The organism is Bacillus sp. JZ39 (genome assembly GCF_053903145.1).
In genome coordinates this window covers 3,077,844-3,135,514 of the sequence record NZ_CP096389.1, presented here as the reverse complement: position 1 = coordinate 3,135,514, position 57,671 = coordinate 3,077,844, and the positions used below count along the sequence as shown (strand labels likewise).

Sequence of the window (57,671 nt, the reverse complement as noted above, 5' to 3'; positions counted from 1 at the left end):
ATGGTCGATGAAAAAACGCGAGACAAGGACTATAACGCCAAAACGGGTGAATTTACTGATGAAGGCTATGTAAAAGCCCTTGAAAAGCTTCAAGAGCTGATGCCTTATTTTAATAAACATGTAAACTCCGTCGACCACGAATATGTGAGACAGCAATTTAAGAGCGGAAAGTCGGCGATGATATATGCGGAAACAGCGGAAATCAAGCTGGTTGAACCGGTTAATCTTGGGATGTTCCCATTTCCTGAAATCAGCGGGCAGAAAGGATCTTCAGAAGCGTTAACGGGAGCGCCGGAAGGATTCATGATTTCCTCAAGAACAAAACATCCGAAGGAAGCGATGGAATTTTTGCAGTTCTTGACATCGAAAAAAATGGGCGAAAAGCTCGTGAAAGATGTCGGGAAATACAGTGCAGTGCAAGGTACGGCTACTGAAGAAAATGCAACAGCCATTCAGCGTGAAGCCGTTCAGCATATTGTTGATGCCAAATCAATGGTTCCATGGTTTGATATGGATGTCGATGTTGAAGTCGCAGATGCGTACCTAACAGGCGTCCAGCAAATGCTTGGCGGCGACATGACACCGCAGCAGGTGATGAAAGCCGTTCAAAAGGCAGCAAAGCAGGTGAGGGCGTCAGCTGAATAAATCAAAGAAAAGGTGAAGCTTCGCACCTTTTCTTTTTATAAAGGAGATGAGATACCCTTGGTCAATCAGAATAAAATAATCCCCTATTTGTTTTTGGTGCCCGCTCTCGTTTTTTTACTTTTCGTTTATATCCCGATTTTTGAGAATGTATTCCTCAGCCTGTTTCAGTGGAGCTCATTTTCTCCGGAAAAAACGTTTATCGGCTTAAAAAACTATGTTGAATTATTTCATGATCCTGTCTTCTATCAGGCACTTACCAATAATGTGCTTTATGCAGTGATCTCAATTGTATGCCAGGTATTTGGCGGTTTGATTTTGGCGGCGGTGCTTGAGGATAAGCTGGTCAGAAAATGGTCGCCGTTTTTTCGTACCGTTTTCTTTTTGCCGGTTGTCATCTCAATGACGGTGATCGCGCTTTTGTTTGATTTTATTTACAATCCGGAGACAGGGCTTTTGAATCAGCTGCTTCAGGCCATCGGTCTTGATCAGCTGACGAGGGCCTGGCTCGGGGATGACAGCACAGCTATGCTTTCTGTCATTTTTGTGTCCCAGTGGCAATCTGTCGGTTATATTGCGATGCTGTACATCGTGTCGATTCAAAAAATACCGGATGAACTGTATGAAGCGGCCCGGCTTGACGGCGCGGGTAAAATTCAGCAGTTTTTTCATATTACTGTTCCCCAGACGAAAGAGATGTCTTTTGTTGCGGTGGTCATGACGCTGACCGGGGCCTTTACGGTCTTTAATGAGCCGTACATTTTGACAGGCGGCGGGCCGGGAAACGCGTCAGAAGTCTTGAGCACGTTTTTATATAAAAGCGCCTTTACAAAGGATATGATGGGCTACGCCTCAGCGATTGCCACTGTCGTGTTAATCATTACGCTTGCATTATCGCTCATGCAAATGAAGTTCTTTAAAACCGGAAAGGAGGAGTAACTGATGCTGCCTCAGAAGAAGACAGATTCGTTCAGATTGGAGCCTGTGCCTGACCAGCACATTGAGGTTAAAGATAAGCCTAGACGAAAATGGTATATCGGAGAAACGTCTGTGTGGGTTTTTCTGTTTCTTTATCTGATTGCGATTGCCTATCCGCTTCTCTGGATGGTGATGAGCGCCTTTAAAAACTCTGACGATATTTTTGAGCACAGCTGGTCGCTGCCGTCTTCGTGGCATCCGGAAAATTTTGTTTCCGCCTGGAACCAGGGGATTTCTTCTTATTTTATGAACAGTGTCATCGTTACGGCGCTGACGTGTGTGATCACTGTCTTTATCAGTGCATGGGCAGCGTATGGTCTTTCCCGGTTTGAGTTTAAAGGAAAAGGATTCTTTTTGGTGCTATGTCTTGGCGGATTGATGCTGACGCCGCAGGTCAGTCTTGTGCCGCTTTATTCTATTATTCAGTCGCTTGGCCTGTACAATACGTATTGGGCGTTAATCCTGCCGTATGCGGCTTATCGGATCCCATTCACCATCATTTTGATCCGCTCTTATTTTCTTTCTATACCCAAAGAATTGGAGGAGGCGGCCTATTTGGATGGGTGTACAAGTTTTGGAGTATTTTTCAGAATTTTCTTACCAATGAGCGTGCCAATTTTGGTGACATCCGGCATTTTGACGGCTTACCATACATGGAATGAGTTTATGTTTGCGATTATTTTCATAGATGATGAGAATTTGCGGACCATTCCAGCCGGGCTGATGCAGTTCAGAGACGCGCTGCAGACAGACTGGGGCGTCCTGCTGGCGGGGTTAACGATTTCAGCCGCGCCGATTATTATTCTATTTTTATTGATGCAGAAATATTTTGTCCGCGGGATTGCAAGCGGCAGTGTAAAAGGATAAAGGAGGAAGCGCTATGAAATTGATTGCGGTTGGAGATAATGTTGTAGATTATTACCAGGATCAAGAAACATTCTACCCGGGAGGAAATGCCTTAAACGTTGCTGTGCTTGCCAAGCGGCTCGGGCATGAGTCTTCCTATATCGGAATCGTCGGCAATGACGAAGCCGCGGCGCATCTGTTGAACGTTCTCAAGCTGGAGCAGGTCAATGCAGATTATATCCGCCAGGCGCACGGAGAAAACGGGATGGCGATTGTCACCCTTGATGGACAGGGGGACCGCATTTTTGTCAGATCAAATAAAGGCGGCATTCAGTCCCGGCTTCGCCTCGCGTTTCAGGAGAAAGATGTATCTTTTATCAGCGGGCATGATCTGCTGCATACGAGCGTGTACAGCAGGCTTGAGAACGATCTTCCGCAGCTGTGCGGGCTGGTCCCTGTCTCATTTGATTTTTCAACCAATCGGGAGGATGATTATTTGAGGAGGGTCTGTCCTTATGTGACGTATGCGTTTTTTTCAGGAAGCGATTTGAGTGAGTCGGAATGCGGTGAGCTTGCCAAAACAGCTCATGGGTACGGAGCCAAAATGGTTTGTATGACCCGAGGGGGCCAAGGAGCAATCCTGTCTGCGGGTGATCGAGTCTATCATCAGCCGATTGTGGAAGCTGATATAATAGATACACTTGGAGCGGGAGATTCTTTTATAGCAGGCTTTTTGACTGCCTTTTGCGTGAAGCAGGATATAACGTATGCTTTGCGCCAGGCTGCTGAAACGGCTGCGAAAACATGCGGTGTGTACGGAGCTTTCGGCTATGGCTATCCTTATCGCTTGGAGGACGGGGGAAGCAGTGAAAAAACGAGAATACTATAAGCAGTGTCTCGTTTTTTATGCCTGTTATGTGTAGGGGCTGTTGATGGTAAAAGTGACACGGTTTGTGTGCATCAAAAACAATGAGCAATAGATTGGCTGGTCGTTTGATGTAAAAGCCGTTTTATCAATTTCAAACAGCGCATCCCCGATATCACAATCCAGGTATTTGCTTTCCTCCTGTTGGGCATATACAACGTTTAATAGCTTCGTATTGTGCGTGGGTACAACTTTGTATTGCTGTTTCAAAATATCATGCATGGAGACGCCGTCAGCAATAAAGGTATCAATGCCGGGAAACAAATCAAGCGGATAATGCGTCACTTCAAAGGTGAGAGGCTGATCATCATTATATAAAATCCGTTTTAATTCAACGACAGGGCTCTCGGGATGGATTTGAAGCTTTTCAGCGATGGGTTTTGACGCTGGAATGATGTCATGGGACAGCACATGATGCTTCGGTTTTTTGCCGGTTGATTCCATAAATTCCGAGTAGCCGTTTACAGCGATCAGCTCTCGTTTTAATTTAGGGCTTTTAACGAACGTTCCCTTTCCCTGCTGCCTGATCAGATAGCCTTCTTCGACTAAATCGAGAATGGCTTTCCTGACGGTGATGCGGCTGACGTTATACTTGGTGCAAAGCTCGTTTTCGGTAGGTAGCTTGGCGGTTGGGGAATACACGCCCTTTTTGATGTCATCAGTGATGATTTGTTTTAGCTGAATGTATAAAGGTGTAGAACTTCCGTTGTTTAACAAAGGGTAGCCTCCTTTTAACCTATTATTTATATTATAATGTATTATGACGTTATAAAACAAATTTACATTTTTTATTTTAGAAATATAGCAAAAATGGGAATCGATTACTCTAAAAATAACAGAAAGACCAAGTTGTTTCCAGTGACGAAATAACGGGTCAAAAGATAGGGGGACTTTTCTGATGGCTTCATTAACATTTGAACACGTCAAAAAATCATATCACTCACAATTAACCGTGAAGGACTTTGATTTAGATGTAAAGGATAAGGAGCTTTTGGTGCTGGTGGGGCCGTCAGGATGCGGAAAATCGACAACGCTGCGGATGGTGGCTGGATTAGAAAGCATTTCTGATGGAAATCTTCTTATTGATGGGGAGCGGGTCAATGATCTTCCGCCGAAAGAACGTAATATTGCGATGGTATTCCAGAACTATGCGCTTTATCCGCATATGACGGTTTTTGATAATATGGCGTTTGGATTAAAGCTCAGAAAGATGGCGAAACAGGAAATTGCCGAGCGGGTTCATGCGGCAGCTAGAATTTTAGAAATTGAACATTTGCTGAAGAGAAAACCGAAGGCGCTCTCCGGCGGGCAGCGGCAAAGGGTGGCGCTTGGCAGGTCGATTGTGAGGGAGCCGAAGGTCTTTTTAATGGACGAGCCGCTTTCTAATCTGGATGCAAAACTAAGAGTGACGATGCGGACAGAAATCAGCAAGCTGCACCAGCGATTAGAGGCAACGATCATTTATGTCACGCATGACCAGACCGAAGCAATGACAATGGGAGATCGGATTGTCGTCATGAATGAAGGGGAAATTCAGCAAGTGGCGAAACCTCATGACATTTATCATTACCCGGCCAATTTGTTTGTCGCAGGCTTCATTGGCTCTCCTGGGATGAACTTTTTGAAAGGCATCATAGAACAGCAGCATGGCGAGCTGTTTTTCACAAATTCTTCGATCCGGCTTCATATTCCTGAAGAAAAAGCAAAGCGGCTGAAGGAAAAGGGATATGCCGGAGAACAGATGATTGCCGGTGTACGGCCGGAGCACATCACACAAATGACAGGAAATGACCAGTTGTTTGATTCAGTGTTTCAAGCGAACGTGGAAGTGAATGAAAATCTGGGCTCGGAGCTCATAGTGCATGTCATGGCTGGGGACGAGCGGCTCAAGGTCCGTCTGGACGGAAACACGCGAATCGATGCAGGCGATTTAATCCAGCTCTCAGTGAAAATGGACCACGTCGTCTTTTTCGATGTGGAAACGGAAGAGGCTGTGTATTAGAAAAAGGTGCTCCTAAAAAGGAGCACCTTTTTCTTACGGCCAAATCTCATCCGCCCATTCAGGGTGGTCGATAAATGGATTGCGGTTGTGCTGATATTTTTCATAAATGATTTCATTTCTTTTCCGCTCGCGGTCGTCAACCGGATCCTGCTTATTCCATTCGAGCAGGACAGATTGTTTGCCATGATAAGGAGCTGAGCCGTTGCCTGTCTTATCATTAAGCTCAAGATCAGGATAGCCGTCATCACCCTCGTAACGGACAGCCATGTAAAACAGCATGCGGGCAACATCGCCTTTCACATCATCGCGGGGCTCCCATGAATCGCCGTCATAATAATTTCCGGGTGCCTTCGCATATTCAGTGCCGCCATTGTCAAAATCCATATTTCCTCTGGCGCTGTTAACTTGAACATCAGCCGGGCGCAAATGATGAATATCAGTACCAGGTCCCTTGCTCGTGCCAAAATCGCCATGGGATTTCGCCCAGACATGCTCGCGGTTCCAATCGCCGACATTGCCGCCGTTCAGGTTTTTGGACCGCGATTCATTCGTATAGAGCAGGATGACGTTATTCGGATTTCTCGGGTCTTCATCCGTTTCTTTCAGCGCGTTCCACACTTCGCTGTAGGACAGCATCGTGTGTCCGCTGATAATACGGTGCAGGGTGCTTTTTAGCGAGTCTCCTGTTTTACCTTCAGCCCCTTCATAATAGGTATCTGTGTCAGCATAGGGTGCAGCGGGGGCGGCTAATGAGAGAAGGCTTCCTGTTCCTGAAGGGGAAGACGCCAATCGGTCATTAAGGCTTAATGTGGTTTGCGCGCTTGCTGAAGCTGCCGGTGCAAGCCATCCGGAAATCAGTAATACACAGACGAGTGGCAGAAACCATGCTTTTTTTGTCATCACTTGCCCTCCTTTTATCAGATCATGTCTATTATCTAAAATTGAAATAAAGGATAGAAGTGTCATTTTGTATATTTTTCATTAAAATTGTAAATTAGTCCCTTTGGAGGAGGCGGAAAGATCTCCTGTTCCCATATCTTTAGGTCCTGTTTTTGCGAGCTGCCGGCATTTCCGTTTTCATCTGTTCCGCAAACATCGCCTCTCCGGCAAGCTTAGCTTGTTCATATGAAAGGCATTTTGACCCTCTCTTTCGCTCTTGCTGGCTCTCTTCCTTACCGTGTTTTCTTTTGAGCTTTACATCAAAATAGTTGTGACTTGTAGGGTGAATCTGGTTGCTGGATAGATACTGTGACTAAAAAATAAACGTTTTTTTGGTTAATCTGTCAATGAACTATCATGTTCCTCCTTCTATAATGAAGTCACCATAGCGGCCAGAGGGGGGAGTACATGGAAAAGCAGAAGCTTTCAGTAAAAAACAGCATCACAGATTATATTGAATGGCTCGCCCAATACGGTGCGTCTGCGGATGGCGGCGTAACGAGGCTTTTATACACAAAAGAGTGGATGGACGCACAGCTTGCTGTAAAAACGGAAATGTCTTCTTTCGGGCTTGATACAAGATTCGACGATGTCGGCAATGTGTTTGGAAGGCTTTCGGGCACCCAGTCTCCGGATGAAGTCATTGTAACCGGTTCACATATCGATACTGTCATCAATGGGGGAAAATACGACGGCGCCTATGGTGTTCTGGCGGCAATGCTTGCGATAAAGCGGCTCAAAGAGACATATGGAGCGCCGAAAAAAACACTCGAAGCGGTATCCTTATGTGAGGAGGAGGGCAGCCGTTTTCCAATGACCTATTGGGGATCAGGGAATATGACGGGGGTTTTTTCATTACAGGATGGAGCAGAGCCAAGAGACGAATCAGGAGTCTCGCTGCAACATGCGATGCATGAGAACGGTTTTGGCAAAGGTGTGTTTCAGGCAGCATATCGGACAGATATCAGCGCTTTTGTTGAGCTCCATATTGAACAGGGACAGACATTGGAAATGTCAGGACGGGATCTCGGGATTGTGACAAGCATTGCGGGGCAGAGGCGATATCTCGTCACGCTGGAGGGGGAATGCAATCATGCGGGAACCACCTCCATGAAATGGCGCAAGGACCCGCTCGCAGCCAGCAGCCGTATCATTCATGAGCTGCTGCTGCGGTCGGAGGAGCTGCCGGAGGAGCTCCGTCTGACATGCGGAAAAATAACGGCAGAGCCCAATGTAGCCAATGTCATACCGGGCCGCGTCCAGTTTTCAATCGATATTCGCCATCAGCATCAGCATGTGCTGGAGCAGTTTCATCAAGACATGGTTCCTTTGATCAACGGCATTTGCCTACAAAAAGGAATTCGCGCCGTGATTGATGAATATATGCGGATAGAGCCTGTGCCGATGGACGAAAGGCTGAAGGCTGCGGCTTTTGAAACAGCATTAGAAAACGGCTTCAGCTGTGAGGAAATGGTGAGCGGAGCAGGGCATGACGCGCAAATGATCGGAAGGCGCTATCCTGCTTGTATGCTGTTTGTGCCAAGCCGAGGCGGCGTCAGCCACTCACCGAAGGAATATACGTCAGCCAGACAGCTTGAGATCGGCGTCCGCGCACTGACTGATTTATTATACAAACTGGCTTACTGATAAAGGAGGAATGGCTGTGTCAGGCAGAAGAGAATTATGCACCCCGTTAAGAACGATTATGACGCCAGGGCCTGTTGAGGTTGATCCGCGTGTATTAAGAGTAATGAGCACCCCGGTTGTCGGCCAATTTGATCCGGCGTTTACAGGTATTATGAATGAAACGATGGAGATGCTTCGGGAGCTGTTCCAAACAAAAAACCGCTGGGCATACCCGATTGACGGCACTTCAAGGGCGGGAATTGAAGCAGTGCTGGCTAGTGTGATAGAGCCGGAAGATGATGTGCTCATTCCCATTTACGGCCGTTTCGGTTATTTGCTGACTGAAATCGCAGAGCGATATGGGGCAAATGTTCATATGCTTGAGTGCGAATGGGGAACGGTTTTTGACCCGGAGGACATCATACGGGAGATAAAAAAAGTGAAGCCGAAAATTGTGGCAATGGTGCATGGAGAAACATCGACAGGACGGATTCACCCGCTGAAAGCCATCGGCGAAGCCTGCCGCACCGAGGATGCATTGTTTATCGTCGATGCAGTCGCAACGATTGGGGGCTGCGAGGTTAAAGTCGATGAATGGAAGATTGACGCTGCCATCGGCGGAACGCAAAAATGTTTGTCTGTGCCTTCAGGAATGGCGCCGATTACATATAATGAGCGGGTGGCGGACGTGATTGCAGCTCGCAAAAAGGTGGAACGCGGGATTGCGACACAAGCTGACAGGGCAGCACTTTCGGGAAATCGGCCAATTACAAGCAACTACTTTGATTTGAGCCAGCTTGAGGATTATTGGAGCGAAAGACGGCTCAATCATCATACAGAAGCGACGACGATGCTGTACGCCTTACGTGAGGGAGTCAGACTGGTGCTTGAAGAAGGTCTTGAGACGCGTTTCGAGCGGCATCGGCACCATGAAGCCGCATTAGCAGCAGGGATAAAGGCAATGGGGCTACGATTGTTTGGAGATGACAGCTGCAAAATGCCTGTTGTTACCTGTGTCGAAATTCCCGGCGGCATTGACGGCGAGTCTGTCCGTGGCATGCTGCTGGCACAATTCGGTATTGAAATCGCCAGCTCATTCGGCCCGCTCGCAGGGAAGATCTGGAGAATCGGCACGATGGGGTACAGCTGCAGAAAAGAAAACGTGCTATTCGTGCTTGCCGGGTTAGAGGCTATGCTTCTCAGACATAACGCAGGAATCGAAGCAGGAAAAGCGCTCCAAGCAGCGCTGAATGTGTATGAAAACGCTGGCCGCCAGGCAGCGGTGTAAAGAAAAGCTTGCGGAACTCCGCAAGCTTTTTAGATATGATTTCGTGTTTTCTCCAATCTAATTTTCTTCGTTTGACTCTTTTTACAAATCCTCTTTCTATGTGTTTCATTTTCTGACAAATCATGAGTCATTTTTTCTTCCATCGTCTATTCTTTATACAAGTTACCTATAAAATCACGCTGAACTAGTTGTTTCTCACGGCAATTTTCGAGAGGAGGATGCGGCATTGGGGAATTTTCACACGATGTTAGATGCGCTCCTGGAAGACCAGGAGGAGGCTGTACTGGCGACACTTGTTCAAGTGGAAGGCTCCGCGTATCGAAAAGCAGGCGCCTCTATGCTCTTTAAGAAAAATGGCAGACGGATTGGCTTGCTGAGCGGCGGGTGTGTGGAAGAAGATGTATTCCAAAGAATCAGTGCGCTGGGCGATCAGCTCACACCAACGCTGATTCCCTACGACATGCGGTCGGAGGACGATCTTTCTTGGGGCATGGGAGCCGGGTGCAATGGCATTATTCATGTTCATGCAGAGCGAATCACTCAGGAAAAAAGGCGGCACTATGAGAAAGTGAGGGACTGCCTTCAATCAGGCAAAGCTGTCACTTCCGTTACAAAGATTGGATCCTCCCATTATTTATTTCTGACGGAGAACGGGCATTTTGGCAACTGGCCGGACGCGCCTCTGCAAGATATTCAACGTACTCTTTCAACGCTTCATTTACCGCATTTCGATCCACCCACTAACATGTTTATTCAGCGAATTGAACCGAAGCCGCGCCTCATTCTGTTTGGGGCGGGTCCGGATACTGTACCGCTGGCCAATTTGGCGGCTGACACAGGGTTTTCTGTTATCGTGACGGATTGGCGGCCCGCTTATTGTACATCCTCTCTTTTTCCAAAAGCGGATCAGCTGATTACCGCTTTTCCGGAACAAATGCTTAGCAAATTTCAATTTTTTCCGCATGATGCAGCTGTTGTGGCAACCCATCATTATCAGCACGATCAAACGATCATCAACTTCTTATTTTCTCAAAACCTCCATTATATTGGACTGTTGGGTTCGGCAAACCGCACGAAACGGCTGCTGAACGGAAAACATCCTCCGTCTCACTTTTACAGTCCGGTCGGGCTGAAAATCGGTGCGGAAGGTCCAGAGGAAATTGCGGTAAGTGTAGTTGCAGAAATCATTCAAACAAGAAAACGGATAGCGGTTGTATGAGAAGCCCCTATCTGATCGGCGTGTTTCTCGCTGCCGGCAAAAGCAGAAGAATGGGCCAAAACAAGCTGGCTTTGCCGCTAAAAGGAGAAAACATAGGCTCACTTTCTTTGAAAACTGCTCTGTCGTCCCGCCTTGATCACGTGCTGGTCGTCGAGCGGACAGAACATGCCTCCCTTGAGTGGATAGGAGCGCCGTATCACGCTCCGCCTTTTCAAAAACGCTGGAGCCTGCACGTTTGCCAAGACGCAGAAAAGGGTCAGGGGCATTCAGTCGGCAGCGGGGTGAGAAAAGCAGAAAGCATGGGGGCGGACGGCGTTGTCATTTTGTTAGCCGACCAGCCTCAGCTTTCCGTCGATCATCTCAATGCCCTTGTGGCACTGGCCCCTGAGTCATTTGCCGTGTCATCGTTTTTAGGGGCGTTCACCCCGCCAATCTACTTCTCGTCGACATGTTTTCCTTATGTAAAGGGGTTAAAGGGAGATGAAGGGGCTCGCAGGCTCCTGAAAAGCGGACAGCTTGGAGCAGGAGCGGTTTTGGAGGCAAAGGATAGCGGCGAGTTGGACGATATTGATACACCCGAGGAATATGACATGGTAAGGAGGGCGATGGCTTGAACGGCCAAGTGACAAAAGCAAGGATGAATATTCAATTATGGAGGCCGACAGCGCTTGATGAGGCCTATTCGCTTTTAGAGAAGCTTGCTCCGGATGTGTGTGCCGCATCGGGAAGCACGCTGCTTCAGCTTCAGTGGGACAAAGGAACTCTGCCGAAACAGCACCTTGTCAGCCTTGAAGGGATTGACGAGATGCGAGGGATCAGCGCCAGTGACACCCACGTGTCGATCGGGGCGCTCATATCACTGAATGAATGCAGAAAGAACCCTTTGATCAAGAGAGCGCTTGGCTGTTTCAGTGACGCTGCTTCCGCTGTCGCTGCACCGGGGATCCGCAGCCGTGCCACAATTGGCGGCAACATAGCGAGTAAAATCGGTGATTTCATTCCGCTTCTGCTTGTGCTTGGTGCTGAGCTTATCGTATATCAAAAGGAGCTAATCAGGCTGCCGCTTGGCGCTTGGCTCAGTGAGGAAGACTTTAGAACGGCTATCGTCACGCGTGTCATCATCCCGCGGGCGGAGGGAGAGCGTGTATTTTATCACAAGCTTGGGAGGCGCCAGGCTTTTACAGGAGCGGCTGCTGTTGCAGCTGGACGTTTTTTGAAAGACGGCGGCATTCGCCTCGCCGCTGGCCATGCCGATATCACCCCTAGGAGATTATTGGACAGCGAAGCGAAATGGATGGCACCAGGGTGGGACTCGCATGAGCTGTACAAAACACTTATCCATGAGCTGCCGTTTTCCTCAGATGCTTTTATGTCAGCGGCATACAGAAAAAAAGCCGCTGCCAACGTCATCATGGCAGAGCTGATGGCTGAGGGAGGGGAATAAATGATCATCAACAAACCGTCAAGAGTCAGGCCGGATGGAAGGGATAAGGTCACAGGGGAATTGAAATATATGACCGATCTCAGCTTTCTGGGAATGCTGTATGGCAAGGTGCTGAGAAGTGCTTATCCTCATGCAGAGATTGTGTCGGTTTGCACCATAAAAGCTGAGAAAATGGAAGGCGTGCAAGCCATCGTCACGCATAAAGACGTTCCTGGCTTAAACCGATTTGGCATTGTCATCCCTGATCAGCCGGTTTTATGTGAGGACAGGGTGCGGTATGTCGGGGATGCGATCGCCGCAGTTGCTGCGGAAACGGAGGAAATCGCGGAAGCGGCGCTGGAGCTGATTCGAGTTGAGTATAAAGAGCTGGAAGTCATAGATTCACCAGAAAAAGCGCTTCGGCCGAATGCGCAAAGACTGCATGAGGACGGGAATATCCTGCACCGCACATTTTTTTCAAACGGCGATGTGGAAGAAGGGTTTCAAGCATCTGATACAGTCCTTGAAGAAACCTATGAGCTGCCGCGGCAGATGCATACGTATATGGAAACGGAGGGAGGCGTAGCCGTTCCGGAAGACGACGGGGGTTTTACGATGTATGCAGGAACTCAGCACGGCTATAAAGACCGTTTCCAGCTTGCCCGTATTTTTGATATTCCTGAAGAGAAGATCAGAATTGTGTCAAGTCCGATGGGCGGCTCGTTCGGAGGGAAGGATGAGCTGAATATTCAGCCGTATGCTGCGCTTTTGGCCCTGAAAAGCGGACGCCCTGTCAAAATCCATCAGACACGAAAGGAATCTGTACGTTCTGGCATTAAGCGCCATCCGATGAAGATTACGATAAAAACGGGTGCAGATCATTCGGGAAATCTATTGGCGCACGACGTGAAAATTGTGGCGGACACAGGCGCTTACGCCACGCTTGGGCCTGCCGTTCTAGATTTTTCTGTCGAGCATGCCGCGGGGCCGTACCGTATTCCGAATATCCGGACTGAAGGAATATCAGTATTTACGAACAACGGGGTGGCGGGTGAATTTCGAGGCTTTGGCGGCAACCAAATCACATTTGCACTCGAAACCCATCTCGATCGTCTCAGCGGCATGCTCGGCATCGACCCGCTGGAGCTGAGAAGAAAAAATATCAGAAAACCGCATGACTTGGGGCCGCTGGAGCATCGGATTGCATCGACTGACGGAGCGGCACAGGTGTTGAATGCCATATCTAAATCTCCCATTCTTAAAAAAACAAGCCGGAACTGCGGGTATCTGCAAAGAGGCACGGGAGCGGCAATTACAATGCACGGCGGCGGGCTGGGGTTTGGCCGAATGGATGCGGCAGGAGGCCGTTTGTCTCTTTCGAGTGAAGGCAAAATCACAGCATCATTTGGATTTGAAGAATGCGGACAGGGGATTCTAGCAGCGATTGAACAGATTGTCATGGAGGAGCTGGGTTGTGCCGCAGAGGATATTTCCATTGTTATTGGGGATACCGCAAAAGTGCCGAAGTCAGGCTCCTCCACAGCATCCCGCGGCACAAGCATGGTGTGGCACGCGATCCAGCGTTTGAAGAAGCCGTTTCTATCTCAGTTGAAAAAACGGGCGGCAGAATGGAGCGGCTGTTCAGCGGAAAACCTTATTCCCGGCGCTGCAGGCTTGCGTGACAAAAACACAAAGGCGCTCGTGGTGACGTATAAGGAGCTGGCTGAAAAAGGCCCTTTGGCAGAGGAAACGGCCTTTGACTTTCCAACAACGCCTGATCCTGTGGTGGGCGGCCATTTCCTCTACTCATTTGGAGCGGCTGCCGTTGAGGTGGAGGTAGATCTGTTAACAGGCGATGTCAAATTGATAGATTGTGAGCACGCTATTGCGGCAGGTCCGGTTGTCAGTCCGCAGGGATATCGAGGTCAAATTGAAGGCGGCGCTGCCATGGCACTCGGCTATACGCTGATGGAGGAAGCGAAAATGACGGACGGCCGTTATGCCGCAGAAAATCTAGATCACTATTTGATCCCTGGAGTCAAAGACGTTCCTGACATGAAGGTGATCGCAATAGAAGAACTAATGAAGGGTGATGCATATGGACCACGCGGTGTTGGCGAAATTGGAACAATCGCCATCACTCCGGCGATTGTAAAGGCAGTACATGATGCGGTCGGATGCTGGATAAACAAGCTGCCAATTTCAAGAGAAGAGCTGCTTGAAGCGATAGACAGAAAGGGGCTGAAGCAATGGACGTAAAAGAGGCCGGGCCATTTCCTGTAAAAAAGGAACAGTTCCGGATGACCGTGAATGGGCAGGAGTGGGAGGTTGCTGCCATTCCTACGACACATCTGAGTGACTTGCTTAGAAAGGAATTTCAGCTGACCGGGACAAAGGTGTCCTGCGGAATCGGCCGCTGCGGAGCCTGCTCTATTTTAATCGACGGAAAACTGGCCAATGCGTGTATGACCATGGCTTATCAAGTGGACGGCCACTCCATTACAACAATCGAGGGCGTACAACAAGAGGAACTGGATATCTGCCAAACCGCTTTTCTGGAAGAAGGAGGCTTCCAATGCGGCTACTGTACCCCAGGAATGATAATTGCGCTTAAAGCACTGTTTCGGGAAACCCCTCAACCTTCTGACAAAGATATAGAAGAAGGGCTGGCGGGGAACTTGTGCCGGTGTACCGGGTATGGCGGGATTATGCGGTCAGCTTGCAGGATTAGAAGAGAGTTGAACGGGGGTAGTCTGGAGTCCGGCTTTTAAGAGCCGGACTTTTTTAGCCTCAGTCAGACAGCGCGATCAAGACGCAGAAGCGTTGTGGGAAAACACACGATAAATCTCGTAGAACTTGACAGCTTCTGGATTAGAAAATGATTAGTGAAACACATAGCAAAGACGCCATAAAAACTTCTTATGGCGTCTGTCGGACAGGGAGGTGTTGGATACGGCGGAGGCAAGGAAAGTTAAACTTAATAATTAAAGATAGCTGCTCCAACAATGATCAACAAAATGAATAGCACCACGATCAAAGCGAAGGAGCTCCCGAAACCGTTTGAGTAACCAGAGTTTCCACTGTATCCACCAGAATTGTAGAATCCCATAATGTCACCTCCTTTAGTGGAGATAGTATAAGATATGCCAAACGATCATTTTCGACATAGATTTAAGTCTAAAAAAGAAAAAATGAATATTTTGTCTAAAGGTGTAAGAGAGAACGCATTATCAAAACTATTAAAACCGCAGCAATTGTTTTCAGAGTAATTTTTCGAGAAAAAACGCGGTCTGTTTATAGGATTGGAAAAGGGAGCTCGGCTTCTAAGAGCTGACTTATTAGTTTGAAACCCCGATTTATAAATGAAAGGACTACAGGATATTTTTCTCGTAGGCAATTATCCTGAAAAATATTGGTGAATGTTTATTCTAGCTGTTGTTTCACTAAGTGTGGGATCACTGCAAGTACTGTCCTAGGATTAAAAGTTTATTGAAGTGCAAATAGAAGCCCGCCTTACCGGCGGGCTTTCTTCTTAACTCCCCCTATACACCTGATAACCAAACGGCGACAGCAAGAGCGGGATATGATAATGTGCATCTGGATCTGCAAGCTGAAAACGGACGGTGACGATGGTTAAAAACGGCTGGTCGATCGTATTCACGTTTTTATTCGCAAAATAGTCTCCTGCATGAAATTCCATCACATACTCTCCGGACACCAGCTCTTCACCAGCCAGCAGAGGGACATTGGCTCTGCCGTCATTGTTAGTGTAAACCTCTTTCATAATACTTTCGCCCAGCCGCTTCAATTCAATTTTTACGTTCGCCGCTGGTTTGCCGCTGGTTAAATCTAAAATATGGGTTGTCAGTTTTCCCATCAGGCTTTCAGGCTCCGACATTTTTCAGCGGCTTTCTGTTTTTCTTTCTCGGCGTCTTCTCTTGTCACGGTAAAATGTTGGAAACCGTATGGCGGGCGCGGTTCGGTGTAGACTTTTCCTTTTGAGCCCGGGATTTCTTCGACAACCGTATCCCACGTGTGATTTTGAGATTGGAAGCTGACATCAGTGAGCTGCGGGAACCTCGCTAATATTCTGCAGCCGATATGATAGATTAAGTTTTGGATTGAAAGGGTTTCGAGCTCGTGAAAAACGGTGCTCGCTAAGTCGCGGACTTGTTCAGCCGCAACGTAGCGGGATGGATCAAAAGCGTATGCGTCATTGGTATTTTCATATTGCCAGCTGATGTTTAAATAGACAAACAGCGGGCGGTTGCCGTCTTCCGGGAGAGTCGTATATTCGTCCCGGATGAAGCCGACGAAGGAGTTGCCGCTCACCTTGACGAGCTGAAGATCCATGATTTCGCTGTATTGCTCTGTAATCGTTATGGTATTCCCGCTTCGTTCTGCTTTCAGCACAGAGCGGCTTCGTTCATTACGCGATCTTCTGAAGACGAGGCGGCTTGTGCTAAGCTCTTTCTCCTCGTATGCAGGCATTGCTTCAAACGGAATGTCTTCGCCAGTCAGAGTGATCTTGTCCATATGAGAATAGGTATCTAAAAATCGGTGAGCTACATAGTGTAGGAACCCCTCGGTTGTCGTTCCTTCATAGGATGCGAGATGGCGCTGGATAAAGTTTTTCATTGAATCCGTTGCCACGACGAGAGTATTGTCTCCGTCTGTAAATGATGGCAGGAAGGCTTCTCCGCCAATTTCGCATGTCACATCAACGCCGACAACGGTATTGCTTCTCCCGGCAAAAGATGATTCTGGGATTTGCTTCACTCCAGTGAGCGGTTTTAAAAACGTTCGGTATGCAAATACATTTCCTTTGCCATAAGACATAGTTCTTTTCATTTGCGTCTCTCCTTTTTCAGTGATGATGTCAGCCAGACGAAAGCGGGCGATTCGGTAAATTTCTATAAGGGCCTGCTGGAACTCCGTTTCTCGTTCGCTCTCAAGCCTTGCCAGCAGGGCTTGGTGAATGTCCTGTTTCGTCTTTCCCTTCACCGCTAAAATAAAAGGAAAGCCGAAGCGATCATAATAGTGTTCATTCAGCATGAGAAACTCCTCGTATTCCTGCTGTTCTAATTTGCTGAGCCCCGCGTTCTGCTGCTCTCGTACCGAGTCATCGCTCATTGTTTTCTTTGTTCCGAGCCGGGGATGCTTTTTGATTAAATCAAGCTGTGTCTCGCGATCCGCGGCTTTTACTATGCCAGTCATTTTGCGGTGAAGATCAGAAAGGGACGAAAACGGCCGTAGTGCTGCGGATCTCTCCGCAATCCATGAAGAGTGTTCAAAAATAGAGCCAAGTGTGTCTGTCAGTGTTTGTGTGTCCATTTGGTTCAGGTCATCCATTGTGAACATTGGCATCTTCCTTTACGTTTTTATGTCTGCGCCATTCGACTGTTTGGTTTGAAAAAAAGCGTGCAGTGCAATGGCCGTCAAACTGCCGATCACAATTCCGCTTCCTGCCAAGACAGAGGCCGCGCCCGGAAGAGATGAAAACAACGCGGGAACTGTTGTAGCGCCAAGCCCTAAGCTGACGGAAGAGGCGATAATCAGCAGGTTGCCTTGCGAATCAAGGTCAACGCTGGATAGCATTTTGATCCCGTAAGAAATGACCATACCGAACATGACGATCATTGCGCCGCCGAGAACTGGGGTGGGGATCACTGTTGTCAGGGCCGCTGCTTTTGGAACCAGGCCGATCGCGACCAGTATGATTCCTGTGATGGCGATGACGTTGACACTTTTCATCTTTGAAAGCTGAACGATGCCGACATTCTGCGAGAAAGCTGTATAAGGAAACGCGTTAAATAAGCCGCCCAGCAAAATCGCAAGGCCTTCTGCCCGGTAGCCCTTTTCCAGATCCTTCTCCGACAGTCTGCGGTTTGTGATATCCGCAAGCGCAAAATAAACACCTGTCGATTCAACGAGGCTGACAATCGCAACGAGAAGCATCGTGACAACAGCCGGCAGCTCAAAGGTTGGCGGTCCGAAATAAAACAGAGACGGAACATGAAGCCAAGACGCTTCCAAGACCTCAGAAAAATCGACCTTTCCCATCAAATATGCAGCCGCTGTTCCTGCGATAAGACCGAGTAAAATCGCTATGGAGCGGATAAAGCCTTTAAAGAAATAAAATAGCAATAAGATAAAAGCTGTGACGCCAAACCCGAGGAGCACGTTGTCGAGTGAGCCGAATTCTTTGCTTCCTTCACCTCCGGCCAGGTTATTCATTGCCGTTGGAATCAGGCTGATGCCGATGATCATGACGACTGATCCGGTTACGACAGGCGGAAAAAAACGGACAAGCTTCCCGAAGAAGCCCGCGGCTAAGACGACAATCAGTCCTGCGGCGATAATGGCACCATATATCGCTGGGACACCGTAAGTGCTGCCGATGGAAATCATCGGGCCGACTGCGGTAAACGTACATCCGAGCACAACGGGAAGGCCGATGCCGAAATATCGGTTTCTCCAGAGCTGCAAAAGAGTTGCCGCCCCGCACATAAACAAATCAATCGCGATTAAATACGTCAGCTGCCCCGCATTCAGCCCGATCGCCGCTCCGACGATCAGCGGAACGAGAATGGCTCCCGCATACATGGCAAGCATGTGCTGAAGCCCCAGCATCATCAGCTGTAAGGCATTGTGCTGTTCCTTCATCTTTTTTACACCTCTTTTTCTAATGCGAGTGTATGTTCTAATACCGGAAGTTCTGTTTGCTGTGCTGTTAATTCTTTTTTGTCGCGCAAGCTGAAAAATAGATTCAAAAAGATGGCGGTCAGGCTGCCAGTGATGGTGCCGTCACTGACCAGAATCCGGATCGGAGCGGGGAATTCAGCAAAAATCCCGGGGACCGTGCTGGCGCCGATGCCGAGTGCGATTGAGCATGCGATGGTCAGGAGGTGGTATTGATTTTTGAGATCCGCTGTGCTCAGCATTTTGACGCCAGAAGCAATCACCATGCCGAACATGACGAGGGTCGCGCCTCCAAGTACAGCAGCAGGAACGACAGATGCAAGGGCGGCAATCTTCGGAATCAGCCCGAGACAGACAAGGATACAGCCTGCGGTAACGACGATGTTTCTCGTTTTCACTTTGGTCAGCTGCAATAAGCCGGCGTTTTGCGCAAAGGTATTATAAGGAAAGGCATTGAACAGCCCGCCGATGAGAATGGCGATTCCTTCCGCTCGATAGCCTTTGACGAGATCTTTTTCAGTTAAAGGTTTGCCGCATATCTTTCCGATTGCGTAAAAAACGCCGGTTGATTCCACAATAATGACGATTCCGACGATCAGCATCGTTAAGATCGGACCGATTTCAAACGTGGGGGCTCCGAAGTAAAAAGGCTTCGGGATTTGGAAGAACGGTGCTTCTGTAACAGAAGAAAAGCTGACTTTGCCCATGATCGCTGCTGCCGCTGTTCCGGCGGCGATGCCGATCAGAACGGACAGTGTTCGGGCAAATCCTTTGAGAAAGCGGTTGAGGACTAAGATCAGAACAAGGACACCGACAGAGAGAAGAAGGTTTTCGAGCGAACCGTATTCGGGGTTGGCGCTGCCGTTTATTTTTTCGCCGCCAGCCATATTTTTCACACCTGTCGGAACAAGTGAAAGGCCGATCAAGGTCACAACGGTACCTGTTACGACAGGAGGAAATAACACAGTCAGCTTGCCGAAAAAACGCGCAAACAAAAAGATGAACACACCGGCCGCGATGATGGAACCGTAAATCGCGTGAATGCCGTAATTGCTGCCGATTGCAATCATCGGGGTGACGGCCACAAATGAACTGCCAAGCATGACGGGAAGCCCGATGCCGATGTATGCTCCGCGCAAGGTTTGCAAAAGCGTCGCGACGCCGCACGTTAACAGGTCAATCGCCAATAGGTAGGACAGCTGTTCAGTTGTTACATTCAGCGCCCTGCCGACAAGCAGGGGCACCAAAATCGCACCTGCATACATGGCGAGCACATGCTGCAGGCCAAGCGTAAACACCTTAAACGATCTTTTTTTCACTATAGTCCCTCCCTGTATGTGAACTTTAGTAACATGATATCGTGCCGGCCGAGGGGTGTCATTGGATACAGTAGCTGAAAAAGACAGGTGTGATTGCTGAAAGTGACGAAAAATGATTCATTTTGTAGGAAAATGTGACAAACGTTAGCTGATCAGCCGTTGCATACGTAAGGCAAGCCGCAAACGCATCGTTGTTTCAGGATCTTTTAAGCTTTTACCCAGAAGCTCTTCGCATTTTTCAAGGCGGTATATGACCGTATTGCGATGAACGTACAGACGCTTTGCCGTCTCTGAAATTTGGCAGTGTGTCTCTAAATAGACGGAAAGCGTATGAAGCAGGCTTTGATCCTCCTGCTGTTTTTCAGCGAGGCTCTGAAGCGTGGAGTTGTAAAATTTCTTCAAATCCTCAACTGGGAGCAAGCGCAGAAGCTCAGGTACATCTTTGGCGTGATACACCTGGATAAATGCGGTGCTTCTTGACAAATGCCCCGATTGCAGAGCATCAGAAGCTTCTGTGAAAGCGTCGGGAACATCAATGAGCTTTTGGCAGATATTGCTGATGCCAAAGGACACGGTTCGTTTAAATTGAGCGCTGACCTGTGTTTGAAACTGTTCTAAAAAGCTGATCACCGAGGCGTGCATTTCACTCCAGCTGTCTGTCGCCTCGATTAGAATAATGCCGACATTTCCTTTCATAAAGAAGTGAGGCGGAAACGGGAAGGCTGATAGTTCACCTTCAAGAAATTCGAATACGCTGTCGGAAGCGAGCTGATTTTCTGTAAAACTGATTGATTCATCATTCCGATCGAGTTTGCCGGCAATGCACATGTATTTTTGATCCCAGCGCAGCTTGAATTCTTTCGCCCGGTTTTTGATTTCGTCATCTGAAGAAAAGGACCGTTCAATAAAATTGTTGAAAAACTCATTGCGAGCCCGCCGGCTGAACTGCTTCAGCGCATTTTCCTTCAGCAGTTCAAAGGAAATGACGTTGGCCGCTTGTTCAATCGTGAGGATCAATCCTTTATCGCCGGCCTGGACCATGTCCGGTATCAGCAGGTATCCGCAGTTTTTTTCGTGATTATAAATAGGCAGGACAGAATATGTTTTCTGATCTGAGATTGTAGAGAAACAAGTGAAAAACGGCCCGGATACGGTATTCAGGGTGCCTTTCAGCTTTTCAGTCTCAACTGAAATCTGATGAGACGCGGACAGCATTTTGGCATGCTGGTCAAGCAGCAGCACGGGAAGCTGAAGGAGGTCTGACACCTTTTTAAGGAGGGATTGCAGCCCCTTGCCGCTCATAATGTGGTTTGTGAATTTTTTGTGCGCGTAAATGGCTTGCTGCAGCTCGTTAGAACGCATATCGAGAATGTGGCTGAGTGTGGCATTTACAATATTGCCGAGGCGGATGTGTTCTGGAAGTTCAATGATCGGAAACGCATATGAATCGGCCAGTTCGATGATTTCCTTCGGGATATCTTCCAGATAGCGCTTTGTTTTAATGCCGAGGCCCGCGCAGCCGCGTTTTGCCATTTGCCGAATCAGTTCAGATAATTGATGCGGGTGATCCTTCAGGTGATAGGCGGTGGTGACGAGCAATTCATTCTTATGCAAAAAGTCTGCGATATCCGGAGCGTCCATCATATTGACATGCTGAACCTCTCTTTCCCCTCCTGCTTTTCCAGCGATTAAATTGGCGTTTTCAAAAGCCGGTATTTTCATCACATCAAAAATATTCATAGCGCATTCTCCTTTTCTATAAAAACATTGGTTAAGGTGAATAATTTTCAATAGGAATTCTAGCGGTTTTGCTGATGTAATACGATCATAGTAGCAGTAAACTGTTGAAAATAGAACTGGTTGTGTTACATAAACTGACATGAAAAATCGTCATCCTGACATGGGGGGATCAATATGGCTTACGATATGGTGATAAAAGGTGCGAAGGCAGTTACGCCAGATGGCGTTATAGAAGCTGAGATTGCAGTTCAAAACGGTGTCATTGCCGAGATAGGTTCTGACATTGAAGCAAGCGGGACGGAAATCATCCAGGCAGACGGGAAATACGTGTTTCCTGGTGTGATAGACTGCCATGTTCATTTTAATGAACCGGGCAGGGAGGATTGGGAGGGGTTTGAAACAGGTTCTCAAATGATGGCCGCAGGCGGCTGCACCACCTATTTTGATATGCCGCTCAACTGTATTCCATCAACCGTGACGGCAGAGCATCTTCTCGCAAAAGCTGAGCTAGGCAGGCAAAAATCTGCCGTGGATTTTGCGCTATGGGGCGGCCTTGTGCCAGGCCATATCGAGGACATCCGTCCGATGGCTGAAGCGGGAGCGATCGGGTTTAAAGCGTTTTTATCAAAGTCAGGCACTGATGAGTTCCGCTCTGTTGATGAACGGACATTGCTCAAAGGCATGGCAGAAATCGCGGCTGCAGGAAAAATCCTCGCTCTCCACGCGGAAAGCGACGCGATCACAAGCTACTTGCAGATGGTTTTGGCCAATAAAGGAAAGGTGGATGCGGATGCGTACGCCGCCTCCCGCCCGGAGGAAGCAGAAGTTGAAGCGGTGTATCGCACGATTCAGTATGCGAAGGTGACAGGCTGTCCGGTTCATTTTGTCCATATCAGCACGGCGAAAGCGGTCCGGCTGATCAGAGAGGCGAAACAGGAAGGTCTTGATGTTTCGGTTGAAACATGCCCGCATTATGTCTTGTTCAGCCATGACGATTTACGGCAAAGGGGCTCTGTCGCAAAATGCGCGCCTCCGCTCCGGTCGCGGCAATCAAAAGAGACGCTGATCGAGACGCTCATTGCCGGGGACATTGACATGGTTTCCTCAGACCATTCCCCCTGCCGTCCATCCTTGAAGCGGGAGGATAACATGTTTTTATCATGGGGTGGAATCAGCGGCGGGCAGTTCACTTTATTAGGAATGCTGGAACTGGCGCTTGAGCATCAGATTCCGTTTGAAACCATCGCAGAATGGACAGCGGCGGCCCCTGCAAAACGATTCGGCCTTCAGAAAAAAGGGCGGCTTGAGGCGGGGTGTGATGCAGATTTCGTGCTCGTCAGCATGGAGCCGTACACTGTTACAAGAGAATCGATGTTTGCAAAGCATAAAAAAAGCATTTACGAAGGACATACATTTCCCTGCAGCATTTCGGCCACTTACAGCAAAGGCCGGTGCGTGTACAATGATGGGGAAAAAGTCACTGAAATTGACGGAGCTCTGGTCGTTCCTTCGTAAGCCCGGCGGATTTTACCGCCGGGTTTTTTGATTTCCTCCGTTCTAGTTTTTAAAATCTCATCAACGTGGTATCTTTTTTTAAAGGAGGCGGAGGCAATGGAGCATGTCAAATACATACTTAAGCAATCCTGGTCGCGTCATTCGAGCTCTAAATGGACGGAAGAATGCCCGTCATGCGGCCAATGCGGCGTGACGGCATTGGTGATTCAAGACCATTTCGGCGGCACGATTTTCAAAACAAAAGTCGGTGAGAGCTGGCATTTTTACAACAGCATCAATGGTGTGATGTACGATTTTACGAGTGAGCAGTTTCAGGCGCCTATTGAATATCAGCATATTCCTTCCTCAAGAGAAGAGGCGTTTTTAGATACGAATGAGGAACAATATCAGCATCTTCGTTCTGCATTTTCCCGCCATATGAACAGCATTTCCAAGGAAACCTGAAAACACGTGTGATAAACTGGAAGAGAGGTGAATGAGTGTGATTTATATCGGACTGACGGGGTGGGGGGATCATGACAGCATCTATCCGCCGAAAACGGCCAGCCAGAAAAAATTGCAGGCCTATTCCTCCCATTTTCCGATCGTGGAATTAGACGCGAGCTTTTACGCGATTCAGCCGGCGCGCAATAATGAAAAGTGGGTGAAGGAAACGCCCGAAACCTTCCAATTTATCGTGAAAGCATATCAGGGCATGACAGGGCATCAGCGCGGCGAAATTCCCTTTGACTCAAAAGAGGAGATGTTTGATGCGTTTAAGGTGTCTTTAACGCCATATTTACATAGCAATAAGCTCGCCATGGTGCTGTTTCAATTTCCGCCGTGGTTTGACTGCAAGAAGGAGAATGTCGCCTATTTGAGATGGTGCAAGCACCAAATGGGAGATATTCCTTGCGCGCTTGAATTCAGAAACCGTTCCTGGTTCTCGCCGCCATTTTATGAGCAGACGCTTTCATTTATGAAAGCGGAAGGCTGGATTCACAGTGTCTGTGATGAACCGCAAATCGGAGAAGGCAGCGTTCCGACCGTGTTGCGCGCGACCGATGAAAACAAAACGCTCGTCAGGTTTCACGGACGCAACAAGCAGGGCTGGATGAAGCCTGATGGCGGGAAAAACTGGCGGGAGGTCAGGTACTTATACCGCTACAACCAACAGGAGCTGGAGGATTGGAAAAAGCACCTGAATGAATTGCAGCAGCAATGTAAGGATGTTTTTGTCCTGTTCAACAATAATTCCGGCGGTGACGCTGCGGATAATGGCAAGCAGATGCTTGAACTGCTTGATATCGAGTACAGCGGACTTGCTCCGAGACAGCTCGATTTATTTTAGAAAAGAGGTTTTTATTGATGTCGTTTGTGATTTTGGTCGTACTGGGATTAATCGCAGGTACGGTAGGAAGTCTGATCGGGCTTGGCGGCGGAATTGTCATTGTGCCGTCTCTGATGTTTTTAAGCACAGTGACGCAGCTGTTTCAGGATGTGACGCCGCAGGTTGCGATTGGAACTTCGCTTTTGGTCATTATTTTTACGGGCCTTTCTTCAACTTTGGCTTATATTAAATATAAAACAGTTGATTATAAGAGCGGGCTCATTTTCTTTATCGGTTCAGGTCCCGGCAGCATGATCGGGGCTTACGTGTCAAAGCTGTTCAATTCAAACTCGTTTTCCGTTTGGTTTGGCATTTTTATGATTCTGATTTCATTATCCTTAATGCTGAAAGCGAAAGCCCGGCCAATCAACAAAGCGCACAAAGGAATTATCCGGACATTTCAGGATGATGCCGGTGAGCCTTATACGTACTCATATCAGGCCTCTGTGGGTATTGCCATTGCCTTTGTTGTCGGTTTTTTAGGCGGACTTTTCGGTATAGGCGGCGGATCACTGATGGTTCCGGCGATGATGCTGTTATTTCTGTTTCCGCCGAAGGTTGCGGTGGCAACGTCCATGTTTATTATTTTCCTGTCTTCTATGACAGGGTCTGTTTCACATATGATTTCCGGGCACGTCAATTGGCTGTATGCCCTCGCGCTTGTGCCCGGCGCTTGGTTCGGCGGAAAGCTTGGCGCCGCCATCAACAGAAAAATGCAGACGAAAACGATCGTTATGATCATGCGGATCGTATTGATTTTGATCGGCTGCCAGCTCATTTATGAAGGCATTTTCAGCTGAACGATTAGGGAGAGATATTATGAAGGAGAAGCTCCGCTTATATCATACAAATGATTTGCACAGCCATTTTGAAAATTGGCCGAAAATTGTAGATTATATCGAGCAGAAAAGAAAAGAGCATCAGTCAGACGGCGAAGAGACGCTCGTTTTTGATATTGGCGATCATCTTGATCGTTTTCAATTCGTGACAGAGGCGACATTCGGAAAAGCGAATGTCGATCTCTTAAACCGCCTTCACATTGATGGATCGGCGATCGGCAATAACGAAGGGATTACGCTTCCGCATGAAGAGCTTGCTGCCTTATATGATCATGCTGAATTTCCTGTCATCGTCTCTAACCTGTTTGATAAAAATGGAAACCGTCCGTCCTGGGCGGTGCCTTACCATATCAAATCATTGAAAAACGGTATGTCCATTGCTTTCTTAGGTGTAACTGTGCCGTATTATCCTGTATATGACAAGCTGGGATGGACAGTAACGGATGCTCTTGAAAGCATAAAGGAAACCATTCGGGAAGTGAAAGGGCAGGCTGATATTATCGTTCTGCTGTCACATTTAGGCATTCTTGATGATCAGGCAGTGGCTGAAGCGGTACCTGAGATTGATGTAATCCTCGAATCACATACCCATCATTTGCTTGAAGATGGACAAGTGGTGAATGGGGTACTGCTGGCCAGCGCCGAGAAATACGGGCATTATGTCGGCTGTGTAGAAATCACGGTGGACAGCGTACAGCAAAGCATCATCAGCAAAACGGCTTCTGTGCAGAACATGGCGGAATGGACAGGAGAATCCGCAGAAACAAAAGCGTTTCTCAATGAAAAAGAACGTGAAGCCGAGGAGAAACTGTCCGATGCCGTTGCAGAGCTTGCACAAGATGCTGAGGTGAAGTGGTTTGAAGAATCAGAGCTACCTTTGCTTTTGGCATACGCCTTAAAGGAATGGTGCGAGACGGACATCAGTATGGTCAATTCAGGTGTCATTCTCGGTCCGCTAAAAGCAGGTCCTGTGACAAAGTTGGATCTGCACCGCATCTGTCCGCATCCGATCAACCCGGTGGCTGTCCGCCTGACGGGAGAAGAATTGAAGGAAACCATTGTCCATGCCGCTTCCGAACAAATGGAGCAGCTCCGGATCAAAGGACTTGGCTTCCGCGGAGAAGTGATGGGGAAAATGGTGTATGCCGGCGTGGAGGTAGAAACGAAACGGCTCGATGACGGGATCACCCACGTCACCCGGATCACACTGAACGGGGAAGATATTAAAAAACATAAACAATACTCCGTTGCGGTGCTTGATATGTTTACGCTCGGCAAACTGTTTCCGTTGATTCGCGACGCTGCAGAAAAAGAATATTTTATGCCGGAATTTTTGCGGGATCTGCTTGCTTGGAAGCTTGCGCAATAAGGCAGTCAGCCCACAACAAGCTGTGCCCTTCATCATAAAGTGATGAATGAAGGGAGTGGTTGACGTGGTAAACCTGACACCGATCATGATAGAAGGACAGCCTTTTACAGCTGTGACAGTAAAGCTTCCCAAAACGAATTTTATGGCCGTCGCCAATGATCACGGATATATTATGTGCGGTGCGCTGGATGTGGCGCTGCTGAATGAAAAATTAAAGGAGCGCGGCATTGTGGCGGGACGCGCAGTTGGTGTCCGCACCATTGACCAGCTGTTAGACGCACCTTTAGAATCCGTCACGTACGCTGCGGAAGATCTTGGCATCAAAGTCGGCATGAGCGGCAGAGAAGCGCTTTTAAAAATGGTGAAATAAAATAAATTGGCCCCGGCTATTACTATGTCCCCTCTTACAAGCATACATTGTGATATGTAAGGGGGGATTTTCTTGCCAAGATATCGCGGCCCTTTTCGCAAGAGAGGACCTTTGCCTTTCCGTTACGTGATGCTCCTGTCCGTTGTCTTTTTTATCCTGTCAACAACGGTCAGCCTTTGGATGATCAATGGCTCGATCAAACCTGTTTTAATGGACATCGGCGAGATGGAAACGAAGCGTATAGCGACAGAGGTGATCCAGGATTCGATTGAGGACTATATGTCTGACAGTGAAAATATGAAAGATATGTTTCAAATGAATTCTGATGAAAACGGAAACTTAACGACAATCGATTTTAATACACAGGTTGTAAACAGTGTGAAAACAAAAGTGACAAAGCAGCTTCAGGCTCATTTGAAAGAGATGGAAACCCATACCGGACACAGCGGCGCCAGTGAAAACATTATGATCAACATTCCGCTGGGACAGGTAACCGGCAACAGCCTTCTTGGAAACCTCGGGCCGAAAATCCCGGTCCGGTTCAATTTAATCGGTGACGCTTTTACAGATGTCAAAACCAAAATCAAGCCGTATGGCATAAATAACGCACTTATTGATATCAGCATCTTTGTCGAAATTAAAGTGAAGGTCATCATTCCATTTGCCAGCAAAACCGCTGTCGTCACAAATAATGTTCCTGTATCGATTAAAGCAGTGCAGGGCGAAGTGCCGCAGTTTTATAATGGAAGCGGCGGCTCGGGTGTCACGCCTTCTGTCCAGCTCCCGAGCAGCAAAGAAGAAGACGGTGCTGATTCAAAAAAAGAAAAAAGCAGCAAATAAGCCGCCTGTCGAAGAGGCGGCTTTTTGTTACTTCTTTTTTTGGTATTCATATCGCTCCCACGCCCTCAAATGCGGGTATGGATCAAATGACCATTCGGTTCTTCCGTTATCTTTGTACATGCCATAGTGCAGATGCGGCGGGAACTTCCCGGCGGTTCCCGGCGGGCCGTATCCGGAGCTGCCGACTGATCCGATCACTTGGCCAGGCTCAACGATTTGTCCTGTTTTAATCCCTTTGGCAAACCCATTGAGATGGGCAAAATAATGATACGTATTGTTAATGTCCCTGATGCCGATTCTCCATCCTCCGAAGCGGTTCCAGCCCTTCATTTCAACTACCCCGTAACATGTGGATTTGACAGGCAGGCCGTAATGGGCAAAGATATCCGTACCTTCATGAATCCGCCTTCCTCCGAAGCCGCGGGCATCTCCCCATGTGCTTCGGTAGCTGTAATCGGTTCTGATCGGAAGCGGGAATGCATGCTCGCCCAGATCAATATGGCCGTAGGCTTTAAACAGCTTCATGAATTCAGATATAATCCCCACTGTCTGATCACGCCGGTAATAATTCCAAAGCCCGATGCGGATGTTGTCTTCATCTGTGCCATACGACAGTAAGTATTGGCTGAACGTATACAAGATATCTTCATCGTTGCTGACCTCGGCTTTCCCGTCTCCATCGCCATCCATTCCGATTCCGTCAAACACTTTAATGCTTAACGGCGCATCGTCTTTCGGATTCGGGTTTTCAGGCCCGCTCCAGATATCATCGGGTATATAGATGCTGATGATTCCCGCCTTTTCAGGCAGATCTTTCCGGTTGCTCCGCACGTTTTCTTCGTATTGATCAACAGCGGCGAGCGCATACCAAGGGATCTGCGTCACAGCTTCGATTTTATGATATAATTCCATCCGTTTCGACAGCACTGGATCTGAAAGTTTTTTTCCAGACGCAGAAGGCTCAAATGCAAACAAAAGGAGAAGAAGAGCGGATAACAAAACTTTCACAAAATAATCTCCTTTCATATTGAATACACATAGTTTGCGGCAACCTGGCTTAAAAATGTCAGTAATCATCTTCCCTTGTCGAGAAATTTTTCCTATGTTAAAGTGTCTAAAGAAAAGACTTTCTTTAGTTAGAAAAACATTATTTTTGTTGCAGAACTAAAATCTGCACCTTTCTCGTTTTCAGAATGTTTCGTGTCAGAAATTGAGTATATTGGATATTGGAGATGATGGGAATTGGCAAAGAAAGACGAACACCTCAGAAAGCCCGAATGGCTTAAAATTAAATTAAATACAAATGAAAACTATACAGGGCTCAAAAAACTCATGCGGGAAAACAACCTTCATACCGTATGCGAAGAAGCAAAATGTCCGAATATTCATGAATGCTGGGCTGTCAGACGTACAGCGACATTTATGATTTTAGGTTCTGTTTGTACAAGAGCATGCCGTTTCTGTGCTGTCAAAACAGGCCTTCCAACTGAGCTTGACCTGCAAGAGCCGGAACGCGTAGCGGATTCAGTCGCGCTTATGAATCTGAAGCACGCGGTTATTACGGCTGTTGCGCGTGACGATCAGAAAGATGGAGGGGCAGGCATTTTCGCGGAAACTGTCCGTGCGATCCGCAGAAAAAGCCCGTTCACAACAATTGAGGTGCTGCCGTCTGATATGGGCGGAAACTACGATAACCTAAAAACCTTAATGGATACACGCCCAGACATCCTGAATCACAATATCGAAACGGTTCGCCGCCTGACGCCAAGAGTCCGTGCGCGTGCGACGTACGACCGTTCATTGGAATTTTTGCGCCGTGCGAAGGAAATGCAGCCTGACATTCCGACAAAATCAAGTATCATGATCGGGCTCGGCGAAACAAAAGAAGAGATTATTGAAGTAATGGACGACCTTTTGGCGAACAACGTGGATATTATGGCAATCGGCCAATATCTGCAGCCGACGAAAAAACACTTGAAAGTCCAAAAATACTACCATCCTGATGAATTTGCAGAATTAAAAGAAATCGCGATGCAAAAAGGCTTCAGCCATTGTGAAGCCGGTCCGCTTGTCCGTTCCTCTTACCATGCGGATGAACAAGTAAACGAAGCATCTAAAAAGCGTCAAGCCCAAGCATAATGCCAAAACGCCAGATCATCTGGCGTTTTTGTCATTCCTATCGATTTTCATGTCCTGACGCGTTTCTCCATTGGCATTTTCATTCTCTGAGACAGGGCTTCCTTGCGGGGAGGTTTTCATTTCTTGAATCGTCCCCGACATGATCTCTCTGATATCCCTTGAACCAGAGCCGAGATTGCTGTAATTTTCGACGGACTGCATATGGTTTGGATTATCGGAAATATACACGTGATAGTATCGCGGTATCACGGAAGCCGCTGTTTTTTTCACCTGATCGGCGGTCAGCTCCCGGTTTTTAGAATCGGTTTTGTATACGACAAGCGCTTCTCGGTCAGTCACCAATGTCGCAGCATCTTGAATATGGGGGAGCTGAACCGTTAAACTTGATATCATGTGAGCGGTTTCTTCCCGGTTCATCACCGGCGTTTTCTGCTGGTCTCCGTCAAATTGTTCTTTTTGATAGCGGACATAGCCAAATTGTTCGTTCTCATTATGCCTGTTAAAAGCCTCGTTGCGGTCCGACACATGAATGGGTTTGGTTTGATTCTGCGTCTGATTCCGGACATTTTGGGCATTATCCAATCCTGCGCCTCCGCACCCGGATAATAGTCCGGTCAGCAGGCAGAGGCTGACAGCGGTTCGTTTCATTTATCAATCCCTCCTCATGTGTAGGGTAGCCAAATCGCATGATTTATTCTTTAGCAATTGATGGGGACGGGGCAATGAATTATGATAGGAATGAGTGAAAAAGAGGTGAGATCATGATTCTTATTCAAAATGCCGAATTTGAATTGGTGCACAATTTCAAAGACGGCTTCAACGAAGAGGCTTTTAAAGCCCGCTACTCCGATATATTAAATAAATACGATTATATTGTGGGAGACTGGGGATATGGTCAGTTAAGGCTCAAGGGCTTCTTTGACGACCAGAATCAAAAGGCAACCTTCGAAACGAAAATCAGCACATTAGATGAATATATTTACGAATACTGCAATTTCGGCTGTGCGTATTTTGTCTTGAAACGGATCAGAAAATAAATATACACAAAGGGGATGCTGTCATGTATTTTGTTGACAGAAGCAAAATCGAGAAAACACTAGGGTTCTTCGAGCACCAGCTGGCGCTATTTGACTCACAAACAGACTGGCAGTCTGAAATCGGGGAATTGGCACTTCAGCGTATAGGCCATCTGTTAATCGAATGCATTTTGGATACAGGCAATGACATGATTGACGGCTTTATTATGCGGGACCCGGGCAGCTATGACGACATTATGGATATACTTGTTGATGAGAAAGTTGTCACGGAAAAAGAGGGTGATGAGCTCAAAAAATTGATCGCCTACCGCAAAACGTTGGTTCAACAGTATCTGCTCGCTGACAGCGGCGAGCTTTACAGGCTGATCAAGGCGCATCAAACAGCTCTTCAGGACTTCCCGAAACGGATCAGAAGCTATTTGGAAACAGAGCTAGGACCTGTTTCTGCGTTTAAATAACAACTGGAAAGCCACAGGAGTGTTGGATATGAAAACATATAAAGGGTATTTAATTGATTTAGACGGAACGATGTACAATGGCACGGAAAAAATCGAGGAAGCGTGTGAATTTGTCAGAACGCTGAAAGATCGCGGCGTTCCTTATCTTTTCGTGACAAACAACTCTTCGCGCACACCGAAGCAGGTAGCGGACAAGCTCGTGTCTTTTGATATTCCGGCAACAGAAGAGCAGGTCTTCACGACCAGCATGGCAACTGCCCAGCACATTGCACAGCAGAAAAAAGACGCGTCTGTGTATGTGATTGGGGAGGAAGGAATCCGCCAGGCGATTGAAGAAAATGGCCTGACATTTGGCGGAGAAAACGCGGACTTTGTCGTTGTTGGCATCGACCGTTCCATTACATACGAAAAATTTGCTGTCGGCTGCCTGGCAATCAGAAATGGCGCCCGCTTTATTTCCACTAACGGAGATATTGCGATTCCGACTGAAAGAGGGCTTCTGCCGGGAAACGGCTCACTGACATCAGTGTTAACCGTATCTACAGGTGTACAGCCTGTATTTATCGGCAAGCCGGAATCAATTATTATGGAGCAGGCGATGCGCGTTCTCGGCACAGATATGTCTGAAACACTCATGGTCGGCGACAACTACGCCACTGATATTATGGCCGGCATTAACGCGGGTATGGATACGCTGCTCGTTCACACAGGCGTAACGAAAAGAGAACATATAACAGACGATATGGAAAAACCGACTCACGCCATTGACTCTCTGACTGAATGGATTCCATACATTTGAAAAAAGGGCGCCCTAAAAGGGTGCCCTTATTCTGTATGCCGCGCGCGGTGAGCAAGTCTGCTTGAAGCCGCGGCGGAAATCGCTCCGACGATGTCATCTAAAAAAGTATGGCATTCACCGGTTGATTTATCATTCAATCGTTTAAGGATTCCGGGTTTTTCTTTGTCGATGTAACCGTAGTTCGTAAACCCGATCGATCCGTAAATGTTCACAATGGAAAATGCCAGAACTTCATCTACTCCATATAGGCTTTCATCTATTTCCAGCATCGTTTGCAGCGGTTCAGACAGTTTTTTCTGCTCAGCAAGAACATCCAATTCAATGCCCGTTAAAATCGCGTTTTGCACCTCGCGTTTTGCGAGAACACGATTGACGTTCAGCGTGCATTCATCAATGGTTAGATCCGGATGATATTTTTTCTGCAGAAAAAAGACAAGCTCGGCAATGTCTGATACCTCAACGCCGCGCTCCTTCATCCGTGCTCTTGCTTTAGCTTCCATCTGACTGAATTGTTCGTTTTCTGACATCAGCTTCACCCAATCTTTTTTACTAGTTTATACAAAATGCTTGAGAAGTTTACGACTTTTTCTTGCGCCTTCTTCGGATTAAAATATGTATTCATAATTCCGGCTGTGTATGACTACGATGTGATGAGCCCTAATTCAACAGGCAGGTGATCTTGGTGAAAGGTACAATAAAAGAAAAATACGGCATTCACATCAGGCAGCTTTCCATGTACCAGCACACATATCAATGCTTTCAGACGCCTAATTCATACTTTCTGATTGTCCCCGTTTCCCAATTCTCAGATACAGAGCTGGCGGAGCTTTATTACATGAGTCAGTATTTACAAGAACAAAGTGACCCATACGTTTCGGTTTTTATCTTTACAAAAGAAGGTGAGCTGACATTTGAACATGATGGAAAAACGTACGCTCTGCTGAAGGCGGCCCCCCCTTATTCAAACAGGGCGTTCTCCATTGGAGCGGAGCTGGCGGAATTTCACCGAAAAGGCCGAGGATATCCGTATGAGGTGAAGGCAGCCGGAAGAATCGGCCAGTGGAAGGATCTGTGGGGAAAACGAATTGATCAGCTGGAAGCATTTTGGCAGAGAAAGGTTCAGACCCCTCCGCATGAGCCATTCGATAAAAAAATGATCGAATCATTTCCCTATTATTTAGGACTGTCAGAAAACGCGATACAATATTTAGTGGACACTGAGCTGGATGACAAGCCCCAAGCCGCTGATTCAGGAACGATATGCCATCAGCGGATGGAAAGGCATACATGGTCACCGGAATCATTGATCAGGATTCCGGCCGATTGGGTGTTTGACCACGCTTCCCGTGATTTGGCTGAATATATGAGGCATACGTTTTTGCATCACAGACAAGATTTTAATCAGCAGGGCTTTCTCTTTTTACAGGAATACGAGCAAGTCACACCGCTGTCTTCATTTTCGAAACGCCTTTTATACAGCCGCCTGCTTTTTCCGCTTCATTATTTTGAAATCGTGGAAAGCTATTACATGTCATCAGAATCAGAAAAGCATTATTTTGAAGAACAGCTTGACTTCATTCTTAATGACTGTGGGCGTTATGAACAATTTCTCAATACAGCGCAGGAATTCATGAATATGAGGGCGCAGAAGCTGTTTGTTCCACGCGTCAGCTGGCTCGGCAAAGGCAGCTCAGGGTGAGGAGAAAATCTGACAAAAATAATTAGAAAATAAAGAATCTTGTCATATCAATGCGTTAAGCGTTTACATTCGCAAAATTCAGCCTAATGCTGTCTTGTCAAAATAGGAGCGGGCTTATATAATGTTTGTAACTTATATGTCTGTGTTGAGTTAACAATTGTCTTTTTCAAGAGGACAATCAAAAGAAAGGTGGAGTTTTTTTGAAAGCGATTCGTGTAGGGCTTTTAGGTTTAGGTACCGTCGGAAGCGGTGTCGTTAAAATTATTCAAGACCATCAGGATAAGCTTATGCATCAGGTCGGCTGTCCGGTTACGATAAAAAAAGTGCTTGTAAAAGATGTAGAGAAAAAGAGAGAAGTAGATTTGCCGAAAGAAGTGCTTACAACAGAAGTGTATGATGTCATTGATGATCCAGATGTTGATGTCGTCATCGAGGTGATCGGCGGCGTTGAGCAGACAAAACAATATTTGGTCGACGCGCTGAGATCGAAAAAGCATGTTGTCACAGCAAACAAGGACTTAATGGCTGTATACGGCTCCGAGCTGCTTGCTGAAGCGAAGGAAAATGGATGCGATATCTACTTTGAAGCCAGTGTTGCCGGCGGGATTCCGATTCTGCGCACGTTAGAGGAAGGCCTCTCATCTGATCGAATTACAAAAATGATGGGAATTGTGAACGGCACAACAAACTTTATCTTAACCAAAATGATCAAAGAGAAAAGCCCATACGAGGAAGTGCTTAAGGAAGCGCAGGATCTCGGTTTTGCCGAAGCTGATCCGACTTCTGACGTGGAAGGACTTGACGCCGCACGGAAAATGGCGATATTGGCGCGCCTCGGCTTCTCGATGAACGTAGATCTGGAAGACGTCAAAGTAAAGGGGATCTCCCAAATTACAGACGAGGACATCAGCTTCAGCAAACGCCTCGGCTATACAATGAAGCTGATCGGGATTGCTCAGCGTGACGGCAGCAAAATCGAGGTCAGCGTACAGCCGACACTGCTTCCTGACCACCATCCGCTTTCTGCTGTTCATAATGAGTTTAACGCTGTTTATGTATACGGCGAGGCTGTCGGTGAGACGATGTTCTACGGGCCGGGAGCCGGAAGCATGCCGACAGCGACATCCGTTGTTTCTGACCTCGTCGCTGTCATGAAAAATATGCGCCTCGGTGTAACCGGCAACAGCTTTGTCGGACCGCAATATGAGAAAAACATGAAATCGCCGTCTGACATTTATGCACAGCAGTTTTTAAGAATTCATGTAAAAGATGAGGTTGGTTCATTCTCGAAAATTACATCTGTGTTCTCAGAGCGGGGCGTGAGCTTTGAAAAAATCCTTCAGCTGCCAATTAAAGGCCATGATGAGTTAGCTGAAATCGTAATTGTCACACATCATACATCAGAAGCTGATTTCAGTGATATTTTGCAAAACCTAAATGATTTGGAAGTCGTTCAAGAAGTCAAAAGCACATATCGTGTAGAAGGGAACGGTTGGAGCTAATGTGGAAAGGACTTATCCAGCAATATAAAGAATTTTTACCTGTAACAGATCAAACACCGGCGCTAACTTTACATGAAGGAAACACACCTCTTATTCACCTGCCGAAGCTGTCTGAGCAGCTCGGAATTGAGCTTCATGTCAAAACGGAAGGCGTCAATCCTACGGGATCATTTAAAGATCGCGGAATGGTTATGGCTGTGGCAAAGGCAAAAGAAGAAGGCAATGACACGATTATGTGCGCGTCAACAGGTAACACTTCCGCTGCTGCGGCAGCATATGCAGCCCGTGCTAACATGAAATGCATTGTCATCATCCCGAACGGAAAAATTGCATTTGGAAAACTCGCTCAAGCTGTCATGTACGGAGCCGAGATTATCGCAATTGACGGAAACTTTGACGATGCGCTTAAAATTGTCCGTTCCATCTGTGAGAAATCACCGATTGCCCTTGTCAACTCAGTCAACCCTTACCGCATTGAAGGTCAAAAAACTGCTGCCTTCGAAGTGTGCGAACAGCTGGGGGAAGCGCCTGATGTTTTAGCGATCCCGGTCGGAAACGCGGGAAACATCACTGCGTACTGGAAGGGCTTCAAGGAATATCATGAGAAAAACGGCACAGGCCTTCCGAAAATGCGCGGCTTTGAAGCTGAGGGTGCGGCGGCAATCGTGCGCAATGAAGTGATTGAAAATCCGGAAACAATAGCGACAGCCATTCGTATCGGAAACCCGGCAAGCTGGGACAAAGCTGTAAAGGCAGCCGAGGAATCCAATGGGAAAATTGACGAAGTCACTGATGATGAAATCCTTCACGCATATCAGTTGATCGCCCGTGTAGAAGGCGTGTTTGCAGAACCAGGTTCTTGCGCGTCTATCGCAGGAGTGCTGAAACAGGTGAAATCCGGAGAAATTCCGAAAGGCAGCAAGGTCGTAGCTGTGTTAACAGGAAACGGACTGAAAGATCCGAACACAGCGGTCGACATTTCAGAAATCAAGCCTGTCACATTGCCGACTGATGAAGACAGCATCCTTGAATATGTAAAAGGAGCGGCCCGTGTATGAACGAAGCCGACATGCTGTTCTCTGTCACTGTTCCCGGAAGCACAGCTAACCTAGGCCCCGGCTTTGATTCAGTCGGAATGGCGCTCAGCAGATATTTGAAGCTGACCGTCTTTGAAAGCGACAAATGGTCTTTTGAGGCTGAAACAGAAACAGTCGCCGGAATTCCGGCGGGTACAGATAACCTGATCTATCAAGTGGCTAAACGGACCGCAGATTTGTACGGAAAAGAAATGCCTCCTGTCCATGTGAAGGTGTGGAGCGACATCCCGCTTGCACGCGGCCTTGGCAGCAGCGCCGCGGCGATTGTAGCGGCCATTGAACTGGCTGATGAATTATGCGGCTTAAAGCTGTCTGAAGCGGACAAGCTGCATTTAGCCAGTCTAGAAGAAGGACACCCGGACAATGCTGGCGCTTCTCTCGTCGGCGGACTTGTGATCGGTCTGCATGAGGATGACGAGACCCAAATGATCCGCGTCCCGAATGCTGACATTGACGTAGTCGTTGTGATTCCTTTTTATGAAGTGCTGACAAGAGACGCGAGAGACGTGCTTCCGAAGGAGTTTCCATATGCCGATGCCGTAAAAGCAAGTGCTGTCAGCAATATCCTCATTGCTGCGATCATGTCCAAGGATTGGCCCCTTGTCGGGAAAATCATGAAGAAGGATATGTTCCATCAGCCGTACCGGGCGATGCTTGTGCCTGAGCTGTCAAAAGTAGAGCACGTCGCCGAGATGAAGGGCGCATATGGAACGGCTCTCAGCGGAGCAGGCCCAACGATTCTCGTCATGACCGAAAAAGGAAAGGGAGAAGAGCTAAAAGAACAGCTCGCGCTTCATTTCCCTCATTGTGAAGTAGACGCTTTGACCGTTCCGAAAGAGGGAAGTATAATAGAGCGAAATCCTTTATATCAAGTAAAAAGTGTATAGATCATGCCAAGCGTTCCTCAGCGTCAGCGGAGGGCGCTTTTTTTTGCTGGAGATAAAGGAGTTTTTATTTAGAAAAACGAAATACATGTAAAAAGAAGGAGATGAATATGAAAAAGCTGATAACCGCAGACGACATCACAGCGATTGTCTCTGTGACCGATCCTCAATACGCCCCAGACGGCACCCGTGCCGCATATGTAAAATCACAAGTAAATCAAGAGAAAGATTCGTATACATCAAATATATGGATCTATGAAACGAAAACGGGCGGGTCTGTTCCTTGGACACATGGAGAAAAGCGAAGCACCGACCCAAGATGGTCTCCGGACGGGCGCACGCTTGCCTTTATTTCTGATCGAGAAGGCGAAGCGGCACAGCTGTATATGATGAGCGCTGAAGGCGGAGAAGCGAGAAAACTGACTGATATCCCGTATGGCGTGTCAAAGCCAATATGGTCCCCGGATGGCGAATCGATTCTGGTCACTGTCAGTTTAGGAGAGGGAGAAAGCATTGATGACCGAGAAAAAACGGAGCAGGACAGCTATGAACCTGTTGAAGTGCAAAGCCTCTCCTACAAACGGGACGGCAAAGGGCTGACGAGAGGCGCGTATGCCCAGCTTGTGCTTGTCAGCGTAAAGTCGGGTGAGATGAAGGAGCTGACAAGTCACAAAGCTGATCATGGTGATCCTGCTTTTTCTCCTGACGGCAAATGGCTTGTTTTCTCAGCTAATTTAACTGAAATAGATGATGCCAGCAAGCCGCATGATGTTTACATGATGTCACTAGAGTCTGGAGATCTTAAGCAGGTTACACCTCATCGCGGCTCATTCGGATCTAGTTCATTTTCACCAGACGGAAGGTATCTTGCTTTGCTTGGAAATGAAAAGGAATATCAGAATGCAACGCTCTCAAAGGCGTGGCTCTATGATATCGAACAAGGCCGCCTCACATGTCTGACTGAGATGCTGGACGTTCATTTAGCGGATGCGCTGATTGGAGATTCATTGATCGGTGGTGCTGAACAGCGCCCGATTTGGACAAAGGACAGCCAAGGGTTTTATGTCATCGGCACAGATCAAGGCAGTACGGGCATCTATTATATTTCGATTGAAGGCCTTGTGTATCCAGTTCGCCTGGAAAAAGAGTACATCAATAGCTTTTCTCTTTCACCTGATGAACAGCACTTTATTGCCAGTGTGACAAAGCCGGACAGACCGAGTGAGCTTTACAGTATCCCGCTTGGACAGGAAGAGAAACAGCTGACTGGCGCGAATGACAAGTTTGTCAGTGAGCATATCATATCAATACCTGAAGAGATTCAATATGCTACAGAAGACGGCGTGACGGTGAACGGCTGGCTGATGAAGCCTGCACAAATGGAAGGTGAGACAACATATCCACTTATTCTCAACATACACGGCGGTCCGCATATGATGTACGGACATACATATTTTCATGAGTTTCAGGTGCTGGCGGCGAAAGGATACGCGGTCGTTTATATCAATCCGAGAGGAAGCCACGGCTACGGGCAGGAATTTGTGAATGCGGTCAGAGGGGATTATGGAGGAAAGGATTATGACGATGTGATGCAAGCTGTGGATGAGGCTATCAAGCGAGATCCGCATATTGATCCTAAGCGGCTCGGTGTCACGGGCGGAAGCTACGGAGGTTTTATGACCAACTGGATCGTCGGGCAGACGAACCGCTTTAAAGCTGCCGTTACCCAGCGCTCGATATCAAACTGGATCAGCTTTCACGGCGTCAGTGATATCGGCTATTTCTTTACAGACTGGCAGCTTGAGCATGACATGTTTGAGGACACAGAAAAGCTCTGGGACCGGTCTCCTTTAAAATACGCAGCAAACGTGGAGACACCGCTTTTGATACTGCATGGCGAGCGGGATGACCGATGCCCGATCGAGCAGGCGGAGCAGCTGTTTATCGCTCTGAAAAAAATGGGCAAGGAAACCAAGCTTGTCCGTTTTCCGAATGCATCGCACAATTTGTCACGCACCGGACACCCAAGACAGCGGATCAAGCGCCTGAATTATATCAGCTCATGGTTTGACCAATATCTCTAATAAAAAAAGCCAGGCTGATCAAATATCAGCCTGGCTGCTTTATTAAAAGACTTGTTCTACTTCAACGACACCCGGCACTTCTTCTAGAAGAGCGCGCTCAATTCCGGCTTTCAGCGTAATTGTTGAACTTGGGCAGCTGCCGCATGCGCCTAGAAGACGAAGCTTAACGATACCTTCATCTACGTCTACAAGCTCACAGTCACCGCCGTCACGAAGTAAAAACGGACGAAGTTTGTCCAGTACTTCCTGCACCTGTTCTTTCATTTCAACTTCAGTCATGACATTCGCTCCTTTCGTCGTCATAAAACCATTATATTCAGTGTAACAATAAAAATCTATTGTTTGGTTTGCAAAGTTGCTCTCTCTATTATAGCACATTCAGACTTCAACACAAAAACGGTTTTTTTCTATAAAAATGTCCTTTGGCTCTGTATACTTAAAAGAAAAGACTTGCATAGGAGAAGGGGGCGTTCACAAGTGATGAAACCAGTCATGCTAAGCGTATATGGGGCAGAAACCGTGTGTGCGAGCTGTGTCAATATGCCGACAGCCAAGGATACATACGAGTGGCTTGAGGCTGCGCTGAAAAGAAAATATCCAAATCAGCCTTTTGAGATGCAGTACATCGATATTCATGAGCCGCCTGACAATGAACATGCGAAAGAGCTTGCGGAAAAAATCAGAAATGACGAGTATTTTTATCCGCTTGTGCTTGTAGAAGACAAAATTGTCGGTGAAGGCAATCCAAAATTAAAAGACGTTTATGAGGAAATGGAGAAGCATGGGTATACAGAAAACCGCTGACTTGATCAGCGGTTCTTCTCTATCATTAACCGTTATGGTGTTTATACATCCACAGCAAGCCGGATTTCAGCATACGCGGAACACGGCCGATCAGCGGACGGTCAGCAACAAGCCCGAAGCCGGCTTTTTTTCCGAGTGAACCGAGGACGCCTTTAAGCTTAAACTGAGGCATTGATTCAGGCAGGGCTTCTCCATTCCAGCGTTTTTGCAAGATTTGGACAATCTGCTCTGCTTGAGCCTCTGCCAGCTGGGCGCTCGGCGCATGAGGAAGGCTGGCGCAATCGCCGACAACGTACAGATGTTCATCACCCGGAAGATTGTGATGAGGCGTTAATACAATACGCCCTTGTGCGTCCTTCTCCACATCTAAGTCTCTGACGACTTTGTTTGGCTGGATGCCGGCTGTCCACACGATGGCGTCTGCAGAAATCGGATCATCGTGGTTATACACAACGCCTTCTTCTACTTTTGTGATATTTGCCCTGTTAATAATGCGGACACCGTGCTCTTCGAACCATTTTTGCACATATTTGCTTAAACGCTCGGGAAAGCTTGATAAAATGAGATTACCGCGGTCGAACAAAATAATGTTCAGGTCATCACGGCTTTCTCTCAATTCACTTGCAAGCTCAACGCCGCTTAAGCCCGCTCCGACAATGGCGACGGTGGCATTAGCGCTCAGATTATTCAGCTTTTGGTAGGTTTCGCGGGACTGATCGATGGTTTGAATACTGTAGGTGAATTCAGGCGCTCCCGGCACGTTGTGATATTTATCCTCACAGCCGAGCCCGATTACGGCGTCATCGTAAGAAATCGGTTCACGATCTTGGAACAGCACTTGTTTTTGTACAATATCAATTGATGTGATATCACCGTATTGGACATCCAGTCGAGGGTGCTCTGGGAATGACACTCTGATATGATGGTCAGAAATTGTGCCTGCGGCAAGGGCATAATATTCTGTTTTCAAGCAGTGATAAGGATTTCTGTCAATTAACGTGATTGAAACATCATCAGGCAGCTGGTTTGGCAATAAGCGATGAAGAACACGCATGTTCCCGTAACCTCCGCCGATCAAGACCAATTTTTTCATTTGAATTCCCCTTTAATCCGAAGAGTATGATAGATACATTGAAGAAAATACGAACTATGTAAAATAACATCTAGAATTATATCGAATTTGATCTAAAATCACAATAATAGTTTCAAAATAACCTACAATTTAGCCTGAAAACACAAATTAGTAAAACGTTATTTGAGAAATAATATGTTATGATAATAAATTTTGAATCATCCGTTGTCTTTGACGAATAGTGAAAAATTCGCGATAATGGACATATGTGAGGTGAAACCGCATGAATCCAATGATTGAATTTTGTGTCAGCAATCTGGCTCACGGCTCTCAGGAAGCCCGGGCAATTTTGGAGAAGGATCCCAACCTTGATGTCCTTGAATATGGCTGCTTAAGCTACTGCGGGACATGCATGGAATCGCTTTTCGCTCTGGTAAACGGAGAAGTCGTCATGGGTGAAACGCCTGCTGAGCTTGTTGAGAATATATATACCTTTATTGAAGAAAATCCAATGTTTTAAAGAAAAGGGCCTGGACAGGCCCTTTTTTATTTTGCCGTACAAAAGAACTAAAAAAATGTGTAGACATCAAAAAATATTATTGTTATCGTATAAAAGATATTTTTTTAAATAAAATTTAAGAGGTGTACGAGTATTCATGAATGTTCTGTGGGGGCTGCTGGGCGCAGTTGCGATCATTGCTATCGCGTTTTTATTTTCAGAAAAGAAAAGCAATATTAAGATAAGAACCGTCATCGTTGGTTTATGCACACAGGTGGCGTTTGGATACATCGTGTTGAAATGGGAAGCGGGACGCGCTGTTTTTTTATGGTTTTCAAGCCGTGTACAGCTTCTGATTGACTATGCGAATGAAGGCATCAGTTTTATTTTTGGACCGCTTCTAAAGGTCGGAGACAGTCCGGCATTTGCATTAAGTGTACTGCCCGTTATCATTTTCTTCTCAGCACTGATTGCAGTTTTATATCATTTGAAAATCATGCAGCTCGTTTTCCGTGTCATTGGCGGCGGATTGTCGAAGCTCCTTGGAACAAGCAAAACGGAATCTCTGGCGGCTGCTGCCAATATTTTTGTAGGACAATCAGAATCTCCGTTAGTGATCAAACCCCTGATTGCCGGGCTGACGCGCTCTGAGTTGTTTACGATTATGACGAGCGGTCTATCGGCAGTAGCGGGATCTACCTTGTTTGGGTACGCGCTTCTCGGTATTCCGATTGAATACTTGCTGGCGGCCAGCTTTATGGCTGCTCCAGCTGGACTAGTCTTTGGTAAATTGATTATACCCGAAACGGAAAAAACGCAAACCGTAAAAAGCGATTTCAAAATGGATGAAGGCGAAGGCGCAGCCAATGTCATTGACGCAGCTGCAAAGGGAGCGTCAACAGGACTGCAAATTGCGTTAAACGTTGGGGCGATGCTGCTTGCGTTTGTTGCGTTAATCGCTGTAGTAAACGGTATTCTCGGCGGGGCTTTCGGCTTGTTCGGTTTAAAAGGCGTAACATTAGAATCCATTCTCGGCTATGTGTTTTCTCCTATCGCCTTTTTGATTGGCGTGCCCTGGCATGAAGCATTGCAGGCGGGAAGCTATATCGGCCAGAAATTGGTGCTGAATGAGTTTGTCGCTTATTCTAACTTCGGTCCGCACATCGGCGAGTTTTCTAAGAAAACTGCTACCATTATCAGTTTCGCGTTATGCGGATTCGCCAATTTTTCATCAATTGCGATTATGCTTGGTACGCTGGGCGGATTAGCACCCAGCCGCCGTTCAGATATCGCGCGTCTCGGCCTGAAGGCTGTTCTTGCGGGAACATTAGCCAATCTGCTCAGCGCAGCCATTGCCGGCATGTTTATATAAACGATAAAAGCTCCTTGCGTCAGTGCAAGGAGCTTTTATGTATGAAAAACGGGGGATAATTGTATTGTGTCCGCTTATAATAGCTTTTATACTAAGAAAAAGAAAAAAAGTTGGAGGCACCTATGAACTCATTTCGATTTACCAAAATGCACGGCCTGGGAAACAGTTATATTTATGTGAATCAATTTGAAGAACAGCTTCCAGAAGAAAAACTGTCAGAGATTGCAATTCAGGTTTCTTCTGTTTATACAGGGATCGGATCCGACGGAATGATCCTGATATGCCCATCAGACCAAGCGCCTGTCAAAATGCGGATTTTTAATAATGACGGGTCTGAAGGGAAAAACTGCGGCAACGGCCTGCGCTGCGTCGCAAAATACGCATATGAGCATAAGCTGGTTGAGGAAACATCTTTTCTGATTGAAACTCTCTCCGGGCTTGTAAAAGCGGAGGTTCAAGTCGAAAACGGAAAAGTGAATGTGGTCACTGTCGATATGGGCGAACCGCGCTTGACAAAATCCGAGCTTCCGATGCTTGACGGCGGGGAAGAGCACACAATCAATGAAACGATGGCATTTGGTGAAGTAGAACTAACAGGCACTGCCGTTTCAATGGGAAATCCGCATATCGTTTTTCCGATCGCAGACATTGAACAGGCACCCTTAACGACACTGGGGCCGGTGATTGAGAAAGATCCGAGATTTCCGGAAGGCATCAATGTGGAATTCGTTGAAACCGTGAATGAACAAGAATTGCATTTCCGCGTCTGGGAACGGGGATCAGGGATTACTCAGGCATGCGGGACAGGAGCATGTGCAGCGGCGGTCGCATCTGTATTAAACGGCGTATCAAAGCGAAATCAAGACATCACGGTGCATTTAGCAGGCGGGGATTTGGTAATAAACTGGAAAGATAACGGCCATGTAATGATGACAGGGCCGGCTGAAACCGTTTGTGAGGGTGTCTATTTCTTGTAAAACACCTTGTTTGAGAATTGGAACGATCATGTTTATAATAAAAGACAGCAACCGGTTTTTAAAAGGAGGTTCACAATGATGAGCAACCCGGTAACAATTACAGAAGCAGCAGCTTTGCATATAAAAGATATGATGAAAGAGCATGAAGAAGAAAACGCGTTTCTGCGTGTAGGCGTCAAAGGCGGCGGCTGCAGCGGACTTTCTTACGGCATGGGCTTTGAGCATGAAAAGAGTGAATCAGACAGTGTGTTTGATCAGCACGGCATCACTGTTCTAGTTGACAAAGAAAGCCTTGACATCATGAACGGCACCGTGATTGATTATAAACAATCCATGCTCGGCGGCGGCTTCACCATCGACAATCCAAACGCCATTGCTTCATGCGGCTGCGGTTCTTCGTTCAGAACAGCAACGAATGCAGGCAAGCCTGAAGAGTGCTAGGCACTAAAAACGGATAACAACTATTAATGACGCTTTTCTTAGCGATAAATCATCGTTAAGGGAGGCGTTTTTATTATGGGTAAATGATGCAGAGAGTACCGGGAACTTCGGCAAGAGAAACGCTGCTTTGTTGTTTGGTTTTTTGTTGTAAATACAGCAAAGTTACGCTATATTTAATGCGGAGTATATTTTATTGCATTTACAACAAAATCACGATAGGGAGTTGATGATGAAGAAGATTTTTGGAATGGTAACAAGGCCAGTATCTGTTCCGTGTTTAAATATATAGAAGGGACACTAGACAACTGAATTTAAAATAAAGGGGCTGAATCCGAACAATGAGTGTAAAAATCAAAAAATGCAGCCGGGAAGATTTACAAACACTTCAACAATTGAGTATTGAAACATTCAATGACACTTTTAATGAACAGAACTCACCTGAAAATATGAAAGCCTATTTAGTAAGCGCATTTAACACTGAGCAGCTGGAAAAAGAGTTATGCAATATGTCTTCGCAATTCTTTTTTGTTTACTTTGATCATGAAATCGCTGGATATGTAAAGGTCAATATCGATGATGCTCAGTCTGAAGAAATGGGTGCTGAATCACTTGAAATCGAGAGAATTTATATAAAGAACAGCTTTCAAAAACATGGGCTTGGCAAACATCTGTTGAATAAAGCGATAGAAATTGCGCTGGAACGTAATAAAAAGAACATTTGGCTAGGTGTGTGGGAAAAAAATGAAAATGCCATTGCCTTTTATAAGAAAATGGGGTTTGTTCAGACCGGCGCCCACTCTTTTTATATGGGTGATGAAGAACAAACGGATTTAATCATGGCTAAAACACTCATATAATATTTTTCGAAGGGTGGATGATGATGTATATTCCAAAATATTTTAAAGTCACAAATGCTGAAGAAATTTGGAATTTTGTACAAGAAAACTCCTTTGGTACGATTGTCACAACAGAACAAGGAAAACCAATTGCCACACATTTGCCGTTAGGATTCAATAAAAAAGACGATCATTACTATATTACGGGGCATTTCGCTTATGGAAATCCTCAGTGGAGAACGTTTGAAGCCTGTGAAGATGTACTTGTGATGTTTCAGGGACCGCACGCTTATATTTCTTCTTCCTGGTATTCTCGCGAAAATGTTCCGACGTGGAATTATCAGGCTGTCCACATGTATGGAAAAGCAAGTATGTTAGAGAAAGATGAATTAGCAGAAGAATTAACAATCATGCTGGAGAAATACGAAAAACATCGTGACAATCCTGTTTTATGGGATAAGCTTTCTCCAAAACTCTTAGAACGTGAATTGAAAGGTATCGTTGGATTTAAGATTAAGGTGGAAGATATTCAAGCGGCATATAAATTAAGCCAGAACCGAAATGAAACGGATTATATGAACATTATTGAACAGTTGCAAAATGAAGAAAATCCAAATGCAAAACAAATGGCAGAACTGATGGAAGATAAATTCAAAAAGCAAATATAAGCTTACTTTGCTGAAGAAGTAGCAGAAAACGCCAACTCAAGCGGAGAACCGCTGACTTGGCGTTTTTTTATGATTAATATTTATCCCCATTAAAAATGGAATTCTTCACAATCACATAATCCACATTGCGGATGGCGTCAAGCTTTGTTCCGCCTGCATAAGAAATAGAAGATTGAAGATCCTGCTCCATTTCAATCAGTGTATCCTTGATTGAGCCTTTATGCGCCACGTGCATTTTTTTGCCTTCGACATTTTTCTTTTCGCCTTTTTGGAATTCAGAGGCTGAGCCGAAGTACTCCTTGTAAAGCTTTCCGTCTTTTTCGATCGTTTGGCCTGGCGATTCTTCGTGTCCGGCAAATAGTGAACCGATCATGACCATCGTTGCGCCGAATCGGATTGATTTTGCGATGTCGCCATGGGTGCGGATGCCGCCATCCGCGATAATCGGTTTGCTGGCAGCCTTGGCACACCAGCGCAGCGCTGCTAATTGCCAGCCGCCTGTGCCGAAGCCGGTTTTGATTTTCGTAATACATACTTTTCCCGGTCCGATGCCGACTTTAGTGGCATCCGCTCCCGCATTTTCAAGCTCTCTGACTGCTTCCGGCGTTCCGACGTTGCCAGCAATAACAAAGCTGTCCGGCAAATGTTTTTTAAGGTGCTGGATCATTTCAATGACAGCATTTGAATGACCGTGAGCAATGTCAATTGTCACGTATTCAGGAGATAAATTTTCTTCTGCCAGCTGGCGGACAAATTCATACTCCTCCTCTTTGACGCCCACGCTGATAGAAGAGAATAAGCCGCGTGCGTTCATATCTTTAATAAAATCAATTCGTGTCTCAGGCTCAAATCGGTGCATGACATAAAAGTAGCCATTTTCGGCTAATTGAATCGCTAGCTTCTCATCTATAATCGTCTGCATATTGGCAGGGACGACGGGTAACTTAAATGTACGTCCGCCTAAACGTACGGATGTATCACATTCTGAACGGCTATTTACAATGCATTTTGCAGGAATTAGCTGAATATCTTCGTAATCAAATACGTTTTCCATGGTTTTCACTCCTAAAAACGAATATTTAAAAGTATAATATATGAAATGTTCGCCTTCTATAATGTACTCTGTTTTATTTAGGATGTCAAACATTATGATTTGCTGGCAGGTGTGGTGCAAGTGCCGAAGCTTGTCATGCAGGGTGAGTTTAGGTATCATAGTTTTAACGAATGGTCTTAGAGAGCGGATCAAAACGCGAATGATATACGTTCAGCAAAGCTTGGTCGTTCAGCACCAGGCTTTCTTTATGGCATGGACATGGGAAAGGAGCGAATAAGATGGCCCAAAACGAAGAAAAAACACCGAAGTTCCAAAAGATTCAGGACCGCATTATTATGGCAATGATCTGGGTAGTCGCAGCCCTTGTGATTGCGCTGGTTGTAGGAACTGCATTGAATTATATAAATATCTTCAAATAAAAAAGGAGCTGTGTCGCAGACACAAGCTCCTTTTTTATTATTTATTTTCAAAAAGACTTGTTGAGTGAAGAGGCTGTACGCGGGCTTTCGGGTCCATGTAAGCCTTGGCGTTGTTCACTGCTGTCGGTGCCTCACCGAAGCCGCTGGCAATCAGGTTGACTTTTCCTTCATATGTACAAATGTCACCTGCTGCAAAGAAGCCTTCGATATTTGTTTCCATTGTTGATTTCACGACAATGGAATTTTTCTCGATGTCCAGGCCCCAGTTTTTGATCGGTCCAAGAGATGAAACGAAACCGTAGTTGACGATTAAGTCATCAATTTCTAAAATCTCTTTGCGGTCGCCTTTCACTTCTTCAAGCACTAGCTGTTCGATTTTGTCTTCGCCGATCAGCTCCGCAGGGACGAATGGTGTCAGGACATTAACCTTCGACGCATGAAGGTTTTCCACACTGTGCTCGTGCGCACGGAACTTGTCGCGGCGGTGAATGATCGATACTTCTTTTGCGATCGGCTCAAGCATAAGCGCCCAGTCAACCGCGGAATCTCCACCGCCAAGGATCGCAACGCGTCTGCCGGCAAATTTTTGCAGATCATCAACGAAGTAATGGAGGTTTTTGCCTTCATACTGCTCGGCATTTTCAAGTTCCAGCTTTCTCGGTTTGAATGCGCCGTTTCCTGCAGTGATGATGACCGTTTTAGAGTAGTGGGTTTCTTCATTTGTTACAAGCTTAAACACGCCGTCCGCTTGTTTCTCAACAGATTCAACCGCTTGCTCCAGACAAATGGTTTGGTCGAATTTTGCCATTTGCTCTTTTAGGTTATTGATAAGCTCTTGCGCACGGATTTTCGGGAATCCCGCTACATCATATATATACTTCTCAGGGTATAGGGCGCTAAGCTGTCCGCCGAGCTGAGGCAGGCTTTCGATAATTTTGACGCTTGCCTGTCTCATCCCGCCGTAAAAAGCGGTGAATAAGCCGACCGGTCCCCCGCCTATAATTGTAATATCATAAACCTTTGTATCCTCTCGCATACGAAAATTGCCTCCTAAATGAAAATTGTTATTAATTATACCATATTGCCGTTCAAATTGACGAGTCAGCAGAAAAAATCGTAAGGATCTAACGTGCCCATCCGTTCTTGAAAATATTTCCGCAGGCCGCTACGATAATAACCAAATGAAATGATCTTTTTCTGAATGTTTCTTGGGCCAGCCGGATAAACATGATAATAGTGCTACGGGTAAGGACTTCACAAAAAACTTTTCAATATATTTCATAAAATCCCGCCAATAAGCTGAAGCTAACACAAATGATGATTTTATTATGGGTCTAACAAAAGCAAAAAAAGAGAAGGTGGATGTGATGGCATTGAATAAGCCCAAAATCGTGATTTTAGGTGCAGGATATGGCGGATTGATGACGGTGACAAGGCTGACGAAGTATGTCGGGCCAAATGATGCTGACATTACGCTTGTAAATAAACACAATTATCATTATGAAACGACATGGATGCATGAAGCGAGCGCGGGTACGCTCCATCATGACCGCTGCCGTTATCAGATAAAAGATGTAATCAACCAGACACGGGTGAATTTTGTACAGGATACCGTAAAGGCAATCAAAATTGATGAGAAAAAAGTTGTGCTTGCGAATGGAGAACTGCAGTACGATTATTTAGTCATCGGGCTCGGCGCCGTGCCTGAAACGTTCGGCATTAAAGGCTTAAAAGAATATGCGTTTCCGATTGCCAACATCAACACGTCGCGACTGCTGCGGGAACATATTGAGCTGCAGTTTGCGACTTACAATACGGAAGCGGAAAAACGGCCGGACAGGTTAACGATCGTTGTTGGCGGTGCCGGATTTACGGGAATTGAATTTCTTGGCGAACTGGCTGCTCGCGTGCCGGAGCTCTGTAAGGAATATGACGTTGACAGAAGCCTTGTCCGCATCATTTGTGTGGAAGCAGCGCCGACCGTTTTGCCGGGCTTTGATCCGGAACTTGTTGACTATGCCGTACATTATCTTGAGGAAAACGGAGTTGAGTTCAAGATCGGCACGGCTGTACAAGAATGTACACCGGAAGGAGTCAGAGTCGGCAAAAAAGATGAGGAACCAGAGCAGATCAAATCGCAAACCGTTGTATGGGCGGCAGGTGTCCGCGGTCATCCGATTGTGGAGGAAGCCGGTTTTGAGAATATGCGCGGCCGAGTCAAAGTCAACCCTGATCTCCGCGCCCCGGGACATGACAATGTCTTTATTCTCGGCGACAGCTCGCTGTTTATGAATGAAGATACAGAGCGCCCGTATCCGCCGACTGCGCAAATTGCAATGCAGCAGGGCATAACGGTCGCTAAAAACCTTGGCAGGCTTATTAAAGGCGGAGAGCTTGAGGAATTCAAGCCGGACATTAAGGGAACAGTGGCTTCTCTTGGCGAGCATAACGCGGTTGGGGTTGTTTATGGCAGAAAGCTGAAAGGCACGCCTGCTTCGTTTATGAAAAAAGTCATTGATAACCGCTCACTGTTTATGATTGGCGGACTCGGACTGACATTGAAAAAAGGCAAGTTCAAGTTTTTCTAAAAACCCGCGGAAGCGGGTTTTCTTTATTAAAAAACGCCAAAATAAAAAGAGAACGAGAGGAAAATAAGTATGTTTCCGCTTACATCAAAAGATTTGTCACATGATCTGACTTTATTGTTGACAGCTTGATATGGTATATTATCAGAAAATTAAGAAAAAGGGTGATGATTAGATGAAAACTGCAACGACAACCGCTTCACATGCATGCCCATTTTGTTCAGGAAAAGGATATTTTCAATTGATTCTCGGCGGTTCAGAGACTTGTCCGTCTTGCCAGGGGACAGGAAAAGACAGTCATTCTTTTTCCAGCCGTTGACTTTATTTCCACCCCCGCGTTACACTAAAAACAACGCAGGGGGGTGGAATAGGTTGATTAGTCTGCCAGTCGTAATCATCTCAATTGTTTTGTTTTTTGTCTTGTTTTTTGGAATCGGTTTCTTATTAAACATGCTGCTGAGAATGTCTTGGATTATGGCTGTGATTTATCCGATTGTATGCCTTTTCATTATCAGCAAAGAAAAGCTGATCAGCTATGTCCAGTCGCCGGGAGAATCCTTTGCCAGCCTGTTTCATCGTGTCTTATCATTAGCGGCTGCCGATGTGCTGATTTTAGTCAGCGGTTTGGCCGGCGCCATCGTGTCCGGTATAACGATCAACATGCTCAGAAAAAGAGGATATCAAATGTTTTAAATGCCGCTTTCTTCTAAAGAAAGCTTTTTTTATGCGTTCAGCTCATTCACCATTTTGAATAATGCTCTCTCCACTTGGGAACAATGATTCGGAGGAGAGGTGAATGATGTTGAATATGATCAGACGTTTGCTGATGACCTGTTTATTTCTGCTTGCATTTGGCACGACATTTTTATCAGTGTCAGGAATTGAAGCGAAGGACTTGTCAAAATGGGTGCAGGAACATCAGGAAAAGCACTTGAAGCATGCAGGACTGACATTAAAAGCATTGCAGCAGAAACAAACACAAACCACGTCCGCGGCTGAGGATAAAACAAAACCGTTAGAAGAGGCATTTGATTGGGATGAATATCCAGTCCAAAGAGTAACAGCAACAGGCTACACAGCAGGAGCTGAGTCGACGGGCAAAAATCCCGGTGATCCATTATACGGGCTTACATATTCAGGTGTGAAAGTGAAACGGGATTTATATTCCACGGTTGCTGCTGACCCGTCCGTTTTCCCGATCGGAACAATTTTATTCATTCCGAACTACGGTCTCGGCGTTGTAGCTGACACAGGATCGGCAATTAAGGGAAACCGCCTTGATCTGTACTTTGAAACCGTCAAAGATGTATACAATGAATGGGGCAAAAAAACCCTTGATGTTTATGTGATTAAAAAGGGAACGGGAAAAATTACCGAGGATGAGCTTGAGAAGCTCAATGAAACAAAATCTTTGCAAGTGTTCAGAAATCAATATAAAACTGTGAAAGAATAAAACGCTCCAGCGAAAGCAGGAGCGTTTTTTTACATGAAAAAGTAAGCGAGTACCAATGTCAGTAAAATACCTGTTAGTCCTCCGAAAAAGACTTCGATCGGCTGATGTCCGAGAAGCTCTTTCAGCTTTTTTTGCTTTTCTTTCTCTGCAGCCTTAGGGAAGTCCTTCGCTTCATTTACGAAACGGTTAAAATCAATGACAAGCTTATTAATGACTGTTGCCTGCTCACCGGCATGACGTCTGACGCCAGTTGCGTCAAACATGGTTATGACGGCGAAAATGGCGGAAACCGCAAAGAGTGAGGAGTCTAATCCATGCTCCAAGGCTACGCCTGTTGAAAGTGCAGTGACCGCTGCGGAGTGAGAGCTGGGCATGCCGCCTGTGCTTGTGACCAGCGACCAGTCCAGTTTTCTGGACACGATAAACTGTATGGGCACTTTGATGACCTGAGCAAAAATAATTGCGGCCAGGCTTGATAATAAAGGAAAATTCGTTAAAAGTTCCATCGGCGACATCCTTTCTATTTGAAAAATCCTTCGTGTTTCAAAAGAAAAAAGCAAGTCTTAGACTGTTGTTTGTTAAAATAAGTATAGTGGAAAGAATGTTTTTCCTATTATACCATTGTTCATTACAAATACCCATTACGTTAGGAGTGTAAGCCTCATGTTTTATGCGGTTCAACAATCAGAGCATACAGAAACCCTTGTGGTCGGGCTTTTTCAAAAAAGCCAGCTGACAGGAAAAGCGTTGGAAATTGATGAAATGCTTGAAGGCCATCTGACACAGCTTTTAAAAGAGGGCGATGTCTCTGCGAAACCGAATCAAGTATCAAAAGTATTCCCTCCATCTTCTGCGGGTATGAAACGGATTTATTTCGTTGGTCTGGGGAGAGAAGCAAATTATTCGTTTGAACAGGCGAAGGAATGTTTTGCTCATGTTTTTCAAGCCATTCATAAAGATCGAAAACAAGAAACTGCTGTTCTGCTTGATACGTTTATTTCGGAAGACGTGCCTCCAGCCGATGCCGCTCATGCTTTAGCTGAGAGCTGCCTGCTTGCTTCCTATGAGGTGCAGGATTATAAGCACAAATCAAATGAGCCTGACAAACAAATTGAAGCTGTGTATGTTGTAACAGATGAAGATACACAGGAAGTGCAGGCCGGGCTTCGCGTCGGCCAGGCATACGGACAAGGGACAAATTCGGCTAGAACGCTTGTGAATATGCCGGGAAACATGCTGACAGCGACTGACCTCGCTTCGTATGCTGAAGAGCTTGCGGCGAAATATGATTTTGAGTGTGAGATATTGGAGAAATCAGAGATGGAAGAGCTCGGTATGGGCGGAATACTTGCGGTAAACCAAGGCTCCACCGAACCGCCGAAAATGATTGTGTTGAAATATCAGGGCAAAAAGGAATGGGAAGACGTCGTCGGACTAGTCGGGAAAGGAATTACCTTTGACACAGGCGGCTACTCCATTAAAACGAAATCTGGAATTGTCGGCATGAAATCAGATATGGGAGGAGCTGCTGCGGTTCTCGGTGCTATGGAAACGATCGGAGAGCTTCGTCCTGAGCAAAACGTGCTGTGCGTTATTCCATCAACCGATAATATGATCTCCGGCGGGGCCATGAAGCCGGATGACGTGATCGTATCTTTAAGCGGAAAAACAATAGAAATCCTTAATACGGATGCTGAAGGAAGGCTAGTGCTTGCAGATAGCATTACATACGCGAAACAGCATGGCGCGTCGGTTCTTGTCGATGTAGCTACGCTTACCGGCGGCGTCGTTGTGGCATTAGGAACAGAAACAACCGGTGCAATGACAAATGATCAAAGCTTTTACCAGCAGGTAGCTGATGCTGCACAAGAGTGCGGCGAGGCAATCTGGCAGCTGCCGATAACAGAGAAGGATAAAAAACGCGTGAAAAGCAGCCAAATGGCGGATCTCAACAATTCACCGGGACGCGAGGGACATGCGATTATGGCAGGAACGTTTCTTGGTGAATTCGCTGAGTCAACACCTTGGGTTCACCTTGATATTGCAGGAACAGCGACTGCCAATAAAGCAACCTGCTTCGGGCCGGCCGGGGCTACTGGCGTTATGGTAAGAACACTGGCTACACTTGCGGAGCGATTTACATTGGAAGAAGATAAAAACGAGTAATGAAAAATCCCTGCTGTATGATGCGGCAGGGATTTTTTTCTTCTGGAATCTTTAGTTGACTAAAGTGGATCGGTTATGATACGATACGTTCGTACTTTATTTATCTACTACATTAGCAAACTAAAGGATTTTTGGAGGGGTATCATCATGAATGCAGTCGTCATCGCAGTCCTGCTTATGCTTGTATTAAGCCTGCTGCGTGTCAATATTGTTATCGCATTAATTATAGGCGCCTTGGCCGGCGGGTTAACAGGCGGGCTCGGTCTTGGCGAAACGGTTAAAGCTTTTACAGACGGTCTCGGCGGAAATGCCACCGTTGCAGTCAGCTATGCCATGCTTGGCGCGTTTGCCGCCGCTTTGACGAAAACAGGTCTTCCGGACGCAATGGTGGAAGCCTCCGTTAAATTAATCGGAAATAAAGAAGATTCTCGAAAAAAAGCACTGTCTAAGGTGCTGATTGTGCTGATTATTTTAATTGTATCTTGTTTTTCGCAAAACGTCGTTCCGGTTCACATCGCGTTTATTCCGGTGCTGATTCCGCCGCTTTTGAAAATCTTTAATGAACTTGAAATGGACCGCCGTCTGATCGCGTGTGTAATTACATTTGGCTTAACGGCTCCTTATATTTTGCTTCCGGTCGGTTTCGGCCAAATCTTCCAAGGCATGCTGAAGGACAATATGGCGGATGCCGGGTTAAACGTTCCGCTTGCTGATATTCCGTACGCACTGATTATTCCAGTTGCAGGTATGGTTGTCGGCCTTATTTTATCAGTGATCGTATACCGTAAACCGAAACAATATGAAACAAAAGACATTTCAGGTGCAGAAGCATCGCCATATACGAGAAAAAGTATTGGTATCGCGGTTCTAGCCATTGTTGTGTCACTCGGCGTCCAGCTTTACTTATCTCAGACTTTGGGAGTAGAAGGAATGATTATGGGGGCGCTCGCTGGTCTGATTGTTCTGTTTGTCAGCGGTGTGATGAAGCGTGATGAAGCGGACTCACTGATTACTGATGGAATGGTTTTAATGGCCTTTATCGGCTTTGTCATGCTTGTTGCAGCCGGGTTTTCAAACGTATTGACGAAAACCGGGGATGTCGAGTCACTGGTCAAAACGTCAGCCGGTTTTATCGGACACAGTCAGTCCTTGGGCGCATTGCTGATGCTCATTGTCGGCTTATTAATTACAATGGGGATCGGATCTTCTTTTGCGACGATTCCTGTTATTACAACCATTTTCGTGCCTCTATGTATGCAGCTTGGATTCAGCCCGATGGCAACGATTGCGATTATCGGAGCTGCTGCTGCCCTCGGCGATGCCGGTTCACCTGCCAGTGACAGTACGCTTGGCCCGACTTCAGGTTTGAGTGCGGACGGCCAGCATCACCACATTTGGGATACTTGTGTGCCGACATTTATATTTTATAATATTCCGCTTGTCATCTTTGGCTGGATTGCAGCGCTTGTTTTATAGGAAAAAGGCTCCCCTTTACTGGGGAGCCTTTTCTCGTTATGATAAAAAAACCGTCCAATAGAACGGTTTTACATGGACGATATGTGATTTCTGTTAAAGCCGGTTGCTTTATGAATAGAGCGGTAGATTGCTGGTGCGATAAACGACAGTATCACAGCCAGCGCTGTATCTTTTACCATAAACCAAATCATAAAGCCCCAAGCCGTGCCGTAGCTCACTGGCGTATGAATCCACAGCTTCAGTGCAAGATACATATAGGTAGTGCCGATGAGATACATGATCGCCGTTCCGATAAGTGAAGCAATGAGAAATCGAATTTTACTTGGCTGAATGTTTCGTTCTAAAAACCAACCCGCTGCAAATGCTGCCGGGATGTATGAGATAATAAACCCGCCGCTTTTCCCTGCAAACGGTGCGAAGCCTGCTGAAAATTGAGCAAACACAGGCGCTCCGGCCAATCCGACAAGTGCATATACAATCATGGCAATCGCTGCCCGTTTGCTGCCAAGAAGCAAAGCAGCCAAGAGACAGAAAAACGGCTGCATCGAAAGCGGAATGCCGGCTACTTGTAAAAAGGGTGCTACTGATGTAATGTTGGCCCCGACAGCCATAAGTGCGGCGAACATGCCAATCAGCGCCATATCTCCCGCACGAAGTTTACGTTGTTTCATCGTTGTTCCCCCTTAGGTTGACATACACAATCATAGAGTAATAAAGAACAAAAAGATTGTCAACATGATTTTAAATTAGGTTAACAAAAAGGAGGCCCATATGTATTTCGGAAAAACAAGACAATCCGATCAATCTGGAAGAGTGCCGCCAAATCAAAACGTCACCACTTCATTTCCTGTGCTTCATACCGGAGATGTCCCATATTACGAAGATATGACGAAATGGAATCTTCAAGTATACGGTTTGGTTGACCATCCGATGCTGCTAAGCTTTGAAGATGTCAAAGCCTTTCCACGGTATGAATCGAAAAATGACATTCATTGCGTCACGGGATGGTCAAGGCTTGATAATGTGTGGCAAGGCGTGCGGGCTTGTGATATAGCGGAAAAAGCGGGTGTAAAAGAAGAAGCGGGCTACGTCATTTTACATGCTGAAGAGGGCTGGACGACCAATCTGCCGCTTGATGATTTCTTAGCGGAAACTTCCCTTCTGGCTTATGCGCATAATGGCGAACCTTTAACCCCTGAACACGGCTTTCCGCTGCGGGGTGTGTTTCCGCATCTATATTTTTGGAAAAGCGCCAAGTGGCTGCGCGGCATCCAATTTACGAAAGAAAATCACCCTGGCTTTTGGGAGCGGAATGGCTATCACATGAGAGGCGACCCTTGGCAAAATCAAAGGTTTACATGGGATTAAGGTTCTATTTCAAATAGGACAATCCGCATCTTTATTAGGTTTTTACTTCCATATTGATAGTCTGCAGGTACCTTATTTGATCAAGGTGCCTTTTTTATTCGGGAAAAAGTTGACTTTCTTTGGAAGAAAACCTATTATTTGAGGTGTCTAGTTGATAGTGAAAATCATTATCATACATTGCGGTTTAGTTTAAGGAGAGGAATGTCGTACTGCATGAAAGAGCAAACAACAGACCGGACAAATGGCGGGACATCAAACGCATTTACGATTCCTGGTACGGAAGTGCGTATGATGTCTTCACGCAATGAAAACCGTACCTATCACATTTTTATCTCGAAACCTAGTACGCCGCCGCCACCCGCTGGTTATCCTGTGATTTATCTGCTGGATGCCAATTCTGTCTTCGGAACGATGACGGAAGCCGTTCGAATACAGGGACGCCGACCCGAAAAAACCGGGGTGATCCCTGCAGTGATCGTCGGCATTGGCTATGAGACAGCGGAGCCGTTCTCCTCAGCACGCCACCGGGATTTTACAATGCCAACAGCCCAATCGAAGCTGCCGGAAAGGCCCGACGGCAGAGAATGGCCGGAGCATGGCGGAGCGGAGGGCTTTTTCAGATTTATTGAAGAGGATTTAAAACCGGAGATAGAACGAGATTACCAGATTGATAAAAAAAGACAAACAATCTTTGGCCATTCGCTCGGAGGGCTTTTCGTGCTGCAGGTGCTGCTAACAAAGCCCGATGCGTTTCAAACGTATATCGCGGGAAGTCCGTCCATTCATTGGAATAAACCGTTTATTCTCGAGAAAACGGACCATTTCGTCTCT

At 46.6% G+C, this 57,671-nt stretch carries 61 protein-coding genes and 1 pseudogene (2 of these 62 cut by a window edge); 44 read left to right on the top strand and 18 right to left on the bottom strand.

Annotated elements, in window-relative coordinates:
- The 4 genes in view from M1D65_RS16115 to frlD are tightly spaced (at most 57 nt apart) and all read left to right on the top strand, a layout consistent with a single transcriptional unit that may run on beyond the window.
- Positions 1–645 carry the 3' portion of an ABC transporter substrate-binding protein gene (locus M1D65_RS16115; RefSeq protein ID WP_021480554.1) on the top strand. It extends 624 nt beyond the left edge of the window, so the window shows 645 of its 1,269 coding nt (coding positions 625–1,269); its start codon lies off the left edge, out of view; it ends in the stop codon at positions 643–645.
- A 57-nt stretch (positions 646–702) separates the two neighbouring features.
- Positions 703–1,581 (top strand): carbohydrate ABC transporter permease, encoded by an 879-nt coding sequence (locus tag M1D65_RS16110; RefSeq protein WP_014477910.1) that lies wholly within the window; start codon positions 703–705, stop codon positions 1,579–1,581.
- Between the two features lie 3 nt (positions 1,582–1,584).
- Positions 1,585–2,487, top strand: a complete 903-nt coding sequence (locus M1D65_RS16105; RefSeq protein WP_046160823.1) for a carbohydrate ABC transporter permease — start codon at positions 1,585–1,587, stop codon at positions 2,485–2,487.
- Between the two features lie 13 nt (positions 2,488–2,500).
- On the top strand, positions 2,501–3,355 hold the full coding sequence (frlD, locus tag M1D65_RS16100) for a fructosamine kinase FrlD (protein WP_021480552.1): 855 nt from the start codon (positions 2,501–2,503) through the stop codon (positions 3,353–3,355).
- Between the two features lie 24 nt (positions 3,356–3,379).
- On the opposite strand, the gene frlR is transcribed toward frlD, so the two are convergent.
- Positions 3,380–4,108 carry a transcriptional regulator FrlR gene (gene frlR, locus M1D65_RS16095; protein WP_014480777.1) on the bottom strand — a complete coding sequence of 243 codons (729 nt, stop codon included), beginning with the start codon at positions 4,106–4,108 and terminating at the stop codon, positions 3,380–3,382.
- Positions 4,109–4,289: 181 nt separating this feature from the next.
- On the opposite strand from frlR, the gene M1D65_RS16090 reads away from it, so the two are divergent.
- Positions 4,290–5,393 (top strand): ABC transporter ATP-binding protein, encoded by a 1,104-nt coding sequence (locus M1D65_RS16090; RefSeq protein WP_456270629.1) that lies wholly within the window; start codon positions 4,290–4,292, stop codon positions 5,391–5,393.
- Between the two features lie 33 nt (positions 5,394–5,426).
- Here M1D65_RS16090 and M1D65_RS16085 read toward each other — a convergent pair whose 3' ends face one another.
- Together M1D65_RS16085 and M1D65_RS16080 are read right to left on the bottom strand one after the other, a co-directional pair.
- The gene (locus M1D65_RS16085; RefSeq protein WP_009968119.1) at positions 5,427–6,293 is read right to left on the bottom strand and encodes an endonuclease I family protein; all 867 of its coding nucleotides are present in this window, start codon (positions 6,291–6,293) and stop codon (positions 5,427–5,429) included.
- 81 nt (positions 6,294–6,374) lie between these two features.
- Positions 6,375–6,496 (bottom strand): annotated as a pseudogene (locus M1D65_RS16080) (hypothetical protein); the annotation flags it as partial.
- A gap of 244 nt (positions 6,497–6,740) precedes the next feature.
- On the opposite strand from M1D65_RS16080, the gene allC reads away from it, so the two are divergent.
- From allC to pucE, 7 genes are all read left to right on the top strand, one after another.
- Positions 6,741–7,979 carry an allantoate deiminase gene (gene allC / locus M1D65_RS16075; protein ID WP_424934935.1) on the top strand — a complete coding sequence of 413 codons (1,239 nt, stop codon included), beginning with the start codon at positions 6,741–6,743 and terminating at the stop codon, positions 7,977–7,979.
- A gap of 16 nt (positions 7,980–7,995) precedes the next feature.
- Positions 7,996–9,246: a (S)-ureidoglycine--glyoxylate transaminase gene (gene pucG, locus M1D65_RS16070; protein ID WP_456270628.1), complete on the top strand. Its 1,251-nt coding sequence runs from the start codon at positions 7,996–7,998 to the stop codon at positions 9,244–9,246.
- Positions 9,247–9,472: 226 nt separating this feature from the next.
- A complete protein-coding gene (locus tag M1D65_RS16065) occupies positions 9,473–10,465 on the top strand; it encodes an XdhC family protein (RefSeq protein ID WP_456270627.1) in 993 nt (330 codons plus the stop codon).
- Positions 10,462–11,079, top strand: a complete 618-nt coding sequence (pucB, locus tag M1D65_RS16060; protein ID WP_038829783.1) for a xanthine dehydrogenase accessory protein PucB — start codon at positions 10,462–10,464, stop codon at positions 11,077–11,079. The genes M1D65_RS16065 and pucB overlap by 4 nt, the downstream gene beginning before the upstream one ends.
- Positions 11,076–11,909: a xanthine dehydrogenase subunit C gene (pucC, locus tag M1D65_RS16055; RefSeq protein ID WP_456270626.1), complete on the top strand. Its 834-nt coding sequence runs from the start codon at positions 11,076–11,078 to the stop codon at positions 11,907–11,909. Before pucB ends, pucC begins: the two co-directional genes overlap by 4 nt.
- The gene (pucD, locus tag M1D65_RS16050) at positions 11,910–14,147 is read left to right on the top strand and encodes a xanthine dehydrogenase subunit D (RefSeq protein ID WP_049139627.1); all 2,238 of its coding nucleotides are present in this window, start codon (positions 11,910–11,912) and stop codon (positions 14,145–14,147) included. It begins immediately after the preceding gene.
- Positions 14,138–14,659: a xanthine dehydrogenase subunit E gene (gene pucE, locus M1D65_RS16045; protein WP_049139625.1), complete on the top strand. Its 522-nt coding sequence runs from the start codon at positions 14,138–14,140 to the stop codon at positions 14,657–14,659. Before pucD ends, pucE begins: the two co-directional genes overlap by 10 nt.
- A 206-nt stretch (positions 14,660–14,865) precedes the next feature.
- Here the strand turns inward: pucE and yuzJ are convergent, their stop codons facing one another.
- From yuzJ to pucR, 6 genes are all read right to left on the bottom strand, one after another.
- Entirely contained in the window at positions 14,866–14,997 is a 132-nt protein-coding gene (yuzJ, locus tag M1D65_RS16040) for a YhzE/YjcZ family sporulation protein YuzJ (RefSeq protein WP_009968115.1), read from the bottom strand.
- Positions 14,998–15,420: 423 nt separating this feature from the next.
- Entirely contained in the window at positions 15,421–15,765 is a 345-nt protein-coding gene (gene uraH / locus M1D65_RS16035) for a hydroxyisourate hydrolase (protein ID WP_031315332.1), read from the bottom strand.
- Positions 15,765–17,249, bottom strand: a complete 1,485-nt coding sequence (gene pucL / locus M1D65_RS16030) for a factor-independent urate hydroxylase (RefSeq protein ID WP_277708977.1) — start codon at positions 17,247–17,249, stop codon at positions 15,765–15,767. The genes uraH and pucL overlap by 1 nt, the downstream gene beginning before the upstream one ends.
- Before the next feature lie 12 nt (positions 17,250–17,261).
- Entirely contained in the window at positions 17,262–18,554 is a 1,293-nt protein-coding gene (pucK, locus tag M1D65_RS16025; protein WP_085185900.1) for a uric acid permease PucK, read from the bottom strand.
- Positions 18,555–18,559: 5 nt separating this feature from the next.
- The gene (pucJ, locus tag M1D65_RS16020) at positions 18,560–19,909 is read right to left on the bottom strand and encodes a uric acid permease PucJ (protein WP_124072763.1); all 1,350 of its coding nucleotides are present in this window, start codon (positions 19,907–19,909) and stop codon (positions 18,560–18,562) included.
- A gap of 144 nt (positions 19,910–20,053) precedes the next feature.
- Positions 20,054–21,649, bottom strand: a complete 1,596-nt coding sequence (pucR, locus tag M1D65_RS16015; RefSeq protein WP_456270625.1) for a purine catabolism transcriptional regulator PucR — start codon at positions 21,647–21,649, stop codon at positions 20,054–20,056.
- 174 nt (positions 21,650–21,823) lie between these two features.
- Between pucR and M1D65_RS16010 the strand changes: the two genes are divergently transcribed.
- The 7 genes from M1D65_RS16010 to yunB all read left to right on the top strand — a co-directional run bounded on the left by M1D65_RS16010 (position 21,824) and on the right by yunB (position 27,951).
- Positions 21,824–23,164: an allantoinase gene (locus M1D65_RS16010; RefSeq protein WP_015483655.1), complete on the top strand. Its 1,341-nt coding sequence runs from the start codon at positions 21,824–21,826 to the stop codon at positions 23,162–23,164.
- 96 nt (positions 23,165–23,260) lie between these two features.
- On the top strand, positions 23,261–23,608 hold the full coding sequence (locus M1D65_RS16005; RefSeq protein ID WP_014480757.1) for a YunG family protein: 348 nt from the start codon (positions 23,261–23,263) through the stop codon (positions 23,606–23,608).
- A 37-nt stretch (positions 23,609–23,645) separates the two neighbouring features.
- Complete coding sequence (locus M1D65_RS16000; RefSeq protein WP_003243895.1) at positions 23,646–24,494, top strand: DUF72 domain-containing protein; 849 nt, start codon at positions 23,646–23,648, stop codon at positions 24,492–24,494.
- A 17-nt stretch (positions 24,495–24,511) separates the two neighbouring features.
- On the top strand, positions 24,512–25,333 hold the full coding sequence (locus tag M1D65_RS15995; RefSeq protein WP_003228670.1) for a sulfite exporter TauE/SafE family protein: 822 nt from the start codon (positions 24,512–24,514) through the stop codon (positions 25,331–25,333).
- 19 nt (positions 25,334–25,352) lie between these two features.
- Positions 25,353–26,741: a bifunctional metallophosphatase/5'-nucleotidase gene (locus M1D65_RS15990; RefSeq protein WP_456270624.1), complete on the top strand. Its 1,389-nt coding sequence runs from the start codon at positions 25,353–25,355 to the stop codon at positions 26,739–26,741.
- A 64-nt stretch (positions 26,742–26,805) separates the two neighbouring features.
- A complete protein-coding gene (locus M1D65_RS15985) occupies positions 26,806–27,111 on the top strand; it encodes a YunC family protein (protein ID WP_019712942.1) in 306 nt (101 codons plus the stop codon).
- A 72-nt stretch (positions 27,112–27,183) separates the two neighbouring features.
- Complete coding sequence (yunB, locus tag M1D65_RS15980) at positions 27,184–27,951, top strand: sporulation protein YunB (RefSeq protein WP_015483652.1); 768 nt, start codon at positions 27,184–27,186, stop codon at positions 27,949–27,951.
- Between the two features lie 27 nt (positions 27,952–27,978).
- On the opposite strand, the gene lytH is transcribed toward yunB, so the two are convergent.
- Positions 27,979–28,959, bottom strand: coding sequence for an L-Ala--D-Glu endopeptidase (lytH, locus tag M1D65_RS15975; RefSeq protein WP_003243462.1), 981 nt, complete (start codon positions 28,957–28,959; stop codon positions 27,979–27,981).
- A 234-nt stretch (positions 28,960–29,193) separates the two neighbouring features.
- Here lytH and lipA point away from each other — a divergent pair, with 234 nt between their 5' ends.
- On the top strand, positions 29,194–30,090 hold the full coding sequence (lipA, locus tag M1D65_RS15970; RefSeq protein ID WP_003222888.1) for a lipoyl synthase: 897 nt from the start codon (positions 29,194–29,196) through the stop codon (positions 30,088–30,090).
- A 15-nt stretch (positions 30,091–30,105) separates the two neighbouring features.
- Here lipA and M1D65_RS15965 read toward each other — a convergent pair whose 3' ends face one another.
- On the bottom strand, positions 30,106–30,738 hold the full coding sequence (locus tag M1D65_RS15965; protein ID WP_021480537.1) for a YhcN/YlaJ family sporulation lipoprotein: 633 nt from the start codon (positions 30,736–30,738) through the stop codon (positions 30,106–30,108).
- A gap of 113 nt (positions 30,739–30,851) precedes the next feature.
- On the opposite strand from M1D65_RS15965, the gene M1D65_RS15960 reads away from it, so the two are divergent.
- From M1D65_RS15960 to nucF, 3 genes are read left to right on the top strand one after another with little or no spacing between them, the layout of a single operon-like run.
- Positions 30,852–31,127, top strand: coding sequence for a YutD family protein (locus M1D65_RS15960; RefSeq protein ID WP_003228682.1), 276 nt, complete (start codon positions 30,852–30,854; stop codon positions 31,125–31,127).
- Between the two features lie 23 nt (positions 31,128–31,150).
- Positions 31,151–31,585: a DUF86 domain-containing protein gene (locus tag M1D65_RS15955; protein ID WP_003228684.1), complete on the top strand. Its 435-nt coding sequence runs from the start codon at positions 31,151–31,153 to the stop codon at positions 31,583–31,585.
- A 28-nt stretch (positions 31,586–31,613) separates the two neighbouring features.
- Positions 31,614–32,384 carry a 5' nucleotidase NucF gene (nucF, locus tag M1D65_RS15950; RefSeq protein WP_021480535.1) on the top strand — a complete coding sequence of 257 codons (771 nt, stop codon included), beginning with the start codon at positions 31,614–31,616 and terminating at the stop codon, positions 32,382–32,384.
- Positions 32,385–32,410: 26 nt separating this feature from the next.
- On the opposite strand, the gene M1D65_RS15945 is transcribed toward nucF, so the two are convergent.
- Complete coding sequence (locus M1D65_RS15945) at positions 32,411–32,911, bottom strand: phosphatidylglycerophosphatase A family protein (protein WP_003243814.1); 501 nt, start codon at positions 32,909–32,911, stop codon at positions 32,411–32,413.
- A 152-nt stretch (positions 32,912–33,063) separates the two neighbouring features.
- Here M1D65_RS15945 and cotNH point away from each other — a divergent pair, with 152 nt between their 5' ends.
- The 5 genes from cotNH (at position 33,064) to M1D65_RS15920 (ending at position 39,650) form a co-directional block, all read left to right on the top strand.
- Positions 33,064–34,083, top strand: a complete 1,020-nt coding sequence (gene cotNH / locus M1D65_RS15940; protein WP_031315327.1) for a spore coat-associated protein CotNH — start codon at positions 33,064–33,066, stop codon at positions 34,081–34,083.
- Between the two features lie 200 nt (positions 34,084–34,283).
- Positions 34,284–35,585 (top strand): homoserine dehydrogenase, encoded by a 1,302-nt coding sequence (locus tag M1D65_RS15935; protein WP_014665242.1) that lies wholly within the window; start codon positions 34,284–34,286, stop codon positions 35,583–35,585.
- Entirely contained in the window at positions 35,585–36,643 is a 1,059-nt protein-coding gene (gene thrC, locus M1D65_RS15930; RefSeq protein WP_032727094.1) for a threonine synthase, read from the top strand. Before M1D65_RS15935 ends, thrC begins: the two co-directional genes overlap by 1 nt.
- A complete protein-coding gene (thrB, locus tag M1D65_RS15925) occupies positions 36,640–37,569 on the top strand; it encodes a homoserine kinase (RefSeq protein WP_003228699.1) in 930 nt (309 codons plus the stop codon). The genes thrC and thrB overlap by 4 nt, the downstream gene beginning before the upstream one ends.
- 107 nt (positions 37,570–37,676) lie before the next feature.
- On the top strand, positions 37,677–39,650 hold the full coding sequence (locus M1D65_RS15920; RefSeq protein WP_124072765.1) for a S9 family peptidase: 1,974 nt from the start codon (positions 37,677–37,679) through the stop codon (positions 39,648–39,650).
- A 42-nt stretch (positions 39,651–39,692) separates the two neighbouring features.
- Here M1D65_RS15920 and M1D65_RS15915 read toward each other — a convergent pair whose 3' ends face one another.
- Positions 39,693–40,028: a NifU family protein gene (locus M1D65_RS15915; protein WP_010886606.1), complete on the bottom strand. Its 336-nt coding sequence runs from the start codon at positions 40,026–40,028 to the stop codon at positions 39,693–39,695.
- A gap of 99 nt (positions 40,029–40,127) precedes the next feature.
- Between M1D65_RS15915 and M1D65_RS15910 the strand changes: the two genes are divergently transcribed.
- Complete coding sequence (locus M1D65_RS15910; protein ID WP_021480530.1) at positions 40,128–40,454, top strand: YuzD family protein; 327 nt, start codon at positions 40,128–40,130, stop codon at positions 40,452–40,454.
- Between the two features lie 25 nt (positions 40,455–40,479).
- Here the strand turns inward: M1D65_RS15910 and M1D65_RS15905 are convergent, their stop codons facing one another.
- Complete coding sequence (locus tag M1D65_RS15905) at positions 40,480–41,547, bottom strand: NAD(P)/FAD-dependent oxidoreductase (protein WP_003228707.1); 1,068 nt, start codon at positions 41,545–41,547, stop codon at positions 40,480–40,482.
- 262 nt (positions 41,548–41,809) lie between these two features.
- Between M1D65_RS15905 and M1D65_RS15900 the strand changes: the two genes are divergently transcribed.
- From M1D65_RS15900 to paiB, 6 genes are all read left to right on the top strand, one after another.
- Positions 41,810–42,046: a YuzB family protein gene (locus M1D65_RS15900; RefSeq protein ID WP_003222913.1), complete on the top strand. Its 237-nt coding sequence runs from the start codon at positions 41,810–41,812 to the stop codon at positions 42,044–42,046.
- A gap of 136 nt (positions 42,047–42,182) precedes the next feature.
- On the top strand, positions 42,183–43,397 hold the full coding sequence (locus M1D65_RS15895) for a NupC/NupG family nucleoside CNT transporter (protein ID WP_003228710.1): 1,215 nt from the start codon (positions 42,183–42,185) through the stop codon (positions 43,395–43,397).
- 122 nt (positions 43,398–43,519) lie between these two features.
- Positions 43,520–44,374 (top strand): diaminopimelate epimerase, encoded by an 855-nt coding sequence (gene dapF, locus M1D65_RS15890; RefSeq protein WP_003243745.1) that lies wholly within the window; start codon positions 43,520–43,522, stop codon positions 44,372–44,374.
- 78 nt (positions 44,375–44,452) lie between these two features.
- A complete protein-coding gene (locus M1D65_RS15885; RefSeq protein WP_003244166.1) occupies positions 44,453–44,815 on the top strand; it encodes a HesB/IscA family protein in 363 nt (120 codons plus the stop codon).
- Between the two features lie 338 nt (positions 44,816–45,153).
- Positions 45,154–45,672 (top strand): spermidine/spermine N(1)-acetyltransferase, encoded by a 519-nt coding sequence (gene paiA / locus M1D65_RS15880; RefSeq protein WP_286317064.1) that lies wholly within the window; start codon positions 45,154–45,156, stop codon positions 45,670–45,672.
- Positions 45,673–45,695: 23 nt separating this feature from the next.
- Positions 45,696–46,319, top strand: coding sequence for a protease synthase/sporulation negative transcriptional regulator PaiB (gene paiB, locus M1D65_RS15875; RefSeq protein WP_069322868.1), 624 nt, complete (start codon positions 45,696–45,698; stop codon positions 46,317–46,319).
- Between the two features lie 73 nt (positions 46,320–46,392).
- Here paiB and guaC read toward each other — a convergent pair whose 3' ends face one another.
- Positions 46,393–47,373 (bottom strand): GMP reductase, encoded by a 981-nt coding sequence (gene guaC / locus M1D65_RS15870; protein WP_047183126.1) that lies wholly within the window; start codon positions 47,371–47,373, stop codon positions 46,393–46,395.
- A gap of 278 nt (positions 47,374–47,651) precedes the next feature.
- On the opposite strand from guaC, the gene M1D65_RS15865 reads away from it, so the two are divergent.
- Positions 47,652–47,792, top strand: a complete 141-nt coding sequence (locus tag M1D65_RS15865) for a hypothetical protein (RefSeq protein WP_456270623.1) — start codon at positions 47,652–47,654, stop codon at positions 47,790–47,792.
- Between the two features lie 37 nt (positions 47,793–47,829).
- On the opposite strand, the gene yumC is transcribed toward M1D65_RS15865, so the two are convergent.
- Positions 47,830–48,828, bottom strand: a complete 999-nt coding sequence (gene yumC, locus M1D65_RS15860; protein ID WP_003220618.1) for a ferredoxin--NADP reductase 2 — start codon at positions 48,826–48,828, stop codon at positions 47,830–47,832.
- Positions 48,829–49,159: 331 nt separating this feature from the next.
- On the opposite strand from yumC, the gene M1D65_RS15855 reads away from it, so the two are divergent.
- The 4 genes from M1D65_RS15855 (at position 49,160) to spsC (ending at position 51,830) form a co-directional block, all read left to right on the top strand.
- Entirely contained in the window at positions 49,160–50,380 is a 1,221-nt protein-coding gene (locus M1D65_RS15855) for an NAD(P)/FAD-dependent oxidoreductase (RefSeq protein WP_038828079.1), read from the top strand.
- Between the two features lie 172 nt (positions 50,381–50,552).
- Positions 50,553–50,696 carry a YuiA family protein gene (locus M1D65_RS15850; protein ID WP_003243733.1) on the top strand — a complete coding sequence of 48 codons (144 nt, stop codon included), beginning with the start codon at positions 50,553–50,555 and terminating at the stop codon, positions 50,694–50,696.
- 53 nt (positions 50,697–50,749) lie between these two features.
- The gene (locus M1D65_RS15845) at positions 50,750–51,070 is read left to right on the top strand and encodes a YuiB family protein (RefSeq protein WP_032726805.1); all 321 of its coding nucleotides are present in this window, start codon (positions 50,750–50,752) and stop codon (positions 51,068–51,070) included.
- Positions 51,071–51,173: 103 nt separating this feature from the next.
- Positions 51,174–51,830: a stationary phase survival protein SpsC gene (gene spsC, locus M1D65_RS15840; RefSeq protein WP_072175151.1), complete on the top strand. Its 657-nt coding sequence runs from the start codon at positions 51,174–51,176 to the stop codon at positions 51,828–51,830.
- Positions 51,831–51,859: 29 nt separating this feature from the next.
- On the opposite strand, the gene M1D65_RS15835 is transcribed toward spsC, so the two are convergent.
- A complete protein-coding gene (locus M1D65_RS15835) occupies positions 51,860–52,336 on the bottom strand; it encodes a divergent PAP2 family protein (RefSeq protein ID WP_003244337.1) in 477 nt (158 codons plus the stop codon).
- A 157-nt stretch (positions 52,337–52,493) separates the two neighbouring features.
- Here M1D65_RS15835 and M1D65_RS15830 point away from each other — a divergent pair, with 157 nt between their 5' ends.
- Entirely contained in the window at positions 52,494–53,996 is a 1,503-nt protein-coding gene (locus M1D65_RS15830) for a leucyl aminopeptidase (protein WP_456270622.1), read from the top strand.
- A 147-nt stretch (positions 53,997–54,143) separates the two neighbouring features.
- Positions 54,144–55,472 carry a Na+/H+ antiporter family protein gene (locus M1D65_RS15825; RefSeq protein WP_003228736.1) on the top strand — a complete coding sequence of 443 codons (1,329 nt, stop codon included), beginning with the start codon at positions 54,144–54,146 and terminating at the stop codon, positions 55,470–55,472.
- A gap of 68 nt (positions 55,473–55,540) precedes the next feature.
- Here M1D65_RS15825 and M1D65_RS15820 read toward each other — a convergent pair whose 3' ends face one another.
- The gene (locus M1D65_RS15820) at positions 55,541–56,143 is read right to left on the bottom strand and encodes a biotin transporter BioY (protein WP_029318475.1); all 603 of its coding nucleotides are present in this window, start codon (positions 56,141–56,143) and stop codon (positions 55,541–55,543) included.
- Positions 56,144–56,243: 100 nt separating this feature from the next.
- On the opposite strand from M1D65_RS15820, the gene M1D65_RS15815 reads away from it, so the two are divergent.
- The gene (locus tag M1D65_RS15815) at positions 56,244–56,840 is read left to right on the top strand and encodes a sulfite oxidase-like oxidoreductase (RefSeq protein WP_003228739.1); all 597 of its coding nucleotides are present in this window, start codon (positions 56,244–56,246) and stop codon (positions 56,838–56,840) included.
- 213 nt (positions 56,841–57,053) lie between these two features.
- Positions 57,054–57,671 carry the 5' portion of a ferri-bacillibactin esterase BesA gene (besA, locus tag M1D65_RS15810; RefSeq protein ID WP_070547713.1) on the top strand. It continues 252 nt past the right edge of the window, so the window shows 618 of its 870 coding nt (coding positions 1–618); its start codon is at positions 57,054–57,056; its stop codon lies off the right edge, out of view.

Coding starts and splice junctions, on each gene's coding strand:
- M1D65_RS15990 (WP_456270624.1), top strand. CDS start 25,353: ATGAAGGAGAAGCTCCGCTTATATCATACAAATGATTTGCACAGCCAT.
- yumC (WP_003220618.1), bottom strand. CDS start 48,828: ATGCGAGAGGATACAAAGGTTTATGATATTACAATTATAGGCGGGGGA.
- M1D65_RS16085 (WP_009968119.1), bottom strand. CDS start 6,293: ATGACAAAAAAAGCATGGTTTCTGCCACTCGTCTGTGTATTACTGATT.
- pucE (WP_049139625.1), top strand. CDS start 14,138: ATGGACGTAAAAGAGGCCGGGCCATTTCCTGTAAAAAAGGAACAGTTC.
- pucK (WP_085185900.1), bottom strand. CDS start 18,554: ATGAAGGAACAGCACAATGCCTTACAGCTGATGATGCTGGGGCTTCAG.
- M1D65_RS15895 (WP_003228710.1), top strand. CDS start 42,183: ATGAATGTTCTGTGGGGGCTGCTGGGCGCAGTTGCGATCATTGCTATC.
- pucL (WP_277708977.1), bottom strand. CDS start 17,249: ATGTTCACAATGGATGACCTGAACCAAATGGACACACAAACACTGACA.
- spsC (WP_072175151.1), top strand. CDS start 51,174: ATGATGTTGAATATGATCAGACGTTTGCTGATGACCTGTTTATTTCTG.
- uraH (WP_031315332.1), bottom strand. CDS start 15,765: ATGGGAAAACTGACAACCCATATTTTAGATTTAACCAGCGGCAAACCA.
- M1D65_RS15830 (WP_456270622.1), top strand. CDS start 52,494: ATGTTTTATGCGGTTCAACAATCAGAGCATACAGAAACCCTTGTGGTC.
- M1D65_RS15900 (WP_003222913.1), top strand. CDS start 41,810: ATGAATCCAATGATTGAATTTTGTGTCAGCAATCTGGCTCACGGCTCT.
- nucF (WP_021480535.1), top strand. CDS start 31,614: ATGAAAACATATAAAGGGTATTTAATTGATTTAGACGGAACGATGTAC.
- M1D65_RS15960 (WP_003228682.1), top strand. CDS start 30,852: ATGATTCTTATTCAAAATGCCGAATTTGAATTGGTGCACAATTTCAAA.
- M1D65_RS15850 (WP_003243733.1), top strand. CDS start 50,553: ATGAAAACTGCAACGACAACCGCTTCACATGCATGCCCATTTTGTTCA.
- M1D65_RS15945 (WP_003243814.1), bottom strand. CDS start 32,911: ATGTCAGAAAACGAACAATTCAGTCAGATGGAAGCTAAAGCAAGAGCA.
- thrC (WP_032727094.1), top strand. CDS start 35,585: ATGTGGAAAGGACTTATCCAGCAATATAAAGAATTTTTACCTGTAACA.
- thrB (WP_003228699.1), top strand. CDS start 36,640: ATGAACGAAGCCGACATGCTGTTCTCTGTCACTGTTCCCGGAAGCACA.
- M1D65_RS15955 (WP_003228684.1), top strand. CDS start 31,151: ATGTATTTTGTTGACAGAAGCAAAATCGAGAAAACACTAGGGTTCTTC.
- M1D65_RS16010 (WP_015483655.1), top strand. CDS start 21,824: ATGGCTTACGATATGGTGATAAAAGGTGCGAAGGCAGTTACGCCAGAT.
- M1D65_RS15965 (WP_021480537.1), bottom strand. CDS start 30,738: ATGAAACGAACCGCTGTCAGCCTCTGCCTGCTGACCGGACTATTATCC.
- dapF (WP_003243745.1), top strand. CDS start 43,520: ATGAACTCATTTCGATTTACCAAAATGCACGGCCTGGGAAACAGTTAT.
- M1D65_RS15825 (WP_003228736.1), top strand. CDS start 54,144: ATGAATGCAGTCGTCATCGCAGTCCTGCTTATGCTTGTATTAAGCCTG.
- M1D65_RS16090 (WP_456270629.1), top strand. CDS start 4,290: ATGGCTTCATTAACATTTGAACACGTCAAAAAATCATATCACTCACAA.
- paiA (WP_286317064.1), top strand. CDS start 45,154: ATGAGTGTAAAAATCAAAAAATGCAGCCGGGAAGATTTACAAACACTT.
- M1D65_RS15905 (WP_003228707.1), bottom strand. CDS start 41,547: ATGAAAAAATTGGTCTTGATCGGCGGAGGTTACGGGAACATGCGTGTT.
- M1D65_RS16105 (WP_046160823.1), top strand. CDS start 1,585: ATGCTGCCTCAGAAGAAGACAGATTCGTTCAGATTGGAGCCTGTGCCT.
- M1D65_RS15920 (WP_124072765.1), top strand. CDS start 37,677: ATGAAAAAGCTGATAACCGCAGACGACATCACAGCGATTGTCTCTGTG.
- pucB (WP_038829783.1), top strand. CDS start 10,462: ATGAGAAGCCCCTATCTGATCGGCGTGTTTCTCGCTGCCGGCAAAAGC.
- yuzJ (WP_009968115.1), bottom strand. CDS start 14,997: ATGGGATTCTACAATTCTGGTGGATACAGTGGAAACTCTGGTTACTCA.
- frlD (WP_021480552.1), top strand. CDS start 2,501: ATGAAATTGATTGCGGTTGGAGATAATGTTGTAGATTATTACCAGGAT.
- M1D65_RS15995 (WP_003228670.1), top strand. CDS start 24,512: ATGTCGTTTGTGATTTTGGTCGTACTGGGATTAATCGCAGGTACGGTA.
- M1D65_RS16005 (WP_014480757.1), top strand. CDS start 23,261: ATGGAGCATGTCAAATACATACTTAAGCAATCCTGGTCGCGTCATTCG.
- pucD (WP_049139627.1), top strand. CDS start 11,910: ATGATCATCAACAAACCGTCAAGAGTCAGGCCGGATGGAAGGGATAAG.
- M1D65_RS15820 (WP_029318475.1), bottom strand. CDS start 56,143: ATGAAACAACGTAAACTTCGTGCGGGAGATATGGCGCTGATTGGCATG.
- pucR (WP_456270625.1), bottom strand. CDS start 21,649: ATGAATATTTTTGATGTGATGAAAATACCGGCTTTTGAAAACGCCAAT.
- guaC (WP_047183126.1), bottom strand. CDS start 47,373: ATGGAAAACGTATTTGATTACGAAGATATTCAGCTAATTCCTGCAAAA.
- allC (WP_424934935.1), top strand. CDS start 6,741: ATGGAAAAGCAGAAGCTTTCAGTAAAAAACAGCATCACAGATTATATT.
- M1D65_RS15915 (WP_010886606.1), bottom strand. CDS start 40,028: ATGTGCTATAATAGAGAGAGCAACTTTGCAAACCAAACAATAGATTTT.
- M1D65_RS15865 (WP_456270623.1), top strand. CDS start 47,652: ATGGCCCAAAACGAAGAAAAAACACCGAAGTTCCAAAAGATTCAGGAC.
- M1D65_RS15835 (WP_003244337.1), bottom strand. CDS start 52,336: ATGGAACTTTTAACGAATTTTCCTTTATTATCAAGCCTGGCCGCAATT.
- M1D65_RS15855 (WP_038828079.1), top strand. CDS start 49,160: ATGGCATTGAATAAGCCCAAAATCGTGATTTTAGGTGCAGGATATGGC.
- M1D65_RS15885 (WP_003244166.1), top strand. CDS start 44,453: ATGAGCAACCCGGTAACAATTACAGAAGCAGCAGCTTTGCATATAAAA.
- paiB (WP_069322868.1), top strand. CDS start 45,696: ATGTATATTCCAAAATATTTTAAAGTCACAAATGCTGAAGAAATTTGG.
- M1D65_RS15815 (WP_003228739.1), top strand. CDS start 56,244: ATGTATTTCGGAAAAACAAGACAATCCGATCAATCTGGAAGAGTGCCG.